Consider the following 54,171-nt stretch of genomic DNA (forward strand, 5'->3'; position numbering starts at 1 on the left):
CGGCGAGATTGACGGTGATGGTGGACTTGCCCACCCCGCCTTTTTGGTTGAAGACGACGGTGATCATTACGCGAGGCTCCGGCGATCGGCCAACGGGTTGCATTGTGGCAGAAAATGCCCGTTTCGACGACGGGGCGTTCAGGCCGACCCCAACGGACGGCGGGTGGCGGTACGAAAGCGCGTGGTGCCGAGCGCGTCGTAGGTGGTGAGGCGCTCCTGGGCGCCGAGGAGCACGTCGAGCGCCTGCTGATTGACCGCCAGCCGCTCGCGGATGAAGGTGCCGTTTTCGAGGTTGGCGCGCCGGCAGCGTTCGGCCAGCGTTCGGATGCGTTCCCACACGGGGGCGAGCGAGGGCTCCTGCATCCATTGCTGGAGCACGGCGGCGGCCTCCTGCTCGGTTTTGCCGGCGCTTTTTGCTGCCAGCAGCAGTTTCTGCCGGCTGCAGTTCTGCAAGGATTCGGTAATCTCGTTCTTACGCTCCACGCTCGAGGCGATCGCCTCGACTTCACCTGCGAGCAGGGCTCGGCGCTCCTCTTCGAGTACGGCGAGGAAACGCTCGAGCGCACGCTCTTCTTGCGCGAGCAGTTGGGAGAGCAGGGCGAGGGCGGTGGGAGAGAGGCTCATCGGTTCTCTAGGATGAGGAAATCGCGTACGCCGGCAAGCAGGCCGTCGGCGATGCGCTCGGGGTCTATGTGAAAGCGCCCGTCGCGGATTGCCTGGGATATTTCCTGGACGCGGGTGGCGTCGATTTCGGCAGTGGTTTCCATCGCACGTTCTCCCTGCGCCAGCAAATCCGCCAGGCGTGAAACGGCCACCGAGTCGTTCGTGCTGCCAGCACGCGGCGTGGCAGAGGGCGCATGGCCGCCGGCAGGGCTCGGCCTCAGGGCTTCCGCCCCTCCCGTCACGGGCGGCGTGGGGGTTCCGATCTTCATCGCCTTTCCTCTTTGAATCCGGTGCGTCGATGGGGGAGGTAACGGCAAGTCATGAGAAAACTTTAGCATTTTCCGCACAGAATCGCACGATGCCGCCGTACGGTGGATGATGCTCGCCACCCTAAGGGCCGAGCGCTACCGAGCCATCTGGTTGGGCTTGACCCGAGACGACGCGCCCACCCTCGAGCCGCACCCGCACCGTCTCGCCCGGGGCGGCGCGATTGAGCGCCTTGCCGCGATTCTCCACCACGAAGCCCGGGCCAGTGGCGCGGACGACGACGTCCATTCCCGGCGAGACGACGTCGGGCAACACGATCTGGCTCTGGCGCAGGGGTTGGCCGGCCGCGAGGCTGCCGCGCAGGCGTGCGCCCACCACGCGGGAGGCATCGAGCACCACGTCTTCCGGCAGCGCCGTGAGTTCTCCTTCTTCACGGCGCAGATCGTCGGGCGAGAGGATCTGCCCCGCGCGCAGCGGCCGGGCGCTCTGGTAATAAGCGCCAAACACCGCGACCCGGGCGGTGAGATAAGCCGTCCAGGGGGCAGGATCGGTGCAGCGCACGCCCACCGCCACCCGTCCCCACAGCCGCACGTTCTCCGGCACGAAGGCCTGCAGCTGGCGGCAGGGAGGGAGCTGATTGTAGGGGTCGAACGGATCGACCTCGATCTGCACCCGCCCCGGCAGCCCCGCCGTCGCCTGCTGCAGGAAAGCCCGTACGGTCTGCTCCACTGCCTGCGGCTCCTGGCGCGCTTCGGCCGCAAGGCTACACAGCCCGAGGGCGAAGGAAAAGAAAAAGGCGAAAAGGCGGACGGCGTTCATGGGCCGAAGTTCTAACACGGATCGGCAAGCCCGGCAATCCTTGCCGGCAGGCAAGCGCGAATTTGCCGGGAAGAATCCCGCATGTTCCGTCCTTTGCCTTGACGGGCAGGGACTTATCCTGTCAGGCATGGAAAGTGCTCATTACCCGTCGTCCCAAACCGGAGGATGACCATGTTGGAAAAACTCGAACAAGCCCTCGCTTTTCAGCGCCATGCGCTCGAAGTGCAAGCCCGCAGGCAGCAGCTCATCGCCTCGAACATCGCCAACGCCGACACGCCCGGTTACAAGGCGCGCGACCTCGATTTCCGCGCCGCCCTCACCCAGGCCCAGTCGAGCCGCAGCGCCCCGGGGCTCAAGAAAACCGACCCCAAGCACCTCTCGGCCGGGGGCGAGGATCCGCTTACCGAATACGAGGGCTACCGCACCGAAGTGCAGTCGTCCGTCGACGGCAACACCGTCGACATGGACCAGGAACGCACGGCCTTCGCCGAGACGGCGTTTCACTACGAGGCGAGTCTCAATTTCATCAACCGGCTGCTCAAAGGGATGCGCACCGCCATCACCGGGCAGTGAGTGACAGGGCAGGGAGATCGTCATGGCAATGCTCGACGTGTTCAAGGTGGCGGGCTCGGCGCTCACGGCGCAGTCGGTTCGCCTCAACACCACCGCCTCCAACCTCGCCAACGCCGAGAGCGTCGTCGGCCCCGACGGCCAGCCCTACCGCGCCAAGCAGGTGGTCTTCCGCACCATCCCCATCCGTGACGGCGAGGCCCAGGGCGTGCAGGTGAGCCAGATCGTGCAAAGCGCCGCCCCGATGCGTCTCGTCTATGAACCCAATAACCCGGCGGCCGATGAGAACGGCTATGTGCAGATGCCCAACGTGAACGTGGTCGAGGAGATGGTCAACATGATCTCCGCCTCGCGCTCGTACCAGAACAACGTTGAGGTCATCAATACGGCACGAAGTTTGCTACAGAAAACCCTGACGATCGGGCAGTGAGTGGGGTGCGGGTTACGGCACCGTCGCCGATCGATGACGAACCCACCGGAGACGGACGATGAGCACGATCAATTCTTCTACCGCCACCACGGCGAATTCCATCCTGGCGCAATACGGCCAGCGCGAGACGAGCAAGAGCGTAACGGCCGGTGCCGTCGAGGACATGCAGAACCGCTTCCTCACGCTCCTGACCACCCAGCTCAAGAACCAGGATCCCCTGAACCCCATGGACAACGCCGAGGTGACCTCACAGCTGGCGCAGATGAGCACGGTGCAGGGCATCGAGAAACTCAACCAGCTCGTTTCGGAGCTCGCAGGCACGGCGCAGATGACCGACATGGCGTCGCTCGTGGGGCGCGGGGTGCTGGTGGCCGGCAACCAGATCATGCTCACGAATTCAGGAGGCATCGCCGGGGTGGATTTGCCCCTGGCGGCGAGCAGTGTCAAGGTGACGATTACGGATCAGGCCGGAGTGCTCGTGCGCACGCTCGATTTGGGATCGCTCGACGCCGGTAGCCACAATTTCGTCTGGGATGGCAAGGCCGACGACGGACAAACCGCCCAGCCCGGCATTTACAAGATCAAGGTCGAGGCCAAGAACGGCAGCGACACGGTCAATGCCAGGCCGCTGCAGCTCGGCCAGGTCACTGGCGTGGTCAAGGGCCCCAAGAGTATCGACCTCCAGGTGGGTGATCTGGGTATCTTTACCCTCGACGAGGTCAAGCAGATCATCTGACAAAGGAGAAAATCATGGCATTCCAACAAGGCTTGAGCGGCCTATCCAGCTCCTCGCAGGCGCTCGACGTCATCAGCCACAACGTGGCCAACGCCAACACCAGCGGCTTCAAGGCGAGCCAGACGGTGTTCGCCGACGTCTATTCCTCCACGCTCGGCGCCGATCCGTACAAACAGGTGGGCAGCGGCTCGCGCGTGGCCGCCGTACGGCAGAATTTCAGCCAGGGCAGCATCACCGAGACGGGCAATTCGCTCGACATGGCGATCAACGGCGATGGCTTCTTCATGGTGAAGCGCCCCGTGCTGGGCGACAACCAGACGTTCTACACCCGTGCCGGGGAGTTCCAGCTCGACAAGGACGGCTACGTGACCACGGCCACGGGTTACCAGCTGCTCGGCTATCCCGGTACCGCTGGGGCCGGGGATGCGGTACCGATCAAGGTGCCCTACGATACCGGGACGCCGAAGGAAACTTCGACCGTCAGCATGACGTTCAATCTGGATGCCAACCAGTCGGTCATGACTGGAACATTCGACCCCAATGATCCCAAAACCTATAATTTTTCTACGACGGTCGTGACCTATGACTCGCTTGGGATTGCGCATAATTTGAATTTGTATTTTGTGAGAACGGCTTCGGGAAACCCATCGACTTGGGATGTGTACGGTGCCCTTTCTGGTGATACGGTAACGGATCCTTCGCTCACTCCGCCGGGGACGCCAGCATCGCTGGGGACTTTGACATTCGATGCATCGGGGGCATTGACCGGCGGGTCACCTTTGTCTTTTGGCGGCATTACATTGGCCAACGGCGCAACGATTGGTGGACCTGTGGGAGCAAGCGATGGCACGATCGATATCAATTTAACAGCGACCCAATTCGCCCTCGCATCTTCCGTGAATACCATCAGCCAGGATGGCGTTCCCGCTGGGGAGCTGGCGGGTGTATCGGTGATGCCTACCGGTCAGATCCAGGCGCGGTATACCAACGGTAACGTGATCACGGTGGGGACGGTGGCGATCGCTGCCTTCCGCAATCCGAATGGCTTGGTGTCGATGGGCGACAACCTGTGGATTGCCTCGCTCGAATCGGGGCCGGGTGTGGCGGGAACGCCCGGCGCGGGCACGCGTGGCTTCATCAGCGGCGGTGCGGTCGAAGCCTCCAACGTCGATCTCACCGCCGAGCTGGTCAACATGATCGTGCAGCAGCGCGCCTATCAGGCGAACGCCCAGTCGATCCGCACGCAGGATCAGATCCTGCAGACCATCATCAATCTGCGCTGATACCCGGCGCTGAAGGAGGACCGCGATGGATCGCATGCTCTACATCGCCATGACCGGCGCGAAGTACACCCTGGAGCAGCAAGGGGCGGTGGCGAACAACCTCGCCAACGTGGATACCGCCGGGTTCAAGGAGGCGATGCACCGGCTGCGCGCGGTCGAGGTGCAGACCGAGGCGCTGCCCTCGCGCGCCTTCACGGTGGATGCCACCGTGGCGACCAACTTCGAATCCGGCCCGCTCGATTACACCGGGCGGCCGCTCGACGTGGCGATCGCAGGCCCTGGCTGGTTCGCCGTGCAGACGCCCGACGGCGGCGAAGCCTACACGCGCGCCGGCAATTTCCAATTGAGCCCCAACGGCATCCTGCAGTTGCCCGGCGGCCAGCCGGTGCTCGGCGAGAATGATCAGCCGATCGCGCTGCCGCCGGATCGGGAGTTTCTCGTGGGCCAGGACGGAACGATCTCGGCCATGGACCCGGCCGACACCCAGGTCGTGGAAGTCGTGGGGCGGCTCAAGCTGGTCAATCCCCCGGTGGAGAACCTGCAGCGCGGAGACGACGGACTCTTCCGCCTGCAGGGCGGAGGAGGATCGCCTCCCGATCCCAACGTGGCGGTGAAAGCCGGCTACGTGGAGAAATCGAACGTCTCGCTCGTCGATCAGATGGTGCGCATGATCGCTCTCTCGCGCCAGTTCGAAATGAACACCAAGGCGATCACCACCGCCCAGGAGAACGACGCCCGGGCCTCGGCCATCCTCTCGCCGGCGCGCTGAGGGAGCAGCCGGCGGAAATGAGGCGGCAAAACGCCGGTTTTCCAGCGACGAGCAGCGAGGCGGCGGACGTAAGATGAAATCATGCAACGTAGCAACCGCGCCGCTCCGTTTCCCTCGACCGTGGCGGCGCCCATAGGAGAACGATCATGATCCGTTCGCTCTGGATCGCCCGCACGGGGCTCGACGCACAGCAGACCCAGCTCGACGTCATCTCGAACAACCTCGCCAACGTATCGACCAACGGTTTCAAGCGCCAGCGTGCCGTGTTCGAGGATCTGCTCTATCAGACGCTGCGTCAACCGGGCGCGCAGCAGACGCAGCAAAACCAGATCGGCAGCGGCCTGCAGATGGGCACCGGCGTGCGCCCCGTGGCCACGGCGCGCATCTTCACTCAGGGAACGCTGCAACAGACGGGCAACCCGCTCGACATCGGCATCCAGGGGCGAGGCTTCTTTCAGATCGAAATGCCCGACGGCACCCTCGCTTACACGCGGGACGGATCCTTTCAGCTCGACAATCAGGGGAACGTGGTCACCGCCTCGGGCTATCCGCTGGCCGATGCGATCAACATTCCCCCGGACGCCCTCTCCGTGACTATTGGCAAGGACGGCGTGGTGAGCGTGCTGCAGCCAGGGGCGGTCGCGCCGGTACAGGTGGGGCAGATCCAGCTCGTCACCTTCGTCAATGAAGGCGGCCTGCAGGCGCTGGGCGAGAACCTCTTCGCCGAGACGCAGTCGAGCGGCCCGCCGGCGGTGAACATTCCCGGCAACAACGGCGCCGGCGTGCTCAATCAGGGCTACGTGGAAAACTCGAACGTCAACGTGGCCGAGGAACTGGTGAGCATGATCATCACCCAGCGCGCCTACGAGCTCAATTCCAAGGCCGTGCAGACCTCGGATCAGATGCTGGGGCGTCTGACCCAGCTGTAAGGGGGAATGGCCATGAGACGGCGAACCGCGACCTTGCGCGCCCCGTTCGAGCGCGCCAACCCGTGGCTGCTGCTCGGAGTGCTCGTGCTGTCGGGCTGTGCGGCGCTCGACACCACGCCGCCTGCCATCGTGCATCAACCGATGACGGCGCGTCCGGCGCCTCAGTCCGCGCCGCCCAACAACGGCGCCATCTATCAGGCAAGCGCCGTGCGTCCGCTCTTCGAGGATCGCAAACCGCGCTACGTGGGCGACACGCTCACCATCAACCTCGTCGAGAATACCTCGGCAAGGAAGAACACCGGGGCCAATGCCAGCCGGAACATCAATTCGGAAGCCGGTATCAGCGGAATGACGCGTCTTCCCTTGTCGGGCCTGGCCGGGCTGAGTCTGAAGGCCGGGTCCGATCAAAGCCTCGAAGCCAAGGGCGGCGCCTCGGCCGACAACAGGTTCCAGGGCACGATCACCGTCACCGTGATCGACGTCTACCCCAACGGCAATCTCCTCGTCTCCGGCGAAAAGCAGCTGGCCATCAATCAGGGGCGGGAGTACATCCGTTTCTCCGGCGTGGTCGATCCGGTGACCATCAGCGGCAGGAACTCGGTCGAATCCACCGCAGTGGCCGATGCGCGCATCGAATACGTCGGCAGCGGCTACATCGACGAGGCGCAACGCATGGGCTGGCTGCAGCGCTTCTTCCTCAACTTCCTGCCGTTCTGAGGAATTGGTCATGAATGGGACTTTACGCGTGCGCGAATTCCTCTCCGGGCGAACGCTCCTCGCCGTGGCGCTCGTCTGCACCTTGGGCTTCTTCGGACTCGGTGCGGCATGGGCTGCCGGAGAGCGCATCAAGGATCTCGCCACGATCGGGGGGGTGCGCGACAACCAGCTCGTCGGCTATGGCTTGGTGGTGGGGCTCGATGGCAGCGGCGACCAGACCACGCAAACGCCGTTCACCGTGCAGAGCGTGGTCAACATGCTGCGCAGCCTGGGCGTGAACCTGCCGCCGGGCAACATGCAGCTCAAGAACGTGGCTGCCGTCATGGTCACGGCCGAACTGCCGCCTTTTGCTCGCGCAGGCCAGCGCATCGACGTGACCGTTTCGTCGCTGGGCAACGCCAAGAGCCTCAAGGGCGGCACCTTGGTGATGACGCCGCTCAAGGGGGCCGACGGGCAGATCTACGCCATCGCTCAGGGCAACGTCGTCGTCGGCGGGGCCGGCGCACGATCCGGGGGCGCGGCGCAGCAGATCAATCATCTCTCGGCCGGGCGCATTCCGGCGGGCGCGACGGTGGAGCGGGAAGTCGGGAACAATTTCGCTCAATCCGAGATCATCCAGCTCGAGCTGGAAGAAATGGATTTCGGCACGGCCGCAAAGATCGTGCGGGCGATCGAGACCGCTTTCGGCTTCGGCACTGCCCAGGCGCTCGACGGCCGTACCATCGCCGTTCGCCCTCCGCCCGACCCCAACGCGCGTATTGCGTTTCTCGCCCGCCTGCAGAACCTCACCGTAGAGCCCGACGTACAACGCGCCAAGGTGGTGGTCAACTCCCGCACCGGTTCCGTGGTGATGAATCAGGCCGTGACGCTGCAGCACGTAGCGGTGGCGCACGGCAGCCTCAAGGTCACCATCGGACAGGATCTGGCGGTGAGCCAGCCGGATACGCCGTTTGCCGGTGGAGCTGCGGTGGCGGCCCAGCAGGGGCGGGTGGAGATCGAGCAGCCCGTCGCCGTGATCCAAGACGTCAAGGGCGGCGCGAATCTGGCCGACGTGGTCAAGGCGCTGAATGCGCTCGGCGCCACCCCCATGGATCTCATCAGCATCTTGCAGGCGCTCAAGTCTTCGGGCGCCCTGCGGGCCGACCTCGAAGTGATCTGATAGGGAGAGGGAAGATGAGCGTGCCGAGCGTTCCCGCCTTCGATCCGCGTTCCCTGCGCTCGCTGCAGAATCTGGCGCGTCAGGGCGACTCGCCCGAAGCGTTGCGCGCTGCCGCCAAACAGTTCGAGGCGGTGATGCTGCAGCAGATGCTCAAGGCCATGCGTGCCACCGTGCCCGCCAACGCCTTCACCTCGAGCGATGGCGAGCGGACCTTTCAGGACATGAGTGACCAGCAGCTCGCCCAGAATCTCGCCATGGGCCGCGGCATCGGGCTCGGTGAGATGCTCGCGCGGCAATTGCAACAGCGTCTCGGGAATCAGAACGAAGCCGCGGCGTCTGCCGCGGGCGTCGGTGAGCAGGGCGAACTCCCCCCGAGCGGAGGTTTTTCACTCGCCAACGTGCTGCGTCGCCCGGCAAATCCTGCCGGAAACCGGCAAGGCGTGGCAACGGAGGAAGCCGCTGCGCTGGAAGAAAAGGGCTTTTTTGCCGCCCTGGGCGGTGCCTCGGGCAAGGTCGGGGACGAGGCCGTGCCGCTCGTGCCCTTGACGCAAGACGACCCCACCCCCCTCTTCCCCGCCTTGGCCGAGACTGCCTCGGCGGTGCGCCGCGCAGAGACGAACGAGACGTCGGTGCCGGAGAAGATCCGTCGCTTCGTGCAGGAGACCTTGCCACAGGCCCGGCGAGCCGCGGCCCAACTGGGCGTACCGCCGGAATTCCTCGTCGCCCAGGCGGCCCTCGAGACGGGGTGGGGGAGCGCCGTCATCCGCACCCCGGATGGCCGCTCCAGCCACAATCTCTTCAACATCAAAGCGGGCAGCAGCTGGCGCGGGCCGACCGTGACCCTGCCGGTTACTGAATACGACAACGGCCGGGCGGTGACCGAAAACGCGAAATTCCGCGTCTATTCGTCCTACGCCGCCGCCTTCGACGATTACGTTCGCCTCATTCAGAACAACGAGCGCTATGCCTACGTCCCCGGCAGCCGTACACCGCGTGACTTCGCCGCGGCGCTGGTGCGCGGAGGCTACGCCACCGATCCCCGCTATGCCGACAAGATCGTCTCCATCCTGCAGGACCAGCGCTTCCGCGCGGCCTTGCCCGGTTGATCTCGAAAGCATGGCACATAAATTGCTAGTTTACTGGCGACATCTTCTTCGCGCCGGGAGCAAACCATGGCCGATTTTCTCAACATCGGATTGACCGGGCTGATGGCCGCGCAGGCCAAGCTCACCGTCGCCAGCCACAACATCGCCAATGCCGACACGCCCGGCTACAGCCGCCAGAGTGCGGTGCAGACCACCCAGCCGTCGCAGTACATGGGCTACGGCTACGTAGGGCAGGGCGCGCGCGTCGTGGACGTGCAGCGCAGCTACGACCAGTTCCTGCAGCGGCAACTGCTGCAATCGCAGAGCCAGGCGAGCTACTACCAGAGCTATCGCGACCTCATCGCACCGATCGACGATCTCATCGCCGACCCGGATCTGGGGATTTCCTCGGCCATGGCGCAGTTCTTCGACTCCGTGAACGAAGTGGCGAACAACCCCTCCAGCATCCCCGCGCGGCAGACGATGCTCTCGCAAAGCGAAGCCCTGGTCAATCGTTTCCACCTGCTCTCGGGCAGGATCAACGAGATCGATGCTGCGTTGCAACAGAACGTCTCACTTGCCACCCAGCAGATCACCCAGTACGGGCAACAAATCGCCCGGCTCAACCAGGAAATCACGCGGGCGCTCGGCGTGGGCAACGGCGCCGCGCCTAACGACCTGCTCGATCAGCGCGACCAGGCGCTCGCCGAACTCTCCAAGCTCGTCAACGTCCATGCGGTGGTCGATGATCGCGGCATCATGAACGTGTTCATCGGCAACGGGCAGGCGCTGGTGCAGGGAATGGAGAGCGCCACGCTCGCCACCCGGCCCGATCCCGCGCAGCCCATGCGCACCCAGGTCACATACCAGATCGGCACCGGAGCGGCTCAAATCCTCCCCGAGCAACTCATCACCGGAGGCGAACTGGGCGCCATGCTCGCTTTCAGGCGCGACACGCTCGAGCCAGTGCAAGACCAGCTCGGTTTTCTTGCGCTCGCTCTCGCAGTGAAATTCAACGAAGTGCATGCGTCGGGCTATGGATTGGATGGATCGACCGGGAGCGCCTATTTTTCCGGAATCGATCTCTCCGCGACGACCACCGGTTCGGCCGGCAGCACCGTTACCGTCCCGTTTGCCTCTTCGGTCGATCTTGGGGCGCTTCGCCCAGATACCTACATTCTGAGCAACAGCAATGGTACGCTCAGGGTGACGCGGCAGAGCGACGGCAAGGTCTTCGATGTTTCGGCAAACTCCGTGATCGACGGTCTCGACTTCTCCGGAGTGACCCTGCAAACCGGCGAGACCGCCGTCATCTCGCCGTACCGTAACGCCGCCTCCAAGATCGGCGTGGCGATCACCGATCCCCGTCAGATCGCCGCTGCGGAAGAAGACCCGACCGGTACGCTCGCTCCTGGAAGTGGTCCGGCCGACAATCGCAACGCGTTGGCGCTCGCCGCCATCCAGACCGAGAAATTTCTCTACGCTAACGCCTCCGGCCAGCCCACCGCAACCTTGCAAAGCGTCTACGCACGCACCGTGTCTGCGGTCGGCGCCAAGGCGAGCGAGGTGATCAATGGCGCCACCGCTTCCCAGGCGCTGCACGAGCAAATCCGGGCGCAGCGAGACAGTCTCGCCGGGGTCAATCTGGATGAAGAGGCCGCCAATCTGATACGCTTCCAGCAAGCCTATCTGGCCGCGAGCAAGGTGATGCAGATGTCACAGAGGCTCTTCGATTCCGTGCTCGCCATCGCCAGCTGACCGGGAGAACGACCATGCGCATCTCCACTTCCCAGATCTTCGACCGCAACATCGCGGCCCTGCAGAACAACCAGACGCAGCTCGCGCAAACCCAGTTGCAGGTTGCCACGGGGCGCAAGATGCTTCGCCCCTCGGACGACCCCGTGCGCGCTGCGCGCAGCCTCGAGCTGCAGCAATCCCAAAGCGTGAACAAGCAGTTTATCGCCAACATCGGCTACGCCAAGGATCAGCTCGCGCTCACCGACGCGCGGCTCTCCACCATGACCGACACGCTGCAATACATGCGGCAGAAATTCATCCAGGCGGGCAACGGCGGGCTCAGCGCCCAGGACAAGGCGGCGATCGCTTCCGACCTGCGTAGCCAGCTCGACAACCTCGTCGCGCTCGCCAACAGCAAGGACGGACAGGGTGAATACCTGTTCGCCGGCTACAAGAACGATACGCCGCCGATCGTTTTCGGCGACCACGATGGCGACCCAGACACGCCCGATCTCTATTATTACCAGGGCGATGCCGGCACCCGACAGATGCAAGTCGGCCCCGAGCGGCAGATGGACATCGGCATCCCCGGTTCGGCGGCGGGGGGAGGGGGGCTCTTCGAAGCGGATCAGAGCTTATATACACCCGGAACGCCGGCGACCTATCCCCCGGCAGAGTTCTTCAACCGCCTCAAGACCGCGATCGACGCCATCGACCCCGCCACCTCGGCAACGACGACGCTACCGCTGGAATACCTGGATCCCGACACGGGCGCTCCGGATCCCACGAGTTACGGCCTCGACATGGTCGACGCTTTCATGGAACGCATCGCCGTATATCAATCCAAGGTCGGCTCGCAGCGCGCCGAGCTCGATTCGCTCGATTATGCCGGGCAGACGCTCGATCTGCACTACGCCACTGCCCGCTCGCGCATCGAAGATCTGGACTACAACGAAGCCCTGAGCCGGCTCGCCCAGCAGCAGCTCGTCCTGCAGGCGGCGCAGCAGTCCTTCGTACGCGTGGCCAATCTCTCGCTCTTCCAATACCTCTGAGAGAGCACGATGCGCACCCTCGGCCGCTCGATTCCGCTCACCGCGCTGCTCGCGCTCACCCTCACCGGCTGCGCCGGTTCGAGTGTGGACTGGGGCAAATACGACGCGCCGCTCGCCGGGGCCGCGGGGAGCGCCCTCATCCTGTCGGAATCGTCGCTCAACATCGACGGCGGAGTCACCGCGGCCGGGGGAGATGCAGCGGCGGGCGGAGGCGCCGGCGCAGCCTCCTCGGCCACCTCCGTCTCCCACACCGCCTTGCTCCGTCAGCTCGGGGGCGCGGCGCTCATCGCCTATGCCCTCTACGACCCCTTCGAGCCCAACTGGCGCATCCAGGTGCTCGAATCACCCGACGCCAAGGTGGCCCGCATCCGCATGAACATGCGCACGCTCACCACGGGCGGGCAAGGCGAAGCCTACACCGTGTTTCGCCGCGCTGCCCAAGAAATCGTCACGCGCCGCGGTGCCACGGGATTCGAAATCCTGAGCTACGAAGAAGGGGTGCATTCCACGCGACCGCTCGCGCAGCGCTATGCCGTAGGGGAAGTGCGCCTCTGGCGCTGATCCGGCGAGCCTTTCGCTCCCAGCGAGGTCACCAGGATTCCCCCGCCGGGCGCCTCCACCTCGTGGCGCAGCGCCAGGCGCACCGTTTCGAAAGCCAGTTCGCCCCAAGGGATGTCGTCCAGACGGAACAGCCGGGTTTCCAGGCTTTCCTCGCCCGGAGCGATGTCGAGCCGAAGCAGACGCGCACGGTAGAAGAGGTGCACTTGCTGGATGGGCGGCACGTCGATGAGCGCGTGTAGGTCTTCCACCTCGATGAGCGCCCCGGCCTCTTCCCAAGTCTCGCGCATGGCCGCTTCCATGGTGGATTCACCGTTTTCCATGAAACCGGCCGGCAGGGTCCACCAACCCAAGCGCGGCTCGATCGCCCGGCGGCACAGCAGGACGCGATCTTCCCAGCGAGCGATGGCGCCCACCACGACGTTGGGGTTCTGATAGTGCACCTCGCCACAGTGACCGCATACGTGCCGTGGTCGATTGTCGCCTGGGGGGACGGCTACCCGCAAAGGATGGCCGCAAAGGGAACAATATTTCATCACGGCCGCCTCGATGCTGCGGGAGAAGGGGCTTGGATGTTGGCGGAGATGGAGGGATTCGAACCCTCGATACCGGTTTTGCCGGTATGCTCCCTTAGCAGGGGAGTGCCTTCGACCTCTCGGCCACATCTCCAAAGAAGAAGTGCTATTCTAACCGACGTGAGCAAATCGCGTCAAATTCCGGAGGACATCGTGGTCGTAGACGCCGATCTCGAACTCGACGCGCGCGGGTTGCGCTGCCCACTGCCCATCCTGCGCACGAAAAAAGCACTCGCCACGCTGCACTCGGGGCAACGCCTTCGGGTGCTGACCACCGATCCCGGCTCGATGAAAGATTTCTCCGCCTTCGCGCGCCAAAGCGGCAACGTGCTGGAAGTGGCGCACGAAGTCGGGGAGGGGGAATACGAATTCGTGTTGGTGCGGCGCTAATCACCCCCTCCCCAAATGCCGCTCGAGGCGCGCGAGCTGCGGTTCGAGCTGCGCGAGCGTGGCGCTGAAGCGCTCGATGCGCTCGCGCTCCTGGGCCACCACTTCGGCCGGCGCGCGTTCCACGAAGCTGGGGTTTTCCAGTTTCTTCTTCGCCCTGGCGATCTCGGCGCGCAGGCGCTCGATCTCCTTGGCAAGCCGCTCGCGCTCCTTGGCGGCGTCGATGGGCACGTCGAGCATGAGCTGCAGCGTCTCCACCGCCGCCACCGGCGCGAGCGCATCTTCGGGTAGGCGCGCCAGCGTGCGCACTTCCGTGAGCCGTGCGAGCGCCTGCAGGTAGGGAACGAACCCGGCGATCGTCGCCGCGAGCGCCTCGTCGGCCGCCTCGCCCAGCGCCACCGCCAGCGGCACGCGCTCGCCCGGGTTGAGCTTCATCTCGGCGCGCAAGCCCCGCACCGCCCGCGTGATTGCCTGGAAGAGCGCCATCTCGCGCTCGGCCGCTTCGTCGAGCCGCCCGGGCTCGGCGACGGGGTAGGGCGCCACCATGATCGAGTCGCTCACCTTGCGCCCGGCCACGGGGGCTACGTGCTGCCAGAGCTCCTCGGTGATGAAAGGAATCACCGGGTGCAGCAGCCGCAGCACGGCTTCGAGCACGTCGATGAGCGTGCGGCGCGTGGCGTGGCGCACCGCCTCGTCTCCTTGCGCAAGACGCACCTTGGCAAGTTCCAGGTACCAGTCGCAGTATTCGTCCCAGACGAATTCGTAGAGCGCCTTGGCGTAGAGGTCGAAGCGGTAGTCGGTGAGGTGGCGCTGCGCTTCCGCTTCCACCCGCTGCAGGCGGGAGACGATCCAGCGTTCGGCAAAGCCCAGCGCCTCGGGCGCGGCGGGCGTCTGCGGCAGGCGCTCGCCCACGTTCATGAGCACGAAGCGGGTCGCGTTCCACAGCTTGTTGCAGAAGTTGCGGTAGCCCTCGCAACGGCCGAGGTCGAACTTGAGGTCGCGCCCGGGGCTCGCGAGCGAGGCAAAGGTGAAGCGCAGGGCATCCGCACCGAACGCCGGGATGCCGTTGGGGAATTCCTTGCGCGTGCGCTCCGCGATCGATGCGGCCTGTTTCGGGTTCATCAGGCCGGTGGTGCGCTTCTGGATGAGCGATTCCAGGTCGATGCCGTCGATGAGGTCGATCGGGTCGAGCACGTTGCCCTTGGACTTCGACATCTTCTGCCCCTCGGCATCGCGGATGAGGCCGTGGACATAGACGTGCTTGAACGGAATTTTGCCGGTGACGTGGGTGGTCATCATCACCATGCGCGCCACCCAGAAGAAGATGATGTCGAAACCCGTGACCAGCACCGAAGAGGGCAGGTAGAGATCGAGCGCCGGGTTGGATTTGGCCGGATACTCCGGCGTCCAGTCGAGCGTGGAGAAAGGCCACAGCGCCGAAGAGAACCACGTGTCGAGCACGTCCGCGTCGCGCGTGAGCGGCCCCGTGTAGCCCTCGGCCGCGGCAAGCGCCCGGGCCTGCGCCTCGTCGTGCGCCACCCAGAAGCGACGATTTTCGGCCGGATCTTCGTCGGCGTACCACGCCGGGATCTGGTGCCCCCACCACAGCTGGCGCGAAATGCACCAATCCTGGATATTGACCAGCCACTGGCGGTAGGTATTCACCCAGTTGTCGGGGAAGAAGCGGATGCTGCCGTCCTCGACCACTTCGAGCGCCTTTTGCGCGAGCGACTTGCCGTCCGCCCCGGGCTTGGTGGTGGCCACGAACCACTGGTCGGTGAGCATGGGTTCGAGCACCACGCCCGTGCGCTCGCCGCGCGGCACCATCATCTTGTGCGGCTTCACCTCGACCAAAAGCCCCTGCGCCTGCAGCTCGGCCACGGCCTTTTCCCGGGCGACGAACCGGTCGAGCCCGCGGTAAGGCTCGGGCACCTGGTCGTTCAGATGGGCATCGAGCCGGAAGATGCTGATCAGCGGCAGCCCGTGGCGCTGGGCCACGGCGTAGTCGTTGGCATCGTGCGCCGGTGTCACTTTCACGCAGCCGGTGCCGAAGCTCGGATCCACGGCCGCATCGGCGATGATGGGAATGCGCCGGCCCACCAGCGGCAGGATCACCTCCTTGCCGATGAGCCCCTGATAGCGGGGATCTTCCGGATGCACCATCACCGCCACGTCGCCAAAGAGCGTCTCCGGCCGCGTGGTGGCCACCACCACGCCCCGTTGCCCGTCGATGGGCCCGTCGGCGAAGGGGTAGAGGAGGGACCAGAGGAACCCTTCTTCCTCTTCAGCCGACACTTCTAGATCGGAGACCGCCGTGCGCAGCTTCGGATCCCAGTTGACCAGGCGCTTGCCGCGGTAGATGAGCCCCTCGCGATAGAGCCGGACGAAGACTTCGCGCACCACGCGCGACATCCCCTCGTCCATGGTGAAGCGCTCGCGGGTCCAGTCGGCCGAAGTGCCCAGCCGCCGCATCTGCCGCGTGATGGTGCCGCCGGAATATTCCTTCCACTGCCACACGCGCTCGAGGAATTTCTCCCGTCCCAGATCGTAGCGCGTGAGCCCCTCGCGCTCGAGCTGGCGCTCGACCACGATCTGGGTGGCGATGCCGGCATGGTCGGTACCCGGCTGCAGCAGCACGTTGTCCCCGCTCATGCGCCGCCAGCGCACCAGGATATCCATGATGGTCTGGTTGAAGCCGTGCCCCATGTGCAGCGTGCCCGTGACGTTGGGCGGCGGCATCAGGATGCAATAGGGATTTTTTCTGCTCGGATCGAAACCGGCGCGGAAGTAGCCGTGTTCCTCCCAGTAGGGATACCAGCGCGATTCGATCGCCTTGGGTTCGAAGCTTTTGTCGAGGGACATGGCACCAATGGAATCGGGGGACGAAAGCTAGAGATTATAGCGCGAGCAGCGCCTCGGCCCTGGCCTCGACGTCAGCGAAACCGCTCGTGCCGGCGTCGTTCCTGAATCCCACCCGAGTGGAGATGAGGTATACTTGCCGCCGATTAAGCTCTCCACCGGACGTTTTTCCATGGTTTCACCCCTGCCGCAAGACCCCACCACGACCCAAGCGTTCACTGCCTACGACGACGAGATCAGCCTCACGGACCTCGCCCTCACTATTGCGACGGGCCAACGCTTTGACGAGGCGATCTGGCCCGAGCTATGGGAAGACACCCGCGGCCAGCCGTGGCTGGTGAACGCCTTGGGGCACGAGTGCACGTGGGAAGATCGAGAGCTGCGCAAGAACCGCAGCCTGCCCGTGACGCTGGAGCGCTACAAGGCCGCGCGCGAGCGGCTGATCCAGAGCCGCGCCACGCACCTCGATCAGCTCACCGACAAGCTGCGGGAGCCGCGCGTGCACCGCGTCATTGCGGCCATCCTCGCCGCCGACGACCGCGAGGCCGACGCCTTGCACGACCAGGTGCCGCTGGATGACTTGCAATATGTCGAGGATCTGGGCCTCATCCAATCCCGCCCGCAGTGGCGCATTGCCAACCGCATCTACCGCGAAGTCATCCCGCGCGAGCTCACCTACACCACGCAGACCCGCATCACCCACGAGCAGGCCTGGTATGTCCGCCCGCACGACAGAAGGCTGGACATCCCCAAGCTCCTTGCCGCCTTCCAGCAATTCTTCCGCGAGAATGCGGATGCCTGGATCGAGCGCTTCCAGTACAAGGAGGCCGGCCCGCAGCTCTTGCTGCAAGCCTTTCTGCAGCGCATCGTCAACGGCGGCGGGCGCATCAGCCGCGAGTATGGGCTGGGACGGCGAAGAACCGACCTCTTCCTCGAGTGGCCACTCAATGAACAAGAGGGCTTCCTCGGCCCGGTGCAGCGCGTGGTGCTGGAGCTCAAAATCCTGCACAAGAGCTTGGAGGCCACGATCGAAGAAGGACTCGCCCAAACGGCGGCCTATGCCGACCAGTGCGGCGCGGAAGAAGCGCACCTCATCGTCTTCGACCGCCGGCCTGACAGAAGCTGGGACGACAAGATCTTCCACCGCAGCGAGACGGTGGGCGCCCGCATCATCGGTGTCTGGGGAATGTGAGCCGCCGCCCATGAACCTCGTGCCCGCCTTCGTCCGCCGCCGCCTCGCGCACCGGCCCAACCTCGTCAAGATCCTCGACAACATCGGCTGGCTGTTCCTTGACAAGGTGCTGCGCATGGGCGTGGGCCTGCTGGTCGGCGTATGGATCGCCCGCTACCTGGGGCCGGAACAGTTCGGCCTGTTGAACTTCGCGCTCGCCTTCACCGGGCTGTTTGCTGCCATCTCCGGCATGGGCCTGCAAGGCATCGTCGTGCGCGACATCGTGCGCGACCCGCAAGGCGCACCGCTCACCCTCGGTACCGCCGCCGTGCTCATGCTCATTGGCGGGTTCGTCTCTTACCTGCTGATCCTCGCCACCATCGCCTACCTGCGGCCGGATGATCCGCTCGCCCGGAGTATCGTTGCCATCCTCGGCGCCATCCAGCTTTTCAAAGCCAGCGAAATCGCCGTCTATTGGTTTGAATCTCAAGTGCAATCCAAATACACCGTCTGGGTGCAAAACGGCGTGTTCCTCATCTTCGCCGCTGTCAAGGTGGGCCTGATCCTGTCCCAAGCCTCCCTCACCGCCTTCGTGTGGGCGACATTGGCGGAGGCGGCGGTGGTGGCGGTAATCCTGCTCGTGATATTGAGCTGGCGTGGGCTGAACTTTCAAGCGTTGCAAGCAAACATCAGCCGCGCCAAGAGCTTGCTCAAGGATACATGGCCGCTAATGCTCTCCGGCGTGGCCATCTCGATCTACATGAAGATCGATCAGATCATGCTGGGGCAGATGGTTGGTGAGGAAGCTGTAGGGATCTACAGCGCCGCCGTGCGCATCAGTGAAGTGTGGTATTTCATTCCGATGGCCGTTGTAGCTTCCGTATTCCCCTCGATCATCGAGGCGAAAAAAAGAGGTGAGGATGAGTATTACGCTCGCCTGCAAAAGCTTTTTGATTTGATGGTCTTGATGAGTCTAGCGGTGGCGCTCCCGATGACATTTTTTTCGAATACGGTAGTAGGACTTTTATATGGGAATGCGTACAAAGAGGCTGGATCTGTCTTGATGGTTCACATATGGGCGGCTGTTTTTGTATTTCTTGGCGTGGCCGGATCTAGGTGGATTGTCGCCGAAGGCTATGCGGTCATTGATCTTCAGCGGACGATACTTGGCGCCGTCATCAATGTGGCTCTAAATTTTTGGCTCATACCATTGTTTGAAGCAATCGGTGCCGCCATAGCAACAATCATTTCGTATGCGGTGGCCGACTTTCTGGCAGACTATGCTCGAAAAAACACAAGAAGATTATTTTACATGAAGTTGCGATCATTTGATCCTACCAAGATGTTTCGATCTTTCGGGTGGCTAAATTAACACTGATTTCTGGTCGCATAAATGGATGCGTTTAAGCTGCTAAAAAACTTGGCGCCTCAACCGCTCAAAAACATCGTGCGGCGTGGTTTAGACGGCTTCGGATGGGATTTCTGGGTAAACAAGTCGTGGTCACAAGAGGGCGAGGGCATCGTATTGCGCCGGTTTTTTGGAAATAAAGAAAATGGTTTTTATGTCGATGTAGGGGCACACCATCCAAAACGCTTTTCTAATACGTATTATTTTTACCGCCTGGGCTGGTTCGGAATCAATATAGATGCCATGCCGGGCAGCATGAAACTTTTCAAGCGTTGGCGACCAAGAGATATTAGTTTAGAAGTGGGTATAGCTGCACAAAGAGGGGTGCTTGATTACTATGTTTTTAATGAGCCTGCTTTGAATGGATTTTCGAAGAGGCTATCCGAAAACCGAAATGCTTCTGATGGCCCTTACCGCATAAAAGAGGTCATTCAGGTTCAGGTGGTCCCATTGCGCGAGATCATGAGGCAATACGCAGGCGGCAGAAAAATTGACTTTATGAGTGTGGATGTGGAGGGTCTTGATCTAGATGTTCTTAAATCCAATGACTGGGAAAAATACAGGCCAAAAATAGTCCTCGCTGAGGTGCTTGGCAAGGATTTGGACGAGCTAAATCAAGGCCCTGTCGCCCAATACATGAAGAGCCAAGGTTATTCTATTTTTGCCAAGCAGGTGAACACAGTGTTTTTCATAGACAAGGCCAATATGGAGGCTACATGATGAAAGCCATAATGGCCACGAAACGCATCCTCATCACCGGCGGCGCCGGCTTTCTCGGTTCCCATCTTTGCGACCGGCTGATCGCGGATGGCCACGACGTCCTCTGCGTTGACAATTTCTTCACCGGCAGCAAGGACAACATACGGCACCTGCTCTCTCACCCGCGCTTCGAGCTTTTGCGGCACGACGTCACCTTTCCGCTCTATGTCGAGGTTGACCAGATCTACAACCTCGCCTGCCCGGCTTCGCCGGTGCACTACCAGCACGACCCGGTGCAGACCACCAAGACCAGCGTGCACGGCGCCATCAACATGCTGGGCTTGGCCAAACGCACGCGGGCACGGATCTTTCAAGCCTCCACAAGCGAAGTCTATGGCGACCCAGAAGTTCACCCGCAACCGGAAAGCTACTGGGGCCGTGTGAACCCCATCGGGCCGCGCTCCTGTTACGACGAAGGCAAGCGCTGCGCCGAGACGCTGTTTTTCGATTATCACCGCCAGCACCGGCTGGAGATCAAGGTCGTGCGCATTTTCAACACCTATGGGCCGCGCATGCACCCCAATGACGGCCGGGTGGTCAGCAACTTCATCGTCCAGGCGCTAAAAGGTGAAGACATCACCATCTACGGCGACGGCCAGCAGACGCGCTCGTTCTGTTACGTGGACGACATGATCGAGGGCTTCGTGCGCATGATGCATAGCCCCGCGGACTTCACGGGCCCGGTGAACCTCGGCAACCCCGGCGAGTTCACCATGCTGGAGCTGGCCGAGAAGGTGCTCAAGATCGTGGGCGGTAAATCGAAGCTCAGCTTCCACCCCCTGCCGGTGGACGACCCCAAACAGCGCCAGCCCGACATCCGCCTGGCCAAGGAGAAGCTCGGCTGGGAGCCCAAGGTGTGCCTGGAAGACGGGCTCAAAGAGACCGTGGCCTATTTCCGCCGAGTATTGGAGCGGTAACCGCCGCCCCGGAACGCCAAACCTTCGAGAGTGACCGATGTCCGAAGCGCAAACCTTCAACCCGCCCGGCCCGCTGAACACGGCCGTGCTTTTTCTCGTCTTCAACCGCCCGGACACCACCCGCCAAGTGTTCGAGGCCATCCGGCAAGCGCGCCCGCCGCGTCTTTACATTGCCGCCGACGGCCCGCGCCCCAATCGCCCCGGGGAAGCCGAGCGCTGCGCGGAGGTGCGCCGCATCGCCACCAACGTCGACTGGCCGTGCGAGGTGAAGACGCTTTTCCGCGATGAGAACCTGGGGTGCAAGCGAGCCGTATCGGGTGGCATCACGTGGTTTTTCGAAAACGAGGAACAGGGCATCATTCTCGAAGACGACTGTCTTCCGCACCCAGACTTCTTTCCTTTTTGTGAAGAGCTGCTGCAACGCTATGCCAATGATGAGCGAGTCTGGACGATCACTGGGTGCAACTTTCAGGACGGTCACAGGCGCGGAGATGCCTCCTATTACTTTTCCAAGTACAACCACGTCTGGGGCTGGGCGAGCTGGCGGCGGGCGTGGAGGCACTACCAAGGAGACATACCGTTCTGGCCAGCCTGGCGTTTGTCGAAGGAGTGGACAGCTTGGATGCCGGACAAGGTAGAGCGACGCTACTGGGATAAGGTTTTCGATGTTGTTGCAAGGGACGGAATCGATACGTGGGATTATCCGTGGACGGCTTGTGTCTGGTATCACCGGGGTCTGACTGCCACGCCGAACGTCAATCTGATCTCCAACATTGGCTTCGGTGTTGATGGAACACATGCTCCGCTTGAGCCGGATCGAAATATGAATAGGCCGACCATGGCCTTGGGGGCCATTAGCCACCCTCCGCAGGTTCAACGAGATGCTGATGCGGATAGCTATGTATTCGACGTTTCATTTGGTGGCCGGGAAATGCGCTTTCCCCGGCTTATTATTTTTTTTCTGAGACGAATTCTGAAGAAAGCCCCGAGAGTCTTGAGAGAGTCTGCATAACAAGATCCTAATTATGGTGATTAGAATAGCACTGGTTAGTGTTACTTAGTATATGAAAAAAATTTTTTTGACCTTTGCTGACAGCAGAATGCGCGCTGCGTTAGCTCGTATCACCATGCAGGCTAACGGACTTGGTGTGTATGACTATGTTCTTGCACTAGACGAGGCTTCGCTAGACCTCGGCTTCAGGGAAGAATTTAAAGAAAGGCTCATATTGGGAAGTCGAGGATACGGTTATTGGGTCTGGAAACCCCAAATTATATTGCAGACGCTCCGTCAGCTTAGAGACGGGGATATCTTGCACTACTGTGATACTGGCTGTCACCTAAGGCAGCAGGGCAAGTTGAGATTGTTGGATTATATCGACATCGTAAACAGATCGAGTACTGGAATTCTCGCGTTTCAGGCCGTTCCACCCAGCTTTCATGATGGCCGCAGGCTGCCAGATTTAAGGGAGAAGGTATGGTGCAAGGCGGACTTGGCGGAATTTTTCGGAGTTAGAGCCAATGAAAATATCATGAATGCTCCCGCCATCGGCGCAGGTATTTTTTTTATTCGGAAGTGCCGGAGTTCGCTAGAATTGATCGAAAAGTGGCAGCAAGTCTACCGTAGCGGCTTTTCGTTAGTCGATGATTCGCCATCACTTTTACCAAACCCGCCGGAGTTTAAAGATCATCGTCACGATCAATCGATATTTTCTATTTTGTGCAAACTGGCTGGAGTAGAAACTGTTTCTGCTTATGAGTATTGGTACCCCCGGAAAGATGATTGCCGTTTTCCAGATTGGCAAGCGCTGAAATCTTATCCGATACATGCTGCCAGAGATAGGGGGATCTATCGTTGGTGGCAAGTAGGAGCGTTGCAAAGCTACGAAGTTCTAAGCGATCTCCAATACTTAAAAGGAAAGCTCACGAATTTTATCAAAGTTGACGCCTGAAGTTGGATTTTTACATTTGTCAGTGCTCTCTTTTGTTGTTGCGAGATGGCCCGGTTTAGTATTTAAAGTGAGAAACTATGAAGTGTCGATTGTGCGGTGCTGGTTTTCAGGTTCCGTTCACCAAGGCGAAGGTGTTGGGGCGAGATGTTTCATACTATGATTGTCACAATTGCGGGTATGTGCAGACGGAGCATCCGTATTGGCTCGATGAGGCGTATTCGAAGCCTATTAATATGAGTGATACTGGTATTGTAGGGAGAAATATTTCTAGTATCGCGCTAGTGCTCGCTACTCTAACCGTATTAGGTAGGCGTGACGGAATGGTTGTTGATTACGCCGGAGGCTATGGCCTCTTGGTTCGGATGTTGCGTGACAAAGGGGTTGATGCGTTCTGGTACGATCCTTTCAGCGAGAACCTTCTGGCAAGGGGGTTTGAATACAGAGGTGGCCAGGCTGCGCTCGTGACGGCGTTTGAATCATTTGAGCATTTTATGTATCCGATCAAAGAAGTTTCGGAAATGCTAAAGATTGCACCCCATGTTCTTTTTACGACGAGTTTGATTTCTGATCCCCCGCCGCAGCCAAAGGATTGGTGGTATTATGGGCTAGATCATGGTCAGCACCTCGGGTTCTTTAGAGTGCGTTCCCTCAAATTTATCGCTGAGCGGTTCGGGAAGTACTTGTACACGGACGGTGTATCCTGTCATATGCTGTTGGATCGAAAAATACCGTATTGGTTGTGGCTGTCTTGTAAAGCGCTTTTTTTGCGAGTTCCGCGGCTGGCGTCCGCTGGTCTGAAGTCCAAGACTTGGTCTGACTATCTGTTGATTTCACGAAACGAAGAGCGTGGCTGATGTTATGAGCGTTGAGGAGGCTTCTTTCGTTATTGCTGGTTTGGCCAGAAATTGCTCAAAAAGTATCGCGACTGAAATATTGAGGCTAAAAAGCGCGTTTACAGGTGCAAAAAATCTTAGCTTTATTGTTATCGAATCGGACAGTTCGGATGACACAGTTGTCGCTCTGGAGAGATTGCGTAAAGAAGTGGCGGGCTTTTCGTATGTATCGCTCGGCAATCTGCGGGAGCGGTACCCGCGACGCACCGAGAGGCTGGCCTACTGTCGCAATTATTACTTGAAGCTAATTTCCGAAGGTGTAGCAGCGGGTTCTGATGTTGACTATGTGGTTGTTGCTGATTTGGATGGGGTGAATTCGCAATTAACTGCGGCGGCTGTCCGTAGTTGCTGGGATCTGCAGGGCTGGGATGTTTGCACGGCGAACCAAGATGGGCCCTACTACGACATTTGGGCTTTGCGGCATTCTATGTGGTCGCCGTGCGACTGTTGGGAACAGGCTGCCATGATTAGATCGTTAGGCGGGAGCGCGTATCAGTCCGTATTTGGGTCTGTTTACTCAAAAATGATAAAGATTGACAAGTCTTTACCTTGGATTGAGGTTGATTCTGCGTTCGGTGGTCTTGCTATCTACAAAAAGACTTTTGCACTCGCATCAGCGTATGTCGGATTAAATCAACAAGGGCAAGAGGTGTGTGAGCACGTAGAGTTTCATCGGACAATCCGCGAACGGGGAGGGCGGATTTTTATCAATCCGAAATTGATAAATGCGCGGATTGTCGAGCACGCAAGATATGCAGCCGGGTTTAGGCGTGCTGTTTTTTGGTGTCGCTGTTTTTTAAAAGACTTTGCAAAAAATATATCGCCAGACGCCACGCATAGGTAATGGGCAAAGCATGAAAAGAGCACTTATCACCGGCATCACCGGCCAAGACGGCTCCTACTTGGCCGAGTTTCTGTTGGAACAGGGCTATGAAGTCCACGGCATCAAGCGCCGGGCGTCAAGCTTCAACACCCAGCGCATCGACCATATCTATCAGGACCCGCACACGGAGCAGCCGCGCCTGATCCTGCACTATGGCGACCTGACGGATTCCAGCAACCTGATCCGCATCGTGCAGCAGGTGCAGCCGGACGAGATTTACAACTTGGGGGCGCAGAGCCATGTGGCGGTGAGCTTCGAAAGCCCGGAGTACACCGCCGACGTGGACGCGCTGGGGGCGTTGCGCCTCCTTGAAGCGGTGCGGCTGTTGGGCCTGCAGGGCAAGACGCGCGTGTACCAGGCCAGCACGTCGGAACTCTTTGGCCTGGTGCAGGAGGTGCCGCAGCGCGAGACGACGCCGTTCTACCCGCGCAGCCCCTACGCGGTGGCCAAGCTCTATGCCTACTGGATCACGGTCAACTACCGCGAGGCGTATGGCATGTACGCCTGCAACGGCATCCTGTTCAACCACGAAAGCCCGCGCCGCGGCGAGACGTTCGTCACGCGCAAGATCACGCGCGGGCTGTGCCACATCGCGCAGGGGCTGGAGAAGTGCCTTTACATGGGCAACCTGGACGCGCTGCGCGACTGGGGCCACGCGCGCGACTACGTGCGCATGCAGTGGCTGATGCTGCAGCAGGAGGCACCCGACGACTACGTCATCGCCACCGGGCAGCAGCATTCGGTGCGCGACTTCATCCGCTGGACGGCGGAGGAGCTGGGCATCGCCCTGCGCTTCGAGGGCCGGGGCGTGGAGGAGCGCGCGGTGGTGGAGGCGGTGCAGGGCGACAGGGCGCCGTGCGTCCAGCCGGGCGACGTGATCGTGCGGGTGGACCCGCGCTACTTCCGCCCCACGGAGGTGGAGACGCTGCTGGGCGACCCGACCAAGGCGCGCGAGAAGCTGGGCTGGCAGCCGACCGTCACCGCGCGCGAGCTGTGCGCCGAGATGGTGGCGGAGGACCTGAAGATCGCCCAGCGCCACGCCCTCTTGAAGGCGCACGGGCACGAGGTGCCGGTGGCGGTGGAGCGGTGAGGCGATGACGCAAGGCAAGATCTTCGTCGCCGGCCACCGCGGCATGGTGGGCGCGGCCATCGTGCGCCGGCTCGAGGCGCTGGGGCTGGGCGATCGGCTGCTGCTGGCGGGCCGCGAGGCGCTGGACCTGCTGGACCAGGCGGCGGTGCGCGCCTTTTTCGAGCGCCACGCCATCCAGCAGGTGTACCTGGCGGCCGCTCGCGTGGGCGGCATCCACGCCAATAACACCTATCCGGCCGAGTTCATTCACCAGAACCTGGTGATCGAGTGCAACGTCATCCACGCCGCGCACCTGGCCGGGGTGCAGCGGCTTTTGTTCCTGGGCTCGAGCTGCATCTACCCCAAGCATGCGCCGCAGCCGATCCCCGAGGAGGCGCTGTTGACCGGGCCCTTGGAGCCCACCAACGAGCCGTATGCGATTGCCAAGATCGCCGGCATCAAGCTGTGCGAGAGCTACAACCGCCAGTACGGGCGCGACTACCGCAGCGTGATGCCGACCAACCTCTACGGCCCGGGCGACAACTTCCACCCCGACAACGCGCACGTCATCCCGGCGCTGTTGCGGCGCTTTCACGAGGCAGCGCGGCGCGGCGACGAGGCGGTGGTGGTGTGGGGCAGCGGAACGCCGCGGCGTGAGTTCCTGCACGTGGACGACATGGCCGCCGCCTGCGTGCACGTGATGGGGCTGGACGAGGCCGCTTACCGCAGCCAGACCGAGCCGATGCGCAGCCACCTCAACGTCGGCACCGGGCAGGACGTGACGATTGCCGAGCTGGCGCAGGCGATTGCGCGCGTGACGGGCTTTCGCGGCCGCATCGTGTTTGATGCCAGCAAGCCCGACGGCACGCCGAGGAAGCTCCTCGACGTGTCGCGCATCCGGGCGCTGGGCTGGCAGCCGCGCATCGGGCTGGAGGAGGGGCTGCGCGCGACCTACGCCTGGTTTTGTGAGCACGCCGCCGACGTGCGGCAGCGTTGAGAGCGCCGATGACGCCAGGCGCATGGCCGACGTTGAAACAGGGAGAATCCACGACATGACCTTGGTGCCGGTGATTCTGGCGGGCGGCTCGGGCACGCGGCTGTGGCCGCTGTCGCGCCAATTGCACCCCAAGCAGTTCCTGCCGCTGGCCGACAGCCAGCGCACGATGCTGCAGGCCACGCTCGCGCGGCTGGAGGGCCTGCCCTGCGCGGGGCCGATCGTCGTCAGCCACGAGGAACACCGCTTTCTGGTGGCCGAGCAGCTGCGTCAAATCGGGAAGCTGGATCAGGCCACGATCCTGCTGGAGCCGGTGGCACGCGGCACGGCGCCAGCCATTGCGCTGGCGGCGCTGCACGCGCTGCAGCGGGACCCCGAGGCGGTGTTGATTGTGCTTTCCGCCGACCAGGTGCTGGGGGATGTGGGCGCCTTCCAGCAGGCGGCGCTGCGCGCGGTAGCACTCGCCCGGCAGGGGTGGCTTGTCACCTTTGGCGTGGTGCCGACCCACGCCGAAACCGGCTACGGTTATATCGAGCGTGGCGAGGCGTTGGGGGAAGGCGGCTACGCGGTGGCGCGCTTCGTCGAAAAGCCTGATGCCGATCGCGCCGCAGCGTTTGCCAGCAGCGGGGCACACTACTGGAACGCTGGGATGTTCGTGCTGGGGGCGCGGCGCTACCTGGATGAACTGGGGCGCTTGGCCCCGGCGATGCGCTCGGCGTGCGAGCAGGCGCTGGCCGGGGCCAGGCCGGACCTGACTTTTACCCGGCTGGACCGGGCGGCGCTGGAGGGTTGCCCCGCCGACTCCATCGACTACGCGGTGCTGGAAAAAACCGACCGTGCCGCCGTGGTGCCGCTGGAGGCGGCATGGAGCGACGTGGGGTCGTGGTCTGCGCTGTGGGAGATTGGTGCCAAAGACGCCGACGGCAACGTGGCGGCCGGTGACGTGCTGCTGCACGACGTGCACGACAGCTACGTGCACGGCACCAGCCGCCTCGTGGCGGCGGTGGGTGTGCGCGACGTGGTGCTGGTGGAGACCAAGGACGCCGTGCTGCTCGCGCACCGCGACCGGGCCCAGGACGTGCGCCACATCGTGCAGCGGTTGCAGGCGCAGGACCGCCCCGAGCACCGCCAGCACCGCGAGGTCTACCGCCCCTGGGGCAGCTACGACTCGATCCACGCCGACGCGCGCTACCAGGTCAAGCGCATCGTGGTCAACCCGGGCGCGCAGCTCTCCTTGCAGCTGCATCACCACCGCGCCGAACACTGGATCGTCGTGCAGGGCACCGCAAGGGTCACCCGAGGGGATGAGACGTTTTTGCTGACCGAAAACCAGTCCACCTACATCCCAGTAGGCCAGCCCCACCGACTGGAAAACCCAGGTGTGATCCCGCTGGTGATGATCGAGGTGCAGACGGGCAGCTACCTGGGGGAGGATGACATCGTGCGGCTGAATGATGCGTATGGAAGGGTCTGACAAAAGGAGACGAATATGGATACAGCCATCTTGGCAGCCATCATCAGCGCATCAGGTACGGTGCTGGCCGCCCTGATCGGCGGCGCCAGCGTTCTCGTGGTCGCACTACACCGCCGCAAGATCATCGCGCTGGCGAAATCGGTAGAGTTCTACCACGCGCTGGAAACCGAATGGCTTCGCGAAAGCCTACGGAAGGAACTCGGACAGGAACCGACCGATGGGCAGATCAACCATCGGCGCGGCCAGAAGCGCAGGAGCCTGATGGGAAGCATCGACCATGCCGTGCTGACGGCGCGCCAAGCCGCAGCCATACGCGCTAGGTATTTTGGATGAGTGACATCAAGATATCAATCATTACGGCCACCTACAACGCGGCGGCGCATCTGCCGCGTCTGATCGAATCCTTGCTGGCCCAGACCGACCAGGATTTCGAATGGGTTGTAGCCGATGGTGGCTCCGCCGATGGAACACTGGATCTGCTGGAGCAGGTAAAGAGCAAGTTCAAGCGGTTGATTGTCGATTCTAGGCCTGATTTTGGGATTTATGATGCGCTGAATCGGGCGATTAAGCTGGCGGAGGGGGATTATTATGTGGTGTTGGGGGCGGATGACTTTTTCTTTCCCAATGCAGTGGCCGATTACAAAAAACATTGTCAAACGCGGCGGCATGATCTTGTTTCGGCTCAAATAAATGTTAATGGAAAAATCATAAAGCATCGGCGGCCACGTTGGCTTTGGCTTTATGGCCCACCGGCAGTTATCAGTGGTCACGCTGTCGGGCTCGCCATCCGGTGCTCGCTGCACGAAAAGCTGGGGTATTATGATCGAAACTATAAAATTTATGGGGATGGCAGCTTTTTGTTGAAATGCCTTTATTCTGGCGCTTCGGTCCTGAATGCTGAGTTTGTGGCCGGCGAGTTCTCGACTGCAGGGGTAAGCAACGCGAAGCATCTTGCCAGTTTCGTGGAGCAATTTGTCGCCCAGGTTTCCTGTGGCCGCTCGATTGTGATTCAAAACGTCTTGATGCTGCTGCGAATTTTGCGCTGGCGTCGCCAGATAGTTTGCAATTTGAAGAAATGAAAGTTTTATTTTTGACTCGCTATGGCCCATTGGGGGCAAGTAGTCGTTATCGTTTTCTGCAGTATCTGCCCTGGTTTGAGCGGGCGGGCCTCGATTGCCACGTAAGCCCTTTATTTGACGATTCTTATCTTCAATATTTTTACCAAACGAAAACGCGTCGCCTATCGGATGTTGTGCGCGCTTTCTTGCGGCGTCTTATCGTCTTGGTGCGGGCCAGGCGTTACGATTTGATCGTCATCGAAAAAGAATTGATACCCTATTTTCCCGCTTGGCTTGAGACGCTTCTGAAAACCTTGGGGGCTCCGTATGTCGTGGATTATGATGATGCAACCTTCCATCTTTATGATCAGCACCCAAGCCCATTAGTTCGTTATATATTTAGAAACAAGATTGCAAAGGTGATGCGCCACGCCGCCTTGGTCGTTGCCGGAAATCAGTATCTCGCTAGTCATGCAATTTCGGCTGGCGCGACCAGAGTCGAGATTGTTCCGACTGTAATTGACTTGGACCGCTATGCAACCCAAAAGAAAGACTTTGCTTTCCCGGGGGGCGATAAGGAATTTACAATTGGGTGGATAGGAACCCCTGCAACCGCCAAATACCTGCATGTTATTGCTCCGGCGTTAAAATCGGTTTGCGCTGATGGTTCGGCTCGTCTCCGACTCATCGGATCCGGGCCAGTAGACATTCCAGATGTTCAAGTAGAAGTCTTGGAATGGAATGGGGATCGGGAAGTTGAGTGCATGCAGACATTTGATGTTGGCGTTATGCCACTTCCTGATGAGCCTTGGGAGCGTGGTAAATGTGGCTTTAAATTGATTCAGTACATGGCTTGTGGGTTGCCCGTTGTTGCCTCGCCTGTGGGGGTGAATGTTGATATTGTTCAAAATGGATGCAACGGTTTTTTGTGCAAGAACAATGATGACTGGATTTTGGCGTTGCGTGCATTAATGAATAGCGCTGAGTTGTGCGCGAAGATGGGGCGCGAGGGTAGAAAAATGGTTGAACATAAATATTGTATACAGGTTCAGCATGATAAGTTAATCAAGATTCTTGCTGAGGCCGCTGGGGGGCGATGAATAATGCGGTTATGCGCTGGCAGCAGCGCTTCGACAACTTCCGCCGCGCGTTGCGGCAGCTGGCCTCCGCCGTCGAGCTTGCGCGGGCCCGCCCGTTGTCGGAGCTGGAGCGGCAGGGATTGATCCAGGGCTTCGAGTTCACGCACGAGCTGGCCTGGAACGTGCTCAAGGATTACCTCGAATACGAGGGCATCCAGGGTTTGGTCGGTTCACGCAGCACGGTGCGCGAGGCGTTCAAGCGTGGCCTCATCGAGGATGGGGAGCTGTGGCTGGACATGATCGACAAGCGCAATCTTTCCGGTCACACGTACAACGAGTCTTTAGCCCAGGCGGTGGCGCAATCGGTGCTGGAACGGTATCACCCGGCGTTTGTCGAGCTGCAGCGCCGCATGTCGGAGCTGGCATGAGCGGGGCGTCCTGGGGGTTGTCGGACACGGTGTTGGCCAGGGTTCGTGCCATTTTGGCGCAGGAGCCCAGGGTCGAGAAAGCGATTCTTTTTGGGTCACGCGCCAAGGGCACGCATCGCGCGGGCTCGGACATTGATGTGGCCTTGGTCGGCGCGGGCTTGGATGTGGATGCGCTCGCGCGTTTGCATCGCCGCTTCGAAGAGTCGTCGATTCTGTACCAGGTGGACCTGTGCTGGCTGGCGGCGGTCGATCACGCGGCGCTGCGCGAACACATCGAGCGGGTGGGGCAGGTGCTCTACGAGCGGACGAACCCCGCCGAACCATCTGGTCAGGAGAGCGGCCCATGTGCGGCCTGACCGGCTTCTGGCACCCCGAGGGCTGCCCACCCGACGAAGCGGCGGCCACCGTGCGGCGCATGGCCGACACGCTGACGCACCGCGGGCCGGACGATGCCAGGGTGTGGGTGGATGAGGCCGCGGGGCTGGCGCTGGGGCACCGGCTGCGAGAGGAGCGCCTATACGGCCGGCGCAACTGGCAATACCATTTGTGGGATGTATTGATGTGGGAGGCGTGGCGCCGGCACGCCGAGGAGGGAGCGCGTTGAATTCATCGAAAGCCGCGTGCGCCGCTGTGCCCGCCAGCGCTGGCCGGGGCCCTGTCGTGTTGATCGGACACGCGGCGCAGGCTACGCTCAATTTCCGCGCTCCGCTGTTGGCGGACTTGGTGGCGGCGGGCTGGCGGGTGGAGGTGCTGGCGCCGGACTGGACGGCGGCGCAGCGACAGCGCCTGCAGGCGATGGGCGTACGGGCGGCATCATTCCCCTTGGCGCGCACGGGCTTGAACCCGGTGCAGGATCTTCGCACCTTCGTGGCGATCCTGCGCCATCTGCGCCGCGAGCGTCCGCAAGCGGTGTTCACCTACGCCGCTAAAACCAACGTGTGGGGCATGCTGGCGGCGTGGCTGGCCGGCGTACCGCGCCGGGTGGCGATGGTGGAGGGGCTGGGCTATGCCTTTACCGACGGCGCGCAGGGGCGGCGGTCCTGGAAGCAGCGTGCCTTGGGGGCGCTGCTCGCTGGCCTGTATCGGTTGGCGTTTGCCGCCGCGCACCGGGTCGTGGTGCTCAACCCGGATGACGCGCGGGACTTGCAGCGTGGCTGCGGTTTGTCGCCGCGCAAGACGGTGCTGTTGGGGGGCATCGGCGTACCGCTGGACGAGTGGCCCCCGCACTCGCCCCACACGGATCCGATGACCTTCACGCTGGTGGCGCGCCTGTTGCGGGAGAAGGGCGTGCTGGAGTTCCTGCACGCGGCGCGGCGGGTCAAGGCGCGGCATCCGGCGACACGCTTCTGGGTGCTCGGCCCGTTGGACGACAATCCGGGAGGGCTGCGCGAGGCCGACCTGCGGCCGTGGCTGGACGACGGCACGGTGGAATGGCCCGGCGCGGTGGACGTCAAGCCGTGGCTGGCGCAGACCAGCGTGTTCGTGCTGCCGTCCTACTACCGCGAGGGCGTGCCGCGCAGCACGCAGGAGGCCATGGCGATGGGCCGGCCCGTCATCACCACCGATGCCCCGGGGTGCCGCGAGACGGTGGTGGAAGGCGTCAACGGCTTTCTCGTGCCGCCGCGTGACGTGGACGCATTGGAGCGGGCGATGCTGCGCTTCATCGAGGAGCCGGCGCTGGTGGCGCGCATGGGGCAGGAGAGCCGCCGGCTCGCGGAGGAGCGCTTCGACGTGCGGCGAGCGAATGCCGTTTTGATGGAGATGATGGGTTTGCGTTGAAAAGAATCGGGGAGGTGTGTTTCGTGCGAAGGTTGTTTGAGAACAAGACCCTCATCATCGGGGGCTGGTTGTGGGCCCTGCTGACGGGATTGGTGCTGCAAATCTGGGTCATCCCCGCCACGCCATGGCATGCCGGCCATGGTTTGCTGGCCGGGGGCGACTGGATTCAATTTCAGGAGCAGGCTTTGCGACTGGCCGCCGCCATCGAAAACGCGGGCTGGAGTGCCTGGGAGCTGCGTTTCGAAGGGCAGGCGCCCGCGAGTATGGCGGCGGCCGTTTATGCGGTTACCGGACTTTCTGAGCCTTGGGTGCTTTTGCCGCTACAGGGCTTGCTATACGGAGTTGCCATCTGGGCGGCCGTGGATGTCGCCAGGCGCATCGGTGTAAACGAACGCCTGCTCTGGCTGGTGGTGCTGCCTTTTGTTGTTCCCTCTTCGCTATTGATTTTCGGGCAAATTCACAAAGACATTCTGTCGTTGCCCGGCGTGCTGCTGATTGCATGGGGGTGGGTCATGGTGTTGACGGACAAAACGCCTAAGGCCCGCTTTTGGTTCCATGCCGCGATGGCATCCGTTGCAGGGGTGTTGCTCGTATGGTGGGTACGGCCTTACCAAGCGCAACTGCTGCTGATGACGGGTTTCTTGATCGGGATTGGCGCGGCCATTTCCGCTGCCGCGGTCCGACGTTGGGCTGCGGCTGCCGGACCCGTCTTGGTCTTGACGGTCATGATGGGAACCTATGGCACCGCTGAAAAACTCACTGCGCCTGCTGCGCCTGCTGCGCCTGCTGCGCCTGCTGCGCCTGCTGCGCCTGCTGCGGCTGCCTGCGCGACGTGGCAGCCGGAGGTCACGATACCCGCAATCGGTGGAGCAGCGGCCGCCCTTTTTTGCTACCGGCACCACTTCATCCGGCACCACCCGGGTGAAGCTGCGAACATCGACCACGATCGCCTTTTGACCAACTATGGTGAAGCGGTCCGTTATTTGCCAAGGGCATTGCAGATTGGCTTGCTGGCGCCTTTCCCGACCCATTGGCTTGGGGAGGCCTCGTCTCCTGGGGGGCAGGTCAAGCGGCTTTTGGGTGGCGTTGAAATGCTGGGGTTTTATGTTCTGTTGATGGGTTTGATATGGGCGTTTCGGCCGGTCACCAATACATGGGGTGTGGCGGCGCTCAGTGTGATCGGTATAGGGGGTATTTTGTTCTATGCCTATTCTTCGCCCAATGTCGGGGCGCTGTACCGCTATCGTTTTCCTTTCTTGATGTTGTTGATTCTGATCGCGGCTTTGGGTTGGTCGAACAGGCTGACCGCTACCCGTAGCGCACAGGGGGTTTGATGCAGACGTTGGTTGTGGCGTGGTTGCTGTCGTTCATCGTGGTAATGGCCATCATTCGATCCAATCATTGGCATGTGCATTTGAGTTCGGACGTCATCGATGGCGTACAGAAATTTCATCGCGGCGCCATCCCCCGCATTGGCGGGCTGGGGATCATCGCGGGGTTGGGGGGGCGCTTGGCTGGAGCGCTTGGCGTGGCTTGATTGGCGTCGAGATGGCATGGTTACTTGTCAGGTCCCGGACGATTACGTGGCACTTTTATGAAAAGTTCCGGTTTTTCTGCGTACCATCTTTTCATGGCCTCGATGGGCGGGACATGCCCCAGGGCTTTCTGGGGAATGTGGTGATTGTACAGCCAGACGTAGCGATGAATCGTTGCCTCCAGCGCTTCGCGGCTGTCGAAGCGATGGGTGGCGAGTACCTCGCTGATGCGCCCATTGAAGCGCTCGACCATGCCGTTCGTCTGCGGACGGCGAGGTTTGGTCAGCCGATGCTCGATGTCGAGCGCCTGGCACAGTTCATCGAAGGCATGCGTTCCCGTAGGAGTACGCTCGCCGCGGGTGATGAAGCGGTCGGTGAACTCCTTGCCGTTGTCGGTGAGGATCGTGTGCAGACGAAAGGGGGCCGCCTCAATGAGCGATCGCAGGAAGCGCCGGGCGTTGGCGGCTGTCTTCTCCGGGTAGATGGCCACGAACACCCAGCGCGTCGCCCGGTCGATGGCCACGAAGAGGTAGCGGCGTTTGTCCTCGTCGGGCATCTGCGGCAGGTACTTCACGTCCAGATGCACGAACCCCGGCTCGTAGGACTTGAAGGGCTTGTGCCCAGGCTTTTCCGCTTTGGGCTGCAGGGCCTTGAGCGAACCGACGCCGTGGCGGCGCAGACAACGGTCCAGCCCCGAGCGCGACACGTTGGGTGTGATGAATTCGCGCACCACCGCCAGCAGGTCATCCAGAGGCAGCATCAAGGTCTTGCGCAGCTCCACCACGACGGCCTCCTGAAACGGGGTCAGGTTCGTCTGCAGACGGTGCGCCGTGTGCGGACGATCTTCGACGTCGGTGCGTTTCTTCCAGCGTCGGATGGTGTCCTCCGACACCCCGAGTTCCCGGGCAAGACGCCTCACCGGCAGGTTCGAGCTTTGGATGTAGCGCCGGGTCGCAGGGGTCGTGGTGGCGTTCTTGTGCAGTCGAACCATCATGACTTTTGCCTCCGTAGTTCCTCGATCAGCTCACGCATCGTCTCGCGACCTATGAATAATGCACGACGTCGCGGATCAATGCAATCGTCCGGGACCTGACAACCATATTTGAAGGGATGGGTTGATGTCCAGGATCGCCCTAATCGGCAACCAGGCGTTTTCTTTGCTCAATTTCCGCGGGGCGCTGATCGAGGATCTGGTGGCGGCGGGGGCGGAGGTGTTCGCCTTTGCGCCGGACTACGACGCGGCGGCGCGGGAGCGGGTGCGGGCGCTGGGGGCGGAGCCGGTGGATTTTTCGATCACCCGGGCGTTCGGCAATCCAATGCGGGAGGTGGCGGACATCGTGCGTCTGGCGCGAACGCTGAGGCGCTTGGGCGTGGATGTGTGTTTCAGCTTCATCGTCAAAGTTACGATCTACGCAACGCTTGCGGCGCGCTTGGCAGGCGTACCCAGGCGGGTGGCGATGCTCGAAGGCTTGGGGTTTTCTTTCATCGAAGAAGAGGGGCAAGCTTCACGGCGCAAGCGGCTGATTCGCCAGGCAGTGGTGACGCTTGGCCGTTTTTCCTTGCCGATGGCCAAGCCGTTGATCGTGTTCAACCCGGACGATGAGGAAATGGCGATCCGCCTGCGCTGGGCCAAACCCGAGAACGTGGTGTGCCTTGGCGGTACCGGCGTCGACCTCGACCAATGGCGCCCGGCTCCGCCGGTGACGGAGCCAGTGACGTTTCTGCTCGCGGCGCGTCTGCTGCGGGAAAAGGGGATCGTGGAGTACGTGGAGGCGGCGCGGCGGGTGAAGGCGCGTCATCCGCAGGTGCGCTTCGTGCTTTTGGGCGGGCCGGACGACAACCCTGGCGCACTCACGGAGAGTGAAGTGCGGCGTTGGGTGCAGGAGGGGACGATCGAATGGCCGGGGCACGTGCCGGTGCAGCCGTGGCTCGCGCAGGCGAGCGTCTATGTTTTGCCTTCTTATCGCGAAGGGGTGCCGCGCAGCACGCAGGAGGCGATGGCAATGGGCCGGCCGGTGATCACCACCGACGCGCCCGGTTGCCGCGAGACGGTGGTCGATGGGGTGAATGGCTTTCTCGTGCCGGTGCGCGACGCGGAGGCGCTTGCGCAGCGCATGCTGTGGTTCGTGGCGCATCCGGAGGCAATCGGGCCGATGGGGGCGCAGAGCCGGCGCCTGGCCGAGGAGCGCTTCGATGTGCGCGAAATCAACCGGCGGCTGATGGCGCTGCTCGGGGTGGGGGGTTAGGCGGCGATGATCGTTCTCTTGATGGCGTTTCTGGTGAGTTTCTTGGCGACGCTGGGGGTGATCCGGTGGCACCGCTTTCATGGGCATCTTTCCGCCGACGATGATTTTTCCGGCGTGCAGAAGTTTCACCGCCATTCGGTGGCGCGCATCGGAGGGGTGGGCGTGGCGCTGGGCCTGACGGCTGCGGCGTTGGTGCTGTGGCTCGACGGTCGGGGCATCGCGCGCGAGTTCGCCTTGTTGCTTGCGGCTGGCATTCCGGCGTTTGCCGGGGGGCTTGCCGAGGACATGACCAAGCGCGTGGGCGTGGGAGCGCGGCTTGCGCTTACGATGGGCGCGGCGGCGCTGGGGTTCTGGTTCTTGGGGGCGGCGCTCACGCGGGTGGACGTGCCGCTCGTCGATGATCTTCTCCGCTACGGCCCGGTGGCGTTGCTCTTCACGGCGGTGGCGGTGGGTGGGGTGGCCAATGCGATCAACATCATCGACGGCTTCAACGGCCTGGCGGGCATGGTGGGGGTGATGATCCTCTCGGCGCTGGGGTACGTGGCCTACGTGCTGGGGGACCACCTGCTGTGGAACGTGTGCATCGCCAGCGTGGGGGCGCTGCTGGGCTTTTTCCTGTGGAACTACCCGCGGGGGCTCGTTTTCCTCGGTGACGGCGGGGCGTATTTGGTGGGCTTCCTGATCGGCGAGGTGTCGGTGCTGCTGGTGGGGCGGCACCCGGAGGTGTCGGCGTGGTTCCCCATGCTCTTGGTGGTGTATCCGGTGTTCGAGACGGTGTTTTCCATCTACCGCAAGAAGTTCGTGCGGGGGATCTCTCCCGGGGTGCCGGACGGTTTGCATCTGCACATGCTGGTATTCCGCCGCATCGTGCGCTGGGCCGGGGGGCGCGAGGCGGAGGTGCTGGTGCGGCGCAATTCGGCCACTTCGCCCTATCTGTGGCTGCTGTGCTCGGCCTCGGTGATCCCGGCCGTGCTCTTCTGGCGACACACCTACGTGCTGATGGGCTTCACGCTGGGGTTCGCCGTGCTCTACGTCTGGCTGTACCGGCGCATCGTGCGCTTTCGCACGCCGGGGGTGTTGCGGCGGGGGTGAGGGTGGAACCAGACGGCCGTCATCTTCCGAAGACGTCTTCGAGCCGCTGGGCATCGAGCACGCGGTCGGCCCAAGTCTCGAGTTCCTCGCCGGAAGCCGAGCGCAGGCGCTGCTGCACCCACTCGGGTAAGGGACCGAAGCGGCGCGTGAGCATGCGTTGCAGCAAAAGCGCTTCGCCTTCGAGCCGCCCTTCGAGCCGCCCTTCGAGCCGCCCTTCGAGCCGACCCTCGAGTCGGGCCTCGGTCTTGACTTCTCGTTCCCATTGCTTGAATCGTTCGGCCAGTTGCATGGTGATCTCCCCCAGGTCGTGGGCTTCGGGTACGTCCAGTTCCGGACGCAGGTCGCGCAGTAGATATTCTCGAATCCAGACGGTGAGCAGGCGTTCGAGTTCCGCATCGCCGGCAAACCAGCTGTGCAGCGCCGCGGTGAGCCGGGCCAGGTCTTGCGGCCGTTGCTGGCGCTTGAGCCGCATGGTGGCCGCGACTACGTTCTTCAGCCCGGCGAGCGTCTCGTCACTATAGGCGTTCTCGTCGATGAGCACGTAGGCCAAGCGCGGCAGGTACTTGGCGAGCGTCTCGGGCGGGTCTTGGGGCAGGAGTTCGGCAATGTCGGTGGCCGCACGCCAGGGTTCTTCGCCGGTATAGAAGACGATGGGTAAAACCGGCGGCAGGCGCCTGCCCTTGATCTGTCCGCCCTTGATGAGGTCCTGATAGAGCAGCCCGACGTAGGTGAGGAGGCGTACCGCCATCCAGTGGTCGACGCTACTCTGGAATTCGATCAGAAGATAGAGATAGAGCCAGTCTTCGCCCGTTTTCACCCGCCAGATGACGTCATCAGCGCGCTCGCGCAGGTCTTCGCTCACGTAGCTCGCGGGGACTTTTTCCAGGGTGGTGAAGTCGAGCCGCCCCAGCCCTTCGGCGGGCAGGAACCCTTCGATGAGGTGCTGCACCACCTTGGGTGAGGAGAAGAGGTGCTTGTAGCTGGCATCGTGTCGGGCGTTCATGTCCCCTATTGTAGCCGCATCGGGACCAAAGTTCCTGCGGTTGGGCAGCGCTGTCCTTTTTGTTCGCGGTGCTCTACGTGTGGCTGTACCGGCGCATCGTGCGCTTTCGTACGCCGGGGGTGTTGCGGCGGGGGTGAGCCGCTCGCTATTTCGGCGGCCCCTGCTCCAGCTCGAGCTTCAGCCGGGTGAGGACGCGGGTCTGCAGCAGCTGCATCTCTTCGGCGAGGATCTGCGGCAGGCGCCGTTCGATCCAGCGCAGTTGTGCTTCGGCGGCGGGGGTTAGGGTCTGGTTGGGCGAGGGTGACGAGGCGCTTGCAGGGTTGGGCGTGTCGACCACTTCCGTGAGGAGCGGCAGGTCGTCGACGGGAAGCGGCGGGGCGGTGGGGGAGGGGTCGTTGGTCGGGGTCATGGGGTCGGGGCCTTGCGAGGGATGGCCTGGACGTCGTGCCCTTCGGCGCGGTAGCGACGAAAACGTTCTCGCGCGGGGGCTTTGTCGTTTTCCTGGGGGCCGACGATCTCCAAAACCCATTCGCTGTTCTGATCCAGCTCGGGATGGGAGCGGGCGAGCTGGATGAGGACGGGGCGCGGCGGGATGGGCGCTTCGGCCGTGAGGAGGACGATGGGGGTTTGCCCGGCGAGCGGCGAGCCGGCGGGGACGTTGGGCAGGAAGGCGCCGGATTCCTGAGTCCAGAGGCGATGGGCGAGGGTGGCAAGCATGGTTTCGTCTTCCAGGCGCACGGCCACTTTTTGCCCGGCGCGATAGGCGCGGGCGGCGAGCTCGTAGGCGAGCGCGAGCGGCTCTGGCACGTCGTAGTAGAAGCGGACGTGCGCCATGGGAGGGGTCAGTCGGCCTGACGCCGGGCGGCGGCGCGCGCGAGGAGGAATTCGACGAGCAGCGGCACGGGGCGACCGGTGGCGCCTTTTTTCTCGCCGGAGCGCCAGGCGGTGCCGGCGATGTCGAGATGCGCCCAGGGGACGTCCTCGACGAAGAGGGCGAGGAAACACGCGGCGGTGATGGAGCCTGCAGCGCGGTCGGTGCTGACGTTGGCGACGTCGGCGAAGTTGCTCTTGAGCGCTTCCTGGTATTCCTCCCACAGCGGCAGCTGCCAGGCGGGGTCGGCGGCGCGTTCGCCGCTTTCGAGGAGCGCTTGGGCGAGGGTTTCGTCGTTGCTCATGAGGCCGGTGGCTTCCTTGCCGAGGGCGATGACGATGGCGCCGGTGAGCGTGGCGACGTCGATGAGGCACTCGGGGTGGTATTCGCGCTGGGCGTAGGTGAGGGCATCGCACAGGATGAGCCGCCCTTCGGCGTCGGTGTTGAGGATCTCCACCGTGCGTCCGGCGAGCGTGCGCACGACGTCGCCCGGGCGGGTGGCCGTGCCGCTGGGGAGATTCTCGGTGGCGGGGACGATGGCCACGACGTCGAGCGGGAGCTTGAGCCGGGCGACGGCTTCCAGGGTGCCGAGCACGGCGGCGGCGCCGCACATGTCGAATTTCATCTCGTCCATCTGGGCGGCTGGCTTGAGACAGATGCCGCCCGAATCGAAGGTGATGCCTTTGCCGATGAGGACGATGGGGCGGCGCTTGCCGCGTTTCTCGCCGCTGCCGCGGTATTCGGCCACGATGAACTTGGGCGGAGTCTTGCTGCCGGCGGCCACGGCGAGGAAGGCACCCATGCCGAGGCGCTCCGCGTCTTCGCGCTCGAGCACCTGGACCTTGAGCTCGTACGCCTTGCCGAGTTCGAGCGCCGTTTCGGCGAGCTTGGCAGGGGTGCAGAGGTTGGGCGGGAGGTTGCCGAGCTCGCGGGCGCGCGCCATGCCGGCGGCGATCGCGCGGCCTTCTTCGAGGGCAGCGAGTTCGTCGGGGGCAAGTGGGGCGGACAGCGGCAGTTCGATGCGCTCGGCGCCACGCGGTTTCTTGCCGTTGGTGGTCTTGGTGGCCTCGTAGCGGTAGGTGGCATCTTCCAGGGTGGTGGCGAGCCGGCGCAGGCGCTCGGCGAGCGTGGTGCCGGGCACGTCGGGTTCGGCGAGCGCCACGACCGCCGCGCCGCCGGGGCCGTTAGCGAGCGCCGCGGCCGCCGCGCGCACCGCTTTCATCCAGGCGCGGCGGTCGAGCTTGGCGCGCGGCCCCAGCGAGACGACGTGCAGGCGCTCGGCGTCCAGCCCCGGGAGCGTGGTGTAGGTGTGCAGGCTTCCGGCTTTGTCGAGATCGGTTTCTTCTTTCAGGAGCGCCGAGAGCTTGCCTTTGGTGAGCTTGTCGAGGTGTGTGACGAGCAGGGTGGGTTCGTCGGCGAAGACGGGGAGGACGAAGGAGGCGGCAGGGATTTTTTCGGCGGGTTGGACGTTTATGGTAAATTCCACGGGCTCACTCCTCGTAGTCGATCCGATGATCTTTCGTCGAAGCATTTTAGCCGAGATCGTACAGAACGCGGCGATGGCGGCCTTTGGGCTGCTCGCCGTGGCTCTGACCGTGCTCGTGGTGCGGCTGGTGGGGGAGGCGGCCGGCGGTCAGATTCCGGCCGATCTGGTGTGGACCTTCTTGGGATTGAGCGTGATCGGCCAGTTGCCGCTGGTGCTGGTATTGGGCGGATTCGCTGGGGTGTTGCTGACCATCCAGCGTTTGGCGCGGGATTCGGAGTGGGTGGTTTGGCGTGCGGCCGGGGTGTCGCGCGTGGGTTTTTACGATCCGCTGCTCTTTTTCGCGCTTCCCTTGGCGCTCTTGGTGCTGTGGATCACGATGTGGGTGTCGCCTTGGTCGGAGCGGCAGCGTGCAGAGCTGTTGGCGAGCGCGGCGGCGCGCGACGAGACGCAGAGCGTGGCGCCGGGGGTGTTTCGCGAGTCGGGCGATGGGCGGCGGGTGTTCTTCGTGATGCCGGGCCAGGATGGACGGCAACAGGTGTTCGCGCGTTTGCGGCGAGAGGAGCGCAGTTCCGTGATCTTTGCTGCCGATGCCGAACTTTTCCAGCGGGACGAGGCGCAGTGGGTGCGTTTGCTCGACGGGCGGCGGTACGAAGAAGGGCAGACGCCGTTGGCGTTTCGCATCGAGCAGTTCGAGTGGCAGGAATTGCGTTTGCAGGCGAAAGCGGGCGAGTCACCCAGATTCCGGATGAAGGCGATCCCTTTGCCCGAGTTGCTGGCCGAGCCGGGGCGGCAGGCATTGGCGGAGCTCGCCCGCCGTTTGGGCTTGCCCTTGGCGGTGTTGCTGCTCGTTGCGATGGCTTTGCCGCTGGGTGAGTCGAGTCCGCGTACGAGCAAGGGGTACGCCTTGGTGATGGCCGTGCTCGTGTTCGTGACGTACACGAATTTCATCAGCGTGAGTTACGGGTGGATTGCGCGGGGTCGAATGGAGTTCTGGTCGGGGTTGATGTTGCCGCACGCGCTGGCTGCGTTGGCCTGGCTCGGCTTGATGGTCTGGAGGAACAGACGGGGATGAGCGTGCTGTCACGCTGGATCGTGACGGAGGTGTTGCGGGCCACGGCGGTGGTGACGGCCGTGTTCATCGCACTCTTTCTTTTCTTCGATTTCGTCGATCAGCTCGATGATATCGGACGTGGGGCTTATGGCCTGAAAGAGGCTGCGCTCTATGTCGTGTTGCGGCTTCCGTCTCGTTTGTACGAGTTGCTGCCCATTGCGCTGCTGGTGGGCACGCTGGCGGCGCTGGCGCAGCTGGCGCGGCATTCGGAGCTGGCGGTGCTGCGCGCTTCCGGAATGTCGGTGGGTGGGCTGTGGCGTATCCTCGCCCTGGCGGCGCTGATCCAGGGCGTGATCATTTTCGCGGTGGGGGAGTGGCTGGTGCCTCCGGCGGAGCAGACGGCGCGAAGTTTTCGTTTGCAGGCGATGGGTGGAAGCGACTTTTCCACGGACATGCGCTCGGGCTTGTGGATCCGTGAGGGGGAGGATTTCCTCAACGTGCGTCGCCTGGGGAGTGATGGGCGGCTGCGCGAGCTGGAGATCTATCGTTTCGGGCCGGATCGGGTGATGACGGCGATCGACCAGGTGAAGGAGGCGGAATTCGATCCCGTGCAGGGAGTGTGGCGTTTGAAAGAGGTGCAACGGCGTCGGCTCGCGCCCGAGAGGATCACGGCGGAGTCGCTGCCGGAGCTCGAATGGAGCACGGAGCTCACCCCCCGTGTGCTGGCGGTGCTGATGGTGGAGCCGTACCGCATGAGCATCGGCGCGCTCTACACGTTCAGCCGGCATCTCATACGCAATGGACAGAACGCGGATCGCTATTTGCAGGCCCTGGGACGCAAATTGGTCTATCCGCTGACGGCCTTGGTGATGGTGACATTGGCCTTGCCCTTTGCCTTGGGGCATGCACGAGGCGCTCCGATCGGTTTCAAGGTGTTCCTGGGGACTTTGCTCGGAGTGGCCTTCCACTTGCTCAATTCCCTCGCGGGCAGCCTGGGGGTGCTCGCGGGGTGGTCGCCCTGGTTGGCGGCCGCGCTGCCCGCGATGACTTTCACCTTGCTCGCCCTGGCAATGATGCATTGGGTGGAGCGACGCTGAGGCGGACATGAAAGAAAAAGGCCCGTGCGGGCCTTTTTCCTTTTCCCCGTGCGTTTCGGCGTGGTAGATGCCGGAGGGCTTACTGCTCGGATTGCTGGGCCGCGCCTTCGCGGTTCTTGCGCACGATCTTTTCCTTGATGCGGGCGGCTTTACCGCTGCGCTCGCGCAGATAGTAGAGCTTGGCGCGACGCACGTCGCCGCGGCGCACGACCTGGATCGAGGCGACCAACGGGGAATAGAGCTGGAAGGTACGCTCCACGCCCACGCCGGAGGAGATTTTGCGCACGATGAAGGAAGAATTGAGGCCGCGGTTGCGACGGGCGATGACCACGCCTTCGAAGGTTTGCAGCCGCTCGCGGTTGCCTTCTTTCACCTTGACCTGCACGGCGACGGTGTCGCCGGCGCGGAAGTCGGGGATGGACTTGTCGGCGGTGAGCCGGGCGATTTCTTCGCGTTCGATCTGTTCGATCAGGTTCATCGGGAGCTCCTGGTAGCAAAAACGCCCCTCGAGGGGGCTGGTTGCGCACAGAGCAGCCGGGTTTCAGGCTGATGTGTCGCGTTTCTCTTCTTGCTCGAGTTCTTCGAGCAGGCGCGATTCTAGCACGGAAAGGGGGCGGGAGGCGAGGAGATCCGGGCGCAACGTCCGGGTGCGGCGCAGGCGTTCCTTGAGGCGCCAGCGTGCGATCGCTTCGTGGTTGCCCGAGCGCAGCACTTCGGGCACCGCCCGGCCTTCGAAGACTTCGGGGCGGGTGTAGTGGGGGTGATCGAGCAGGCCGCCGACGTAAGAGTCGGCTTCGACCGACTGCGCGTCGCCCAGCGCCCCGGGCAATTGGCGGATCACCGCGTCGAGTACGACCATGGCGGCGAGCTCGCCGCCGGTGAGGACGAAATCGCCGAGGGAGAGCTCTTCGTCCACTTCGGCTTCGATCACGCGCTGATCGATGCCCTCGTAACGGCCGCAGAGCAGAATGAAAGACGAGTGCGCGGCAAGCCGCATCACTTCGGCGTGATCGAGGCGCTTGCCCTGGGGCGAGAGGTAGATGACCGGGCCGGGGGTGCCGACCGCGCGGAGCTGCTCGGCGCGAGCGTGGCGCAGGGCGGCGGTGAGCGGTTCCGGGCGCATGAGCATGCCGGGGCCGCCGCCGTAGGGGCGGTCATCGACACGCCGGTGGGGATCGTCGGTGAAGTTGCGTGGATCGTGGAGCGTCAGTTCATAGAGACCGCGTTCGTGCGCACGCCGGGTGACGCCGTACTCGGTCAGCGCAGCGAACATGGCGGGGAAGATCGTGACGATGTCGTAGCGGCGGCGCATCGGCTACCAGTCGGGGTCCCAGTCGACGGTGATGCGGCGCCCGGGGAGATCGACGTCGAGTACGTAGGCGCGCACGAAGGGGATGAGGCGGGTGCGATCGTGCGCTTCGTCGCGTACGGAGAGGACGTCGTTCGCGCCGGTGGCAATCAGCTCGGCGACGCGGCCCAGCGCAGTGCCGCCTTTCGTATACACCTCGGCACCGATCAAATCACCCCAGTAGTATTCGTCTTCTTCGGGCTCGGGCAGGGCCTCGCGCGGCGCACCGATGTACCACCCCTGGTAGGCTTCGGCGGCCGTGCGATCGTCGATGCCGGCAAACTTGACGATGAGCCCGCGGCCGTGCGGACGCAGCTCGGCGAGCGACAGGGTCTGCCAAGATTCCGAGGGAGCATCGGGGGCGGGCGCGACCCACCAATGGGGCATTTCGGCCCAGGAACCGGGGTCGTCGCCGTATGCGTGGAGTTTGAACCAGCCTTTGATGCCGAACGGGGCGACGAGGCGCCCCAGGACGACGATGGCCATGGAGCGAGATTCAGGCGGCGTTCTGGCGCGCTTGTTTGACGAGGCGGCGCACGGTGGGGGAGAGCTGGGCGCCGTGGCTGGTCCAGTGGTCGAGGCGGGCGAAATCGATGGAGAGGCCTTTTTCGTTGCCGGAGGCGAGCGGGTTGTAGTAGCCGACGCGTTCGATGAAGCGACCGTCGCGGCGATTGCGCGAATCGGTGACCACGAGGCTGTAGAAGGGGCGCTTCTTGGCGCCGCCACGGGCGAGACGGATGACGACCATGTGGTGTTCCTCAATGTACGATATGACCGAAAATCGCGGATTATACGGGCTTCAGGAAAAGGAATCAATGCCGTGCTGGCACGAGGCGGCGTAGGCGCTCGGGTGCGGCGTATTCGATCACGGTGCGGCCGCGTTCGTCGCGTAGCACGTGGATGCCGCGCTCGGGGTAGAGATAGTGGTGCGTGTCGCTTTCTTCTTCTTTCCAATCGTAGGGGGTGGGGCCGAAGCGTTCGCGGATGACCGCTTCGTCGAGACGCGCTTTGGGTAGGAAAGTGACGAGGGAAAGCGTCAGCCTAGAGAAAGGCGCGAGCTCCGCCTCTTTGAGTTCGGTTTTGCGCGCGCCGGCGGCCGTGGGTGCCTTTTTGCCGCGACGGGAAAATTCATGCTCGAGGAGGGCGGCATCGCCTTCGAAGCGCAGGATCAGCTTGCCTTCGATGTAGCCGGACGTGAAATCGGGGTAATAGGCTTCGAGCACAGGGGTGTTCCCCTCTCGCCCGAGAATGGCCCACTCGCCTTCGTCGCCGAGGTGGCGGCGGACGTCGGCCACGGTGCTGCCTTCTAGGGTGAGGCCGAAGACGACGGGGCGGCCACGCTCGTCGAGCGTGACGCGCCACGGCAGGTGTGGCTCGGGCGCGGAAGTCTGCACGGCCGGCGGGGGGTGCCACAGGAGACGCAGGAGCGGAGCGACGATGATGCCCAGCAGCGTCAGCCCCAGGATCCAATAGAGTTGGCGCAAACGGATTTTCTTTCTGGTCATGAGGTTCAGCGTAGCTCCGATTCGATTTCGGCAAAAGTTTGTGCTCGTGGATCGATGGGGATTTCCGTGCCGAGCTGGCGGGCGATCTGGGTCACGGAAAAGATGCCGCGGATGCTGACCCGGCCATCGCGTTGCTGGGCCACGAGCAGGTGGTGGCGCCCGCATTCCTGCAAGGTGGCGACGACGTTGCCCACTTTGGCGTGGAGGATGTCTTCGAGCAGGACCGCATCGACTTGCGCAAAGGGGGTCATGATGTGCCGCACCAGCACTTCTTCGCGCTTGAGGTGGCTTTCATGGGCGAAGCGCATGGGTTTTTCGCCGAGGAGATCGTTGGCGGTGAGGATGCCCGACAAGGTACCCGAAGGATCGAGCACGAACAGCAAGCGCACGCCGCGGCGGATCATGCGTTCTTCGGCCGCGACGAGCGATTCGTCGGGGTGGGCGGTGACGGGGTGTACCCGCTCGAGATCGGTCATCACCTCGATCGCGGGGGATTCGAGCGTGACCTGGCGGGCAGCCTCTTCGTTCGGCTGGTCGATCGTCGTGCCGGGGACGAGACGAAAGCGGCGCAGGGGTTTCCATGACGAAAACATGTTCATCTCCTCCGTCTCCGGGTGCTTTCTTTGCATCATAGACGATACGGCACCGGAAAGGAAGGGCACTGCGGACGGTATAATCGACGTTTTCCGCAAAGGGTCGACGGTCATCCAATGAGCGAAATCGTCTCGTTCGCAGGGGGCGCCGCCTGGTCGGCGCCGCGGTTGCAGCGTCTGGCGCGGCGTTTGGCCGCGGCGATCGGCCGGGAGGCGACGCTGTCGGCGCAACAGTGGTTCTGGGCCGAGTGCGACACGCCGCTCGATGCGCTCGCCCGCGGGCGCCTCATGGAGCTCCTAGCGGCGCAGCCGGCGCCGGCGGAGGCGCCGACGGACGTGCTGGTGGTGCTGCCGCGTTTCGGCACCATCTCGCCGTGGTCCTCCAAGGCCACCGACATCGCACACCAGTGCGGGCTTTCGGCGGTGCGCCGGGTGGAGCGCGGCATCGTCTATCGGCTGGAGGGGTTCGGGCGGCTTTCTGCGGCGCAGCGCGCGGCGGTGGAGGCGCTGCTGCACGATCGTATGACGGAATCGGTCGTCCACGATCCGGCCGAAGGGGTGAGGCTCTTCGCGCATTTCCCGCCCAAACCGCTCGAGACGGTGCCGCTCCTGCGTGAAGGGCGTGCGGCACTGGAGGCGGCGAACGCTGCCATGGGCCTGGCGCTCTCCGAAGACGAGATCGACTATCTGCTCGAAGCCTACCGGCGCATGCGGCGCGATCCGACCGATGTCGAGCTCATGATGTTCGCCCAGGCCAATTCCGAGCACTGCCGGCACAAGATCTTCAACGCGCGCTGGATCATCGACGGGCAGGAGCAGGAGAAGTCGCTCTTCCAATGGATTCGCGACACGCACGCGGCGCATCCCGAAGGCACCATCGTGGCCTATGCCGACAACGCGGCGGTGTTCGAGGGGCGTGAGTGCGAGGTGCTGCATCCCGACGCCGACGACGTGTGGCGCGCCCATCGTGAGCGCATGCATTTTCTCGGCAAGGTCGAGACGCACAATCACCCCACGGCGATCTCGCCTTTCCCGGGTGCAGCCACGGGCGCGGGCGGCGAGATCCGCGACGAAGGGGCCACCGGCCGCGGCGCCAAGCCCAAGGCGGGGCTTGCCGGGTTCACCGTCTCCAACTTGCATTTGCCCGACTTCGAGCAACCCTGGGAGCGCGCTCATGGGCGCCCGGGGCGCATCGCTTCGCCCCTGGAGATCATGATCGAGGGGCCGATCGGGGCGGCGGCGTTCAACAACGAGTTCGGCCGCCCCAATCTCGCCGGTTATTTCCGTACCTTCGAGCTCGAAGTCGATGGCGAGGTGCGCGGCTACCACAAGCCCATCATGATCGCCGGCGGGGTGGGGGCGATCCAGGCGCGGCAGGCGAAGAAAGTCGGTTTCGCGCCGGGAACGCTGCTGATCCAGCTCGGCGGGCCGGGGATGCTGATCGGTCTGGGCGGCGGGGCGGCCTCTTCGGTGAGCGCGGGCACGAACGAGGCGGAGCTCGACTTCGCCTCGGTGCAGCGGGGCAACCCGGAGATGCAGCGCCGCTGTCAGGAAGTGATCGATCGCTGCTGGCAACTCGGCATCGACAATCCCATCCTCTCCATCCACGACGTGGGCGCCGGGGGGCTGTCGAACGCCTTGCCCGAGCTCGTCGATGGGGCCGGTCTGGGGGCGCACATCGAGCTGCGCGAGATCCCGATCGAGGAGCCGGGCATGAGCCCGCGCGAGATCTGGTGCAACGAGGCGCAGGAGCGCTACGTGCTGGCCGTGGCGCCGCAGCAGCTCGAGCGTTTCGCCGCCATCTGCGCGCGCGAGCGTTGTCCCTTCGCCGTGGTGGGCGAGGCGAGCGAGGACGGCATGCTCGTCGTGCACGATCGGCTATTCGGCAACGATCCGGTGCGCATGGAGATGGAGACGCTGCTGGGCAAGCCGCCGAAGATGGTGCGCAACGTTTCGCGCCGGGCGATCCACCTTCCCCCCTTCGATCTCACGCCGATCGCGCTCGACGAGGCGATCGAGCGGGTACTGGCGTTGCCGGCGGTGGCGAGCAAGAAGTTCCTCGTCACGATCGGGGATCGCACCGTCGGCGGCTTGACGGCGCGCGACCAGCTGGTGGGGCGCTGGCAGGTGCCGGTGGCCGACGTGGCGGTCACTTCGGCCGATTTCACGGGATACGCGGGCGAGGCCTTCGCCATGGGCGAGCGCACGCCGCTTGCCTGCGTCGATCCGGCCGCCTCGGGGCGCATGGCGGTGGGCGAGGCGATCACCAACCTCGCCGCGGCCGACGTGGCCGAACTCACGCGGGTGAAACTCTCGGCCAACTGGATGGCGGCGGCGGGGCACCGCGGCGAGGATGCGCGGCTCTACGAGACGGTCGCGGCCGTGAGCCGCTTCTGTCAGGCGGCGGGGCTCGCGATTCCCGTGGGCAAGGATTCGCTCTCCATGAAGACGGCCTGGCGCGAGGCCGACGGCGGCGAGCGCGCGGTGATCTCGCCCGTGTCGCTCATCGTCACGGCCTTTGCCCCGGTCGAGGACGTGCGTCGCACGCTCACGCCGGAGCTCGTGCACGATGGCACGCGCGAGACGGAACTGGTGCTGATCGACTTGGGCGAGGGCAAGAACCGCCTGGGAGGCTCGGCGCTCGCCCAGGTGTATGCCTCGGTGGGCGAGCAGGCGCCCGACGTGCGCCCCGAGACGCTGACCGGATTCTGGCGCGCGCTGCGGGCACTGCGCGCGCGCGGCCTGGTGCTCGCTTACCACGACCGCTCCGACGGCGGCTTGCTCGCCTGCGCCGCCGAGATGATGTTCGCCTCGGGCTGCGGCCTTTCGCTGCAGCTCGACACGGTGGCGATCGCGGGCGCTTGCCTGGACGTGGATTCGACCAAGCGATCCGACACCGTGCTCGGACGGCGCAACGACGCGGTGCTCTCGGCCCTCTTTGCCGAGGAGCTGGGAGCGCTCATCCAGATCGAGCGCGACCGGCGCGAGGAGGTGCGCGAGATCCTGCGCGAGCACGGCCTCGTGCATCATTTCGTCGGCACGCTGAACGATCGCGACGAACTGCGCCTGTGGCACGGCGGGCAGCTTCTCTACGCCGCTCCGCGCACGGCGCTGTGGCAGCGCTGGAGCGAAGTGAGCCGGCGCATCGCCCGCTTGCGCGATGACGAATCCTGCGCCGAGGAGGAATTCGCTGCGCTGGCCGATGCCGAGGATCCCGGCCTTTTCTGTGCGCCCACTTTCGAAGTAGGCAAGGCGCCCATGGTGGCAAGCGGCGCTCGCCCGCGCGTGGCCATCCTGCGCGAGCAGGGGGTCAATAGCCACGCGGAAATGGCCGCGGCGTTTTCCCGCGCCGGGTTCGAGGCCGTGGACGTGCCCATGACCGATCTCATCGCCGGCCGGCGCCAGCTCGAGGAATTCAAGGGAATCGCCGCCTGCGGCGGGTTTTCCTACGGCGACGTGCTCGGAGCCGGGGCCGGCTGGGCCAAGGCCATCCTCTACAATGAAACGCTGCGGGCGCAGTTCGCGGCGTTCTTCGCGCGCGAAGATAGCTTCGCTCTGGGAGTATGCAACGGCTGCCAGATGATGGCGCAACTATCGCCCATCATCCCGGGCGCAGCGCACTGGCCGCGTTTCGTGCGCAACCGCAGCGAGCAGTTCGAAGCGCGCTTCGTGATGGTGGAGGTGCTCGAGAGCCCTTCCATCTTCTTCGCGGGGATGGCGGGCAGCCGCCTGCCCATCGTCGTGAGCCACGGCGAGGGGCGTACCGAGTTCGCCTCGTCCGAACAGGCTGCCAAGGCGATCGCGACGCTGCGCTACGTCGATCACCGCGGCGCCCCTACCGAGCGCTATCCGTTCAATCCGAACGGCTCCGCGGGCGGTTCGACGGGCTTCACCACGCCCGATGGCCGATTCACCATCCTCATGCCGCACCCGGAACGCGCTTTCCGCACGGTGCAATGGTCCTGGGCACCGCCTGGCCTGGGCGAGGAAGCTCCGTGGTTCCAACTCTTCCTCAATGCCCGTCGCTGGGTGGGGTGAAAGAGCCGCGAGCGCGCGCCATCGCAGAGGGGCTGGCACTACCGATCTGCAATCAGTCGCTCGATGGCCGCGCGATAGGCAACCATGTCCTCGCGCTTGGCGATGGCCAGCACCAGCACGACCAGAGCATCGTCCTCGACCTGATACACCAGTCGGTAGCCCTGCTTGAGCAGTTTGATCTTGTAGCAGTCGCGCAGATCCCCGTGCAATTCCGCGCCGGGGACGCGCGGCTGCTCCAGACGCTTCTCGAGTAGTTTCTTGAAGACGGCTTTGAGGCTGCCGTCCAGGGCGTTCCATTCCTCCAGCGCTGCGGGCAGAAACTTCAGGCGATATTTCGTTGCCCCGGACGAAGGATCAGAGCTCGTCAAGATCCACCTCGACGGCGCTGTCCTTCATGGCCAGACGTCGGCGGGCTAAATCGACCAAATCGCGGTCGGCCAACTCTTCGACCAGCGCCTCGAAGAGCTTGGGAGTGATCAGGTAGAAGGCTGGACGGTTGTGGTTGAGTACCGCCACGGGCTTCTCGCCCGCGGCGCGCAGCACCCGTGCCGGGTTGCGCTTGAACTCGGACATGCTGATGGAGTAGTTGGCGTAGATTGCATCCATGATGCGTTCCCCTCAAAGTAACGGCTACGAATATGGCTCTAAATATAGCGCTTTTTCGAGAAGTGTGGGGCGTGTCGATCTAATATCTTGTAGAAACACCCTCTCTTGTAAAAACCCCCTCGATGGTGCTATAGTTCATCATCTCGTCCGGGCAAACTTGCTAAGTTGCCCGGATTTCCGGTTGGTAAGCAAACGGAAATGGGCTCTTCTGGCCCATTTTTTTTTCTCGGGTGAAACATGGTGGATCTGGAAGCCTTGGTCGAGCAGGTGGTGTCAGGCATGGGGTTCGAGCTCGTCGATTTCGAAGTCTCGCCCCGGGCGCGCATTCTGCGCGTGTTCATCGACATCGAGCGCGGTGTCACCGTCGATGACTGTGCGGCGGTGAGCGATCAGCTGCAGCGCGTGTTCGAGGTCGAGGACATCGACTACGACCGTCTGGAAGTCTCCTCGCCGGGGTTCGACCGGGTGCTGAAGAAACCACGCGATTTCGCCCGTTTCGTCGGTTCCCAGGTCCAGCTCAAGCTGCATGAGCCCTGGCAGGGGCGCAAGAATCTGAAAGCGGAACTGCTGGGTATCGAAGAGGATCGGGTGCGCGTCTCGAGCGACCTGGGAGAACATGAATTCGCGTTGGCGGAGATCGACCGGGCCCGCCTCGTCCCCCAATTCGACGGTTTCGGAGGTAAGAAACGATGAGTCGCGAACTGCTGTTGTTGGTCGATGCGCTGGCCCATGAAAAGAACGTCTCCAAGGATGTCGTCTTCGCTGCGCTGGAAGCGGCGCTCGTCTCCGCCACGAAGAAGCATCTCCACGAAGACGCCGACGTGCGCGTGGAGATCGACCGTTCCACCGGCACGTACCGCGCCTGGCGGCGTTGGTTGGTGTTGCCCGATGCCGAAGTGACCAACGACGAGCGCGAGATGGGGCTCATCGACGCGCGCGAGATCGATCCCGACATTCGCGTGGGCGAATACTACGAGGAAGAGATTCCGGTGCAGGATTTGGGGCGGATCGGAGCGCAGACGGCCAAGCAGATCGTGCTGCAGAAGATTCGCGACGCCGAGCGCGAGCAGATCCTCGAAGAATTCCTCTCGCGCAAGGAAACGCTCGTCTCCGGCACCATCAAGCGCATGGAGCGCGGCAACGCCATCGTCGAGATCGGTCGGCTGGAAGCGCTCCTGCCGCGCGAGCAGATGATTCCGCGCGAGGCGCTGCGCGTCGGCGACCGCATCAAGGCGGTGGTCATCCGCATCGATCGCAGCGGCCGCGGGCCGCAGCTGATCCTCTCGCGCACCTCGCCCGAGCTGGTCGTCAAGCTCTTCGAGCTGGAGGTGCCGGAGATCGAGGAGGGGTTCATTGAGATCAAGGGCTGCGCCCGCGACCCCGGTCTACGCTCCAAGATCGCCGTGCATTCGAAGGATCCGCGGCTCGATCCGGTGGGTACCTGCGTGGGTATGCGCGGCTCGCGGGTGATGGCGGTCCGCAACGAAATCGCCCAGGAACAGATCGACATCATCGTCTGGTCGCCCGATCCGGCGCAGTACGTGATCGCGGCGCTGCAGCCGGCCGAAGTGCTCTCCATCGTGGTCGATGAAGAAAAACACGCCATGGACGTGGTGGTCGACGACGCGAACCTCGCCATCGCCATCGGCCGCGGAGGGCAGAACGTGCGGCTCGCCTCCGAGCTCACCGGCTGGACCATCAACCTGATGAGCCAAGCCGAATCGCAGCAGAAACAGGAAGAGGAACGGCAAACTTTGCGCGCTCTCTTCATGGAGAAACTCGACGTGGACGAGGAGCTTGCCGATCTGCTGATCGACGAGGGCTTTTCCTCGCTCGAGGAGATCGCCTACGTGCCGCTCTCCGAAATGCTGGCGATCGAAGGCCTGGACGAAGAGACGGTGCAGGCGCTGCGCGAACGCGCCCGCACGGCGCTGCTCTCGGAAGCGATCGCCCTCGAGGAGGCGATCGAACAGGTGGAGCCTGCACTCCTTGAGCTCGAGGGGATGGACAAGGATCTGGCCGTGAAGCTCGCTCGCCAGGGCATCACCCGGCTCGACGATCTGGCGGAACTGGCGGCCGACGAGCTCGCCGAATTGACCGGCATCGACCATGAGCGCGCCGCCGATTTGATCACCAAGGCGCGCGCCCATTGGTTCGAGTAAGGGGAAAGCAAGATGGAAACGAAAAACGTCAAAGAATTCGCCGAAGAGCTAGGGCTCGACGTACAACGCTTGCTCGACCAATTGCAGCAGGCGGGCGTAGAGAAGAAGAGCGCCGAAGATGGCATCACGGCCAAGGACAAGGCGCAACTACTCGCTTTTCTCAAACGTCAGCACGGCGAAGGCGGCAGTGGCAAGATCACGCTCACTCGCAAGGAAACCACCGCCCTGCGAGCCACCGATGCCCAGGGGCGCGCACGTACCGTGCAAGTCGAGGTGCGCAAGAAACGGGTGCTGGTCAACCGCGACGAGCTGCTCGCCAAGGCGAAGGAGGAGCAGGCCAAGCTCGAGGCGGCGCTGAAGGCGACCAAAACGGTCGAATCGGCTCCGTCGGCGCGTCCGGAGCCTTCTGCTGAAACGATCTCCCCCGTGCCTGCCGAAACGACCGAGCCCGAGATGGTTGAAGTTACGGCGAGCGAGGAGCGCGCGGCCGTCGCGCAGGAAGTGACGACTTCGAAGCCCCCGGCTCGAGCCGCCACACCGGAGACTCCTCCCGTCGCCGAGTCGAAGGCGACCGAGCCCCCACCGGCACCTGAGCCCGAGCGGACTGCGACGCCGCTCGAGCCCAGCAAGCCCAAACCTCAGCCATCCGCGGCATCCATCTTGCCCCCCGAAGAGATCGCACGCCGAGAGGCCGAGGCCAAGCGTCAGGCCGAGCTGCGTGCCCGCCAGGAGGCCGATCTGCGCGCCAAGCGTGAACGCGAGCTCGCTCGTCAGGCACGCGCGCAGGCTCAGCTGCGAGAGGATGCGGCGAAGGCCGAAAAAGCAGCGACTGCCACTGCCGACGCGGCTCTCGGCACGGCCAAACCGGCGACGGAAGAGCGTCCGACCCTGCACAAGGTGAAGGACAAAGAGAAGAAAGTCGAGAAAAAAGTCGAAGAGCGGGCACCCAAACGCGGCGGGCTCAAAGTCCGCGCGCTCGACGATGGCAGCGCTGGCTGGAAGGGAGGTGGCAAGGGCGGGAAGGCGGGCAAACGCGCTCCCCGGGGGACGGAATCACGTTCCCAACAATTCCAGGCGCCCAC

60 protein-coding genes and 1 tRNA gene (2 of these 61 running past the window's edge) are annotated in these 54,171 nt (G+C 63.2%); 41 read left to right on the plus strand and 20 right to left on the minus strand.

All coding sequences use genetic code 11. The features are described from left to right. The 4 genes from EPD81_RS05150 to flgA all read right to left on the minus strand — a co-directional run. Nucleotides 1-67, minus strand: the 5' portion of a protein-coding gene (locus EPD81_RS05150) for a ParA family protein (RefSeq protein ID WP_142804382.1). The gene continues 713 nt to the left of window position 1, outside the view; the window shows 67 of its 780 coding nt (coding positions 1-67); its start codon is at nucleotides 65-67; its stop codon lies off the left edge, out of view. 71 nt (nucleotides 68-138) lie between these two features. Continuing rightward, nucleotides 139-624: a flagella synthesis protein FlgN gene (locus EPD81_RS05155; RefSeq protein WP_142804383.1), complete on the minus strand. Its 486-nt coding sequence runs from the start codon at nucleotides 622-624 to the stop codon at nucleotides 139-141. Further along, entirely contained in the window at nucleotides 621-932 is a 312-nt protein-coding gene (gene flgM, locus EPD81_RS05160; protein WP_142804384.1) for a flagellar biosynthesis anti-sigma factor FlgM, read from the minus strand. Before flgM ends, EPD81_RS05155 begins: the two co-directional genes overlap by 4 nt. A 121-nt stretch (nucleotides 933-1,053) precedes the next feature. After that, complete coding sequence (gene flgA, locus EPD81_RS05165) at nucleotides 1,054-1,749, minus strand: flagellar basal body P-ring formation chaperone FlgA (RefSeq protein ID WP_142804385.1); 696 nt, start codon at nucleotides 1,747-1,749, stop codon at nucleotides 1,054-1,056. Nucleotides 1,750-1,920: 171 nt separating this feature from the next. Here flgA and flgB point away from each other — a divergent pair, with 171 nt between their 5' ends. The 12 genes from flgB to EPD81_RS05225 all read left to right on the plus strand — a co-directional run bounded on the left by flgB (nucleotide 1,921) and on the right by EPD81_RS05225 (nucleotide 12,777). Then, nucleotides 1,921-2,322, plus strand: a complete 402-nt coding sequence (gene flgB / locus EPD81_RS05170) for a flagellar basal body rod protein FlgB (RefSeq protein WP_142804386.1) — start codon at nucleotides 1,921-1,923, stop codon at nucleotides 2,320-2,322. A gap of 22 nt (nucleotides 2,323-2,344) precedes the next feature. Continuing rightward, nucleotides 2,345-2,749, plus strand: a complete 405-nt coding sequence (flgC, locus tag EPD81_RS05175) for a flagellar basal body rod protein FlgC (RefSeq protein ID WP_142804387.1) — start codon at nucleotides 2,345-2,347, stop codon at nucleotides 2,747-2,749. Nucleotides 2,750-2,807: 58 nt separating this feature from the next. Next, the gene (locus EPD81_RS05180; RefSeq protein WP_142804388.1) at nucleotides 2,808-3,485 is read left to right on the plus strand and encodes a flagellar hook assembly protein FlgD; all 678 of its coding nucleotides are present in this window, start codon (nucleotides 2,808-2,810) and stop codon (nucleotides 3,483-3,485) included. 14 nt (nucleotides 3,486-3,499) lie between these two features. Then, nucleotides 3,500-4,768 (plus strand): flagellar hook protein FlgE, encoded by a 1,269-nt coding sequence (gene flgE, locus EPD81_RS05185; protein ID WP_142804389.1) that lies wholly within the window; start codon nucleotides 3,500-3,502, stop codon nucleotides 4,766-4,768. Between the two features lie 25 nt (nucleotides 4,769-4,793). Further along, on the plus strand, nucleotides 4,794-5,537 hold the full coding sequence (gene flgF / locus EPD81_RS05190; protein WP_142804390.1) for a flagellar basal-body rod protein FlgF: 744 nt from the start codon (nucleotides 4,794-4,796) through the stop codon (nucleotides 5,535-5,537). 146 nt (nucleotides 5,538-5,683) lie between these two features. After that, nucleotides 5,684-6,466, plus strand: coding sequence for a flagellar basal-body rod protein FlgG (gene flgG / locus EPD81_RS05195; protein WP_142804391.1), 783 nt, complete (start codon nucleotides 5,684-5,686; stop codon nucleotides 6,464-6,466). A gap of 12 nt (nucleotides 6,467-6,478) precedes the next feature. Continuing rightward, nucleotides 6,479-7,183, plus strand: coding sequence for a flagellar basal body L-ring protein FlgH (locus EPD81_RS05200; RefSeq protein ID WP_142804392.1), 705 nt, complete (start codon nucleotides 6,479-6,481; stop codon nucleotides 7,181-7,183). A gap of 10 nt (nucleotides 7,184-7,193) precedes the next feature. Beyond that, nucleotides 7,194-8,342 (plus strand): flagellar basal body P-ring protein FlgI, encoded by a 1,149-nt coding sequence (locus tag EPD81_RS05205; RefSeq protein WP_142804393.1) that lies wholly within the window; start codon nucleotides 7,194-7,196, stop codon nucleotides 8,340-8,342. A 14-nt stretch (nucleotides 8,343-8,356) separates the two neighbouring features. Then, nucleotides 8,357-9,448, plus strand: coding sequence for a flagellar assembly peptidoglycan hydrolase FlgJ (gene flgJ / locus EPD81_RS05210; protein ID WP_142804394.1), 1,092 nt, complete (start codon nucleotides 8,357-8,359; stop codon nucleotides 9,446-9,448). Nucleotides 9,449-9,514: 66 nt separating this feature from the next. Continuing rightward, entirely contained in the window at nucleotides 9,515-11,185 is a 1,671-nt protein-coding gene (gene flgK, locus EPD81_RS05215; RefSeq protein ID WP_142804395.1) for a flagellar hook-associated protein FlgK, read from the plus strand. 14 nt (nucleotides 11,186-11,199) lie between these two features. Further along, nucleotides 11,200-12,216: a flagellar hook-associated protein FlgL gene (flgL, locus tag EPD81_RS05220; protein WP_142804396.1), complete on the plus strand. Its 1,017-nt coding sequence runs from the start codon at nucleotides 11,200-11,202 to the stop codon at nucleotides 12,214-12,216. Between the two features lie 9 nt (nucleotides 12,217-12,225). Then, nucleotides 12,226-12,777: a hypothetical protein gene (locus tag EPD81_RS05225; protein ID WP_142804397.1), complete on the plus strand. Its 552-nt coding sequence runs from the start codon at nucleotides 12,226-12,228 to the stop codon at nucleotides 12,775-12,777. Here the strand turns inward: EPD81_RS05225 and EPD81_RS05230 are convergent. Together EPD81_RS05230 and EPD81_RS05235 are read right to left on the minus strand one after the other, a co-directional pair. After that, nucleotides 12,744-13,310, minus strand: a complete 567-nt coding sequence (locus EPD81_RS05230; RefSeq protein WP_142804398.1) for an NUDIX hydrolase — start codon at nucleotides 13,308-13,310, stop codon at nucleotides 12,744-12,746. The genes EPD81_RS05225 and EPD81_RS05230 overlap by 34 nt on opposite strands. 40 nt (nucleotides 13,311-13,350) lie before the next feature. Next, nucleotides 13,351-13,443 (minus strand) — tRNA-Ser (locus EPD81_RS05235). 26 nt (nucleotides 13,444-13,469) lie between these two features. Here EPD81_RS05235 and EPD81_RS05240 point away from each other — a divergent pair. Beyond that, nucleotides 13,470-13,739, plus strand: coding sequence for a sulfurtransferase TusA family protein (locus tag EPD81_RS05240; protein ID WP_221929226.1), 270 nt, complete (start codon nucleotides 13,470-13,472; stop codon nucleotides 13,737-13,739). Here the strand turns inward: EPD81_RS05240 and EPD81_RS05245 are convergent, their stop codons facing one another. After that, nucleotides 13,740-16,598 (minus strand): valine--tRNA ligase, encoded by a 2,859-nt coding sequence (locus EPD81_RS05245; protein ID WP_142804400.1) that lies wholly within the window; start codon nucleotides 16,596-16,598, stop codon nucleotides 13,740-13,742. 169 nt (nucleotides 16,599-16,767) lie between these two features. On the opposite strand from EPD81_RS05245, the gene EPD81_RS05250 reads away from it, so the two are divergent. The 20 genes from EPD81_RS05250 (at nucleotide 16,768) to EPD81_RS05345 (ending at nucleotide 33,993) form a co-directional block, all read left to right on the plus strand. Beyond that, nucleotides 16,768-17,787, plus strand: coding sequence for a hypothetical protein (locus EPD81_RS05250; protein WP_221929227.1), 1,020 nt, complete (start codon nucleotides 16,768-16,770; stop codon nucleotides 17,785-17,787). Nucleotides 17,788-17,797: 10 nt separating this feature from the next. Then, nucleotides 17,798-19,138, plus strand: coding sequence for a flippase (locus tag EPD81_RS05255; RefSeq protein WP_142804401.1), 1,341 nt, complete (start codon nucleotides 17,798-17,800; stop codon nucleotides 19,136-19,138). Between the two features lie 21 nt (nucleotides 19,139-19,159). After that, nucleotides 19,160-19,894 (plus strand): FkbM family methyltransferase, encoded by a 735-nt coding sequence (locus EPD81_RS05260; RefSeq protein ID WP_142804402.1) that lies wholly within the window; start codon nucleotides 19,160-19,162, stop codon nucleotides 19,892-19,894. Continuing rightward, nucleotides 19,891-20,850: a UDP-glucuronic acid decarboxylase family protein gene (locus tag EPD81_RS05265; RefSeq protein WP_221929228.1), complete on the plus strand. Its 960-nt coding sequence runs from the start codon at nucleotides 19,891-19,893 to the stop codon at nucleotides 20,848-20,850. Before EPD81_RS05260 ends, EPD81_RS05265 begins: the two co-directional genes overlap by 4 nt. 37 nt (nucleotides 20,851-20,887) lie before the next feature. Continuing rightward, complete coding sequence (locus EPD81_RS05270) at nucleotides 20,888-21,862, plus strand: glycosyltransferase family 2 protein (RefSeq protein ID WP_142804403.1); 975 nt, start codon at nucleotides 20,888-20,890, stop codon at nucleotides 21,860-21,862. A gap of 52 nt (nucleotides 21,863-21,914) precedes the next feature. Further along, nucleotides 21,915-22,799 carry a hypothetical protein gene (locus tag EPD81_RS05275; RefSeq protein ID WP_142804404.1) on the plus strand — a complete coding sequence of 295 codons (885 nt, stop codon included), beginning with the start codon at nucleotides 21,915-21,917 and terminating at the stop codon, nucleotides 22,797-22,799. Nucleotides 22,800-23,032: 233 nt separating this feature from the next. Next, the gene (locus tag EPD81_RS05280; RefSeq protein WP_255446489.1) at nucleotides 23,033-23,653 is read left to right on the plus strand and encodes a class I SAM-dependent methyltransferase; all 621 of its coding nucleotides are present in this window, start codon (nucleotides 23,033-23,035) and stop codon (nucleotides 23,651-23,653) included. A gap of 4 nt (nucleotides 23,654-23,657) precedes the next feature. Beyond that, nucleotides 23,658-24,536, plus strand: a complete 879-nt coding sequence (locus EPD81_RS05285; RefSeq protein WP_185955364.1) for a hypothetical protein — start codon at nucleotides 23,658-23,660, stop codon at nucleotides 24,534-24,536. A 10-nt stretch (nucleotides 24,537-24,546) separates the two neighbouring features. Next, nucleotides 24,547-25,665 carry a GDP-mannose 4,6-dehydratase gene (gmd, locus tag EPD81_RS05290; protein ID WP_142804407.1) on the plus strand — a complete coding sequence of 373 codons (1,119 nt, stop codon included), beginning with the start codon at nucleotides 24,547-24,549 and terminating at the stop codon, nucleotides 25,663-25,665. A 4-nt stretch (nucleotides 25,666-25,669) separates the two neighbouring features. Further along, entirely contained in the window at nucleotides 25,670-26,641 is a 972-nt protein-coding gene (locus tag EPD81_RS05295; RefSeq protein ID WP_142804408.1) for a GDP-L-fucose synthase, read from the plus strand. Nucleotides 26,642-26,663: 22 nt separating this feature from the next. Beyond that, on the plus strand, nucleotides 26,664-28,112 hold the full coding sequence (locus tag EPD81_RS05300) for a mannose-1-phosphate guanylyltransferase/mannose-6-phosphate isomerase (protein WP_304649913.1): 1,449 nt from the start codon (nucleotides 26,664-26,666) through the stop codon (nucleotides 28,110-28,112). A gap of 15 nt (nucleotides 28,113-28,127) precedes the next feature. Next, a complete protein-coding gene (locus tag EPD81_RS05305; protein ID WP_142804409.1) occupies nucleotides 28,128-28,445 on the plus strand; it encodes a hypothetical protein in 318 nt (105 codons plus the stop codon). Next, on the plus strand, nucleotides 28,442-29,191 hold the full coding sequence (locus EPD81_RS05310) for a glycosyltransferase (RefSeq protein ID WP_142804410.1): 750 nt from the start codon (nucleotides 28,442-28,444) through the stop codon (nucleotides 29,189-29,191). Before EPD81_RS05305 ends, EPD81_RS05310 begins: the two co-directional genes overlap by 4 nt. Then, on the plus strand, nucleotides 29,188-30,270 hold the full coding sequence (locus EPD81_RS05315; protein ID WP_142804511.1) for a glycosyltransferase family 4 protein: 1,083 nt from the start codon (nucleotides 29,188-29,190) through the stop codon (nucleotides 30,268-30,270). Before EPD81_RS05310 ends, EPD81_RS05315 begins: the two co-directional genes overlap by 4 nt. An 11-nt stretch (nucleotides 30,271-30,281) precedes the next feature. Continuing rightward, nucleotides 30,282-30,677, plus strand: coding sequence for a nucleotidyltransferase substrate binding protein (locus tag EPD81_RS05320; protein ID WP_221929229.1), 396 nt, complete (start codon nucleotides 30,282-30,284; stop codon nucleotides 30,675-30,677). Further along, nucleotides 30,674-31,033, plus strand: coding sequence for a nucleotidyltransferase family protein (locus EPD81_RS05325; protein ID WP_142804412.1), 360 nt, complete (start codon nucleotides 30,674-30,676; stop codon nucleotides 31,031-31,033). Before EPD81_RS05320 ends, EPD81_RS05325 begins: the two co-directional genes overlap by 4 nt. Beyond that, nucleotides 31,021-31,281, plus strand: coding sequence for a hypothetical protein (locus tag EPD81_RS05330; protein ID WP_142804413.1), 261 nt, complete (start codon nucleotides 31,021-31,023; stop codon nucleotides 31,279-31,281). The genes EPD81_RS05325 and EPD81_RS05330 overlap by 13 nt, the downstream gene beginning before the upstream one ends. A gap of 56 nt (nucleotides 31,282-31,337) precedes the next feature. Beyond that, on the plus strand, nucleotides 31,338-32,456 hold the full coding sequence (locus tag EPD81_RS05335; RefSeq protein WP_142804414.1) for a glycosyltransferase family 4 protein: 1,119 nt from the start codon (nucleotides 31,338-31,340) through the stop codon (nucleotides 32,454-32,456). 32 nt (nucleotides 32,457-32,488) lie between these two features. After that, the gene (locus EPD81_RS10660; RefSeq protein WP_185955365.1) at nucleotides 32,489-33,790 is read left to right on the plus strand and encodes a hypothetical protein; all 1,302 of its coding nucleotides are present in this window, start codon (nucleotides 32,489-32,491) and stop codon (nucleotides 33,788-33,790) included. Beyond that, a complete protein-coding gene (locus tag EPD81_RS05345) occupies nucleotides 33,790-33,993 on the plus strand; it encodes a hypothetical protein (RefSeq protein ID WP_142804415.1) in 204 nt (67 codons plus the stop codon). Before EPD81_RS10660 ends, EPD81_RS05345 begins: the two co-directional genes overlap by 1 nt. Before the next feature lie 20 nt (nucleotides 33,994-34,013). Here EPD81_RS05345 and EPD81_RS05350 read toward each other — a convergent pair whose 3' ends face one another. Then, on the minus strand, nucleotides 34,014-34,985 hold the full coding sequence (locus EPD81_RS05350) for an IS481 family transposase (protein WP_142804416.1): 972 nt from the start codon (nucleotides 34,983-34,985) through the stop codon (nucleotides 34,014-34,016). 124 nt (nucleotides 34,986-35,109) lie between these two features. Here EPD81_RS05350 and EPD81_RS05355 point away from each other — a divergent pair, with 124 nt between their 5' ends. Beyond that, the gene (locus EPD81_RS05355) at nucleotides 35,110-36,237 is read left to right on the plus strand and encodes a glycosyltransferase family 4 protein (protein WP_142804417.1); all 1,128 of its coding nucleotides are present in this window, start codon (nucleotides 35,110-35,112) and stop codon (nucleotides 36,235-36,237) included. 6 nt (nucleotides 36,238-36,243) lie between these two features. Beyond that, entirely contained in the window at nucleotides 36,244-37,329 is a 1,086-nt protein-coding gene (locus tag EPD81_RS05360; protein WP_142804418.1) for a glycosyltransferase, read from the plus strand. A gap of 19 nt (nucleotides 37,330-37,348) precedes the next feature. Here the strand turns inward: EPD81_RS05360 and EPD81_RS05365 are convergent, their stop codons facing one another. The 4 genes from EPD81_RS05365 to EPD81_RS05380 form a co-directional block, all read right to left on the minus strand. Beyond that, nucleotides 37,349-38,332 (minus strand): Rpn family recombination-promoting nuclease/putative transposase, encoded by a 984-nt coding sequence (locus EPD81_RS05365; RefSeq protein ID WP_142804419.1) that lies wholly within the window; start codon nucleotides 38,330-38,332, stop codon nucleotides 37,349-37,351. A 145-nt stretch (nucleotides 38,333-38,477) separates the two neighbouring features. Then, entirely contained in the window at nucleotides 38,478-38,741 is a 264-nt protein-coding gene (locus EPD81_RS05370) for a hypothetical protein (protein ID WP_142804420.1), read from the minus strand. Then, entirely contained in the window at nucleotides 38,738-39,166 is a 429-nt protein-coding gene (locus EPD81_RS05375; protein WP_142804421.1) for a DNA polymerase III subunit chi, read from the minus strand. The genes EPD81_RS05370 and EPD81_RS05375 overlap by 4 nt, the downstream gene beginning before the upstream one ends. An 8-nt stretch (nucleotides 39,167-39,174) precedes the next feature. Beyond that, nucleotides 39,175-40,689 carry a leucyl aminopeptidase gene (locus EPD81_RS05380; protein WP_221929230.1) on the minus strand — a complete coding sequence of 505 codons (1,515 nt, stop codon included), beginning with the start codon at nucleotides 40,687-40,689 and terminating at the stop codon, nucleotides 39,175-39,177. A gap of 25 nt (nucleotides 40,690-40,714) precedes the next feature. Here EPD81_RS05380 and lptF point away from each other — a divergent pair, with 25 nt between their 5' ends. Continuing rightward, nucleotides 40,715-41,761 carry an LPS export ABC transporter permease LptF gene (lptF, locus tag EPD81_RS05385; RefSeq protein WP_185955366.1) on the plus strand — a complete coding sequence of 349 codons (1,047 nt, stop codon included), beginning with the start codon at nucleotides 40,715-40,717 and terminating at the stop codon, nucleotides 41,759-41,761. Beyond that, complete coding sequence (gene lptG, locus EPD81_RS05390) at nucleotides 41,758-42,837, plus strand: LPS export ABC transporter permease LptG (protein ID WP_142804424.1); 1,080 nt, start codon at nucleotides 41,758-41,760, stop codon at nucleotides 42,835-42,837. Before lptF ends, lptG begins: the two co-directional genes overlap by 4 nt. A gap of 79 nt (nucleotides 42,838-42,916) precedes the next feature. Here lptG and rplS read toward each other — a convergent pair whose 3' ends face one another. The 6 genes from rplS to EPD81_RS05420 all read right to left on the minus strand — a co-directional run bounded on the left by rplS (nucleotide 42,917) and on the right by EPD81_RS05420 (nucleotide 46,289). After that, nucleotides 42,917-43,315 carry a 50S ribosomal protein L19 gene (gene rplS, locus EPD81_RS05395; RefSeq protein ID WP_142804425.1) on the minus strand — a complete coding sequence of 133 codons (399 nt, stop codon included), beginning with the start codon at nucleotides 43,313-43,315 and terminating at the stop codon, nucleotides 42,917-42,919. Nucleotides 43,316-43,378: 63 nt separating this feature from the next. Next, entirely contained in the window at nucleotides 43,379-44,149 is a 771-nt protein-coding gene (gene trmD / locus EPD81_RS05400; RefSeq protein ID WP_142804426.1) for a tRNA (guanosine(37)-N1)-methyltransferase TrmD, read from the minus strand. A 3-nt stretch (nucleotides 44,150-44,152) separates the two neighbouring features. Continuing rightward, entirely contained in the window at nucleotides 44,153-44,665 is a 513-nt protein-coding gene (rimM, locus tag EPD81_RS05405) for a ribosome maturation factor RimM (protein ID WP_142804512.1), read from the minus strand. A gap of 16 nt (nucleotides 44,666-44,681) precedes the next feature. Beyond that, nucleotides 44,682-44,933: a 30S ribosomal protein S16 gene (rpsP, locus tag EPD81_RS05410; protein ID WP_142804427.1), complete on the minus strand. Its 252-nt coding sequence runs from the start codon at nucleotides 44,931-44,933 to the stop codon at nucleotides 44,682-44,684. Nucleotides 44,934-44,997: 64 nt separating this feature from the next. After that, nucleotides 44,998-45,690, minus strand: coding sequence for a hypothetical protein (locus EPD81_RS05415; RefSeq protein ID WP_142804428.1), 693 nt, complete (start codon nucleotides 45,688-45,690; stop codon nucleotides 44,998-45,000). 5 nt (nucleotides 45,691-45,695) lie between these two features. Then, nucleotides 45,696-46,289 carry a CBS domain-containing protein gene (locus EPD81_RS05420; RefSeq protein WP_185955367.1) on the minus strand — a complete coding sequence of 198 codons (594 nt, stop codon included), beginning with the start codon at nucleotides 46,287-46,289 and terminating at the stop codon, nucleotides 45,696-45,698. Between the two features lie 111 nt (nucleotides 46,290-46,400). Here EPD81_RS05420 and purL point away from each other — a divergent pair, with 111 nt between their 5' ends. Beyond that, nucleotides 46,401-50,321 carry a phosphoribosylformylglycinamidine synthase gene (gene purL / locus EPD81_RS05425; RefSeq protein ID WP_142804430.1) on the plus strand — a complete coding sequence of 1,307 codons (3,921 nt, stop codon included), beginning with the start codon at nucleotides 46,401-46,403 and terminating at the stop codon, nucleotides 50,319-50,321. Nucleotides 50,322-50,359: 38 nt separating this feature from the next. On the opposite strand, the gene EPD81_RS05430 is transcribed toward purL, so the two are convergent. Then, a complete protein-coding gene (locus EPD81_RS05430; protein WP_142804431.1) occupies nucleotides 50,360-50,689 on the minus strand; it encodes a type II toxin-antitoxin system RelE/ParE family toxin in 330 nt (109 codons plus the stop codon). Then, entirely contained in the window at nucleotides 50,676-50,927 is a 252-nt protein-coding gene (locus EPD81_RS05435) for a type II toxin-antitoxin system prevent-host-death family antitoxin (protein ID WP_142804432.1), read from the minus strand. The genes EPD81_RS05430 and EPD81_RS05435 overlap by 14 nt, the downstream gene beginning before the upstream one ends. 237 nt (nucleotides 50,928-51,164) lie before the next feature. Here EPD81_RS05435 and rimP point away from each other — a divergent pair, with 237 nt between their 5' ends. The 3 genes in view from rimP to infB are tightly spaced (at most 12 nt apart) and all read left to right on the plus strand, a layout consistent with a single transcriptional unit that may run on beyond the window. Next, the gene (gene rimP, locus EPD81_RS05440; RefSeq protein WP_142804433.1) at nucleotides 51,165-51,620 is read left to right on the plus strand and encodes a ribosome maturation factor RimP; all 456 of its coding nucleotides are present in this window, start codon (nucleotides 51,165-51,167) and stop codon (nucleotides 51,618-51,620) included. Continuing rightward, entirely contained in the window at nucleotides 51,617-53,089 is a 1,473-nt protein-coding gene (gene nusA / locus EPD81_RS05445) for a transcription termination factor NusA (protein ID WP_142804434.1), read from the plus strand. Before rimP ends, nusA begins: the two co-directional genes overlap by 4 nt. Nucleotides 53,090-53,101: 12 nt before the next feature. After that, nucleotides 53,102-54,171, plus strand: partial view of a translation initiation factor IF-2 gene (gene infB / locus EPD81_RS05450; RefSeq protein ID WP_142804435.1) — the beginning only. Its footprint extends 1,765 nt past the window's final position; the window shows 1,070 of its 2,835 coding nt (coding positions 1-1,070); its start codon is at nucleotides 53,102-53,104; its stop codon lies off the right edge, out of view.

The organism is Tepidiphilus sp. J10, from assembly GCF_006980785.1.
Classification (GTDB): domain Bacteria; phylum Pseudomonadota; class Gammaproteobacteria; order Burkholderiales; family Rhodocyclaceae; genus Tepidiphilus; species Tepidiphilus olei.

What these genes read in the sequence shown, in the direction of transcription:
- EPD81_RS05260 (WP_142804402.1), top strand. Translation starts at nt 19,160, where the DNA reads ATGGATGCGTTTAAGCTGCTAAAAAACTTGGCGCCTCAACCGCTCAAA.
- EPD81_RS05415 (WP_142804428.1), bottom strand. Translation starts at nt 45,690, where the DNA reads ATGACCAGAAAGAAAATCCGTTTGCGCCAACTCTATTGGATCCTGGGG.
- flgE (WP_142804389.1), top strand. Translation starts at nt 3,500, where the DNA reads ATGGCATTCCAACAAGGCTTGAGCGGCCTATCCAGCTCCTCGCAGGCG.
- EPD81_RS05255 (WP_142804401.1), top strand. Translation starts at nt 17,798, where the DNA reads ATGAACCTCGTGCCCGCCTTCGTCCGCCGCCGCCTCGCGCACCGGCCC.
- flgL (WP_142804396.1), top strand. Translation starts at nt 11,200, where the DNA reads ATGCGCATCTCCACTTCCCAGATCTTCGACCGCAACATCGCGGCCCTG.
- flgB (WP_142804386.1), top strand. Translation starts at nt 1,921, where the DNA reads ATGTTGGAAAAACTCGAACAAGCCCTCGCTTTTCAGCGCCATGCGCTC.
- EPD81_RS05375 (WP_142804421.1), bottom strand. Translation starts at nt 39,166, where the DNA reads ATGGCGCACGTCCGCTTCTACTACGACGTGCCAGAGCCGCTCGCGCTC.
- rimP (WP_142804433.1), top strand. Translation starts at nt 51,165, where the DNA reads ATGGTGGATCTGGAAGCCTTGGTCGAGCAGGTGGTGTCAGGCATGGGG.
- EPD81_RS05310 (WP_142804410.1), top strand. Translation starts at nt 28,442, where the DNA reads ATGAGTGACATCAAGATATCAATCATTACGGCCACCTACAACGCGGCG.
- EPD81_RS05420 (WP_185955367.1), bottom strand. Translation starts at nt 46,289, where the DNA reads ATGAACATGTTTTCGTCATGGAAACCCCTGCGCCGCTTTCGTCTCGTC.
- trmD (WP_142804426.1), bottom strand. Translation starts at nt 44,149, where the DNA reads ATGCGCCGCCGCTACGACATCGTCACGATCTTCCCCGCCATGTTCGCT.
- flgG (WP_142804391.1), top strand. Translation starts at nt 5,684, where the DNA reads ATGATCCGTTCGCTCTGGATCGCCCGCACGGGGCTCGACGCACAGCAG.
- EPD81_RS05365 (WP_142804419.1), bottom strand. Translation starts at nt 38,332, where the DNA reads ATGAACGCCCGACACGATGCCAGCTACAAGCACCTCTTCTCCTCACCC.
- EPD81_RS05205 (WP_142804393.1), top strand. Translation starts at nt 7,194, where the DNA reads ATGAATGGGACTTTACGCGTGCGCGAATTCCTCTCCGGGCGAACGCTC.
- flgA (WP_142804385.1), bottom strand. Translation starts at nt 1,749, where the DNA reads ATGAACGCCGTCCGCCTTTTCGCCTTTTTCTTTTCCTTCGCCCTCGGG.
- EPD81_RS05285 (WP_185955364.1), top strand. Translation starts at nt 23,658, where the DNA reads ATGAGCGTTGAGGAGGCTTCTTTCGTTATTGCTGGTTTGGCCAGAAAT.
- EPD81_RS05330 (WP_142804413.1), top strand. Translation starts at nt 31,021, where the DNA reads ATGTGCGGCCTGACCGGCTTCTGGCACCCCGAGGGCTGCCCACCCGAC.
- nusA (WP_142804434.1), top strand. Translation starts at nt 51,617, where the DNA reads ATGAGTCGCGAACTGCTGTTGTTGGTCGATGCGCTGGCCCATGAAAAG.
- flgJ (WP_142804394.1), top strand. Translation starts at nt 8,357, where the DNA reads ATGAGCGTGCCGAGCGTTCCCGCCTTCGATCCGCGTTCCCTGCGCTCG.
- EPD81_RS05230 (WP_142804398.1), bottom strand. Translation starts at nt 13,310, where the DNA reads ATGAAATATTGTTCCCTTTGCGGCCATCCTTTGCGGGTAGCCGTCCCC.
- rpsP (WP_142804427.1), bottom strand. Translation starts at nt 44,933, where the DNA reads ATGGTCGTCATCCGTCTCGCCCGTGGCGGCGCCAAGAAGCGCCCCTTC.
- EPD81_RS05295 (WP_142804408.1), top strand. Translation starts at nt 25,670, where the DNA reads ATGACGCAAGGCAAGATCTTCGTCGCCGGCCACCGCGGCATGGTGGGC.
- EPD81_RS05280 (WP_255446489.1), top strand. Translation starts at nt 23,033, where the DNA reads ATGAGTGATACTGGTATTGTAGGGAGAAATATTTCTAGTATCGCGCTA.
- rplS (WP_142804425.1), bottom strand. Translation starts at nt 43,315, where the DNA reads ATGAACCTGATCGAACAGATCGAACGCGAAGAAATCGCCCGGCTCACC.
- EPD81_RS05270 (WP_142804403.1), top strand. Translation starts at nt 20,888, where the DNA reads ATGTCCGAAGCGCAAACCTTCAACCCGCCCGGCCCGCTGAACACGGCC.
- flgK (WP_142804395.1), top strand. Translation starts at nt 9,515, where the DNA reads ATGGCCGATTTTCTCAACATCGGATTGACCGGGCTGATGGCCGCGCAG.
- flgF (WP_142804390.1), top strand. Translation starts at nt 4,794, where the DNA reads ATGGATCGCATGCTCTACATCGCCATGACCGGCGCGAAGTACACCCTG.
- EPD81_RS05345 (WP_142804415.1), top strand. Translation starts at nt 33,790, where the DNA reads ATGCAGACGTTGGTTGTGGCGTGGTTGCTGTCGTTCATCGTGGTAATG.
- EPD81_RS05320 (WP_221929229.1), top strand. Translation starts at nt 30,282, where the DNA reads ATGCGCTGGCAGCAGCGCTTCGACAACTTCCGCCGCGCGTTGCGGCAG.
- EPD81_RS05300 (WP_304649913.1), top strand. Translation starts at nt 26,664, where the DNA reads ATGGCCGACGTTGAAACAGGGAGAATCCACGACATGACCTTGGTGCCG.
- EPD81_RS05200 (WP_142804392.1), top strand. Translation starts at nt 6,479, where the DNA reads ATGAGACGGCGAACCGCGACCTTGCGCGCCCCGTTCGAGCGCGCCAAC.
- EPD81_RS05180 (WP_142804388.1), top strand. Translation starts at nt 2,808, where the DNA reads ATGAGCACGATCAATTCTTCTACCGCCACCACGGCGAATTCCATCCTG.
- EPD81_RS05275 (WP_142804404.1), top strand. Translation starts at nt 21,915, where the DNA reads ATGAAAAAAATTTTTTTGACCTTTGCTGACAGCAGAATGCGCGCTGCG.
- EPD81_RS05155 (WP_142804383.1), bottom strand. Translation starts at nt 624, where the DNA reads ATGAGCCTCTCTCCCACCGCCCTCGCCCTGCTCTCCCAACTGCTCGCG.
- EPD81_RS05305 (WP_142804409.1), top strand. Translation starts at nt 28,128, where the DNA reads ATGGATACAGCCATCTTGGCAGCCATCATCAGCGCATCAGGTACGGTG.
- lptG (WP_142804424.1), top strand. Translation starts at nt 41,758, where the DNA reads ATGAGCGTGCTGTCACGCTGGATCGTGACGGAGGTGTTGCGGGCCACG.
- EPD81_RS05315 (WP_142804511.1), top strand. Translation starts at nt 29,188, where the DNA reads ATGAAAGTTTTATTTTTGACTCGCTATGGCCCATTGGGGGCAAGTAGT.
- EPD81_RS05435 (WP_142804432.1), bottom strand. Translation starts at nt 50,927, where the DNA reads ATGGATGCAATCTACGCCAACTACTCCATCAGCATGTCCGAGTTCAAG.
- EPD81_RS05265 (WP_221929228.1), top strand. Translation starts at nt 19,891, where the DNA reads ATGATGAAAGCCATAATGGCCACGAAACGCATCCTCATCACCGGCGGC.
- EPD81_RS05245 (WP_142804400.1), bottom strand. Translation starts at nt 16,598, where the DNA reads ATGTCCCTCGACAAAAGCTTCGAACCCAAGGCGATCGAATCGCGCTGG.
- flgM (WP_142804384.1), bottom strand. Translation starts at nt 932, where the DNA reads ATGAAGATCGGAACCCCCACGCCGCCCGTGACGGGAGGGGCGGAAGCC.
- EPD81_RS05360 (WP_142804418.1), top strand. Translation starts at nt 36,244, where the DNA reads ATGATCGTTCTCTTGATGGCGTTTCTGGTGAGTTTCTTGGCGACGCTG.
- EPD81_RS05370 (WP_142804420.1), bottom strand. Translation starts at nt 38,741, where the DNA reads ATGACCCCGACCAACGACCCCTCCCCCACCGCCCCGCCGCTTCCCGTC.
- purL (WP_142804430.1), top strand. Translation starts at nt 46,401, where the DNA reads ATGAGCGAAATCGTCTCGTTCGCAGGGGGCGCCGCCTGGTCGGCGCCG.
- gmd (WP_142804407.1), top strand. Translation starts at nt 24,547, where the DNA reads ATGAAAAGAGCACTTATCACCGGCATCACCGGCCAAGACGGCTCCTAC.
- EPD81_RS05350 (WP_142804416.1), bottom strand. Translation starts at nt 34,985, where the DNA reads ATGATGGTTCGACTGCACAAGAACGCCACCACGACCCCTGCGACCCGG.
- flgC (WP_142804387.1), top strand. Translation starts at nt 2,345, where the DNA reads ATGGCAATGCTCGACGTGTTCAAGGTGGCGGGCTCGGCGCTCACGGCG.
- lptF (WP_185955366.1), top strand. Translation starts at nt 40,715, where the DNA reads ATGATCTTTCGTCGAAGCATTTTAGCCGAGATCGTACAGAACGCGGCG.
- EPD81_RS05225 (WP_142804397.1), top strand. Translation starts at nt 12,226, where the DNA reads ATGCGCACCCTCGGCCGCTCGATTCCGCTCACCGCGCTGCTCGCGCTC.
- EPD81_RS05325 (WP_142804412.1), top strand. Translation starts at nt 30,674, where the DNA reads ATGAGCGGGGCGTCCTGGGGGTTGTCGGACACGGTGTTGGCCAGGGTT.
- EPD81_RS05355 (WP_142804417.1), top strand. Translation starts at nt 35,110, where the DNA reads ATGTCCAGGATCGCCCTAATCGGCAACCAGGCGTTTTCTTTGCTCAAT.
- EPD81_RS05250 (WP_221929227.1), top strand. Translation starts at nt 16,768, where the DNA reads ATGGTTTCACCCCTGCCGCAAGACCCCACCACGACCCAAGCGTTCACT.